Source organism: Flavobacterium acetivorans (assembly GCF_020911885.1).
Lineage (GTDB): Bacteria > Bacteroidota > Bacteroidia > Flavobacteriales > Flavobacteriaceae > Flavobacterium > Flavobacterium acetivorans.
This window is the reverse complement of record NZ_CP087132.1, coordinates 3,344,948-3,402,618: the sequence shown is the minus strand read 5'-3', so window position 1 is coordinate 3,402,618 and position 57,671 is coordinate 3,344,948. Positions and strand designations below refer to the sequence as shown.

General features: G+C 34.5%; 47 protein-coding genes and 1 pseudogene (2 of these 48 running past the window's edge). 23 read left to right on the top strand and 25 right to left on the bottom strand.

All coding sequences use genetic code 11. The features are described from left to right. Both LNP19_RS14735 and LNP19_RS14730 read right to left on the bottom strand, forming a co-directional pair. A protein-coding gene (locus LNP19_RS14735) for a GTP cyclohydrolase (protein WP_230062654.1) crosses the window boundary here: on the bottom strand, positions 1 to 1,008 show its 5' portion. Its footprint begins 111 nt before the window's first position; 1,008 of the gene's 1,119 nt are visible here — the first part of the coding sequence; it begins with the start codon at positions 1,006 to 1,008; the stop codon falls past the left edge of the window. Between the two features lie 25 nt (positions 1,009 to 1,033). Then, the gene (locus tag LNP19_RS14730) at positions 1,034 to 1,969 is read right to left on the bottom strand and encodes a transporter (protein ID WP_230062653.1); all 936 of its coding nucleotides are present in this window, start codon (positions 1,967 to 1,969) and stop codon (positions 1,034 to 1,036) included. 125 nt (positions 1,970 to 2,094) lie between these two features. Here LNP19_RS14730 and LNP19_RS14725 point away from each other — a divergent pair, with 125 nt between their 5' ends. The 5 genes from LNP19_RS14725 to LNP19_RS14705 all read left to right on the top strand — a co-directional run bounded on the left by LNP19_RS14725 (position 2,095) and on the right by LNP19_RS14705 (position 8,159). Continuing rightward, positions 2,095 to 2,376 carry a DUF4834 family protein gene (locus LNP19_RS14725; protein WP_230062652.1) on the top strand — a complete coding sequence of 94 codons (282 nt, stop codon included), beginning with the start codon at positions 2,095 to 2,097 and terminating at the stop codon, positions 2,374 to 2,376. A gap of 47 nt (positions 2,377 to 2,423) precedes the next feature. Continuing rightward, a complete protein-coding gene (locus LNP19_RS14720; RefSeq protein ID WP_230062651.1) occupies positions 2,424 to 4,856 on the top strand; it encodes a YfhO family protein in 2,433 nt (810 codons plus the stop codon). Between the two features lie 54 nt (positions 4,857 to 4,910). Further along, positions 4,911 to 6,203 carry a glycosyltransferase family 4 protein gene (locus tag LNP19_RS14715; protein WP_230062650.1) on the top strand — a complete coding sequence of 431 codons (1,293 nt, stop codon included), beginning with the start codon at positions 4,911 to 4,913 and terminating at the stop codon, positions 6,201 to 6,203. 20 nt (positions 6,204 to 6,223) lie between these two features. Then, entirely contained in the window at positions 6,224 to 7,693 is a 1,470-nt protein-coding gene (locus LNP19_RS14710; protein WP_230062649.1) for a lipopolysaccharide biosynthesis protein, read from the top strand. A 166-nt stretch (positions 7,694 to 7,859) separates the two neighbouring features. Further along, the gene (locus LNP19_RS14705) at positions 7,860 to 8,159 is read left to right on the top strand and encodes a hypothetical protein (protein WP_230062648.1); all 300 of its coding nucleotides are present in this window, start codon (positions 7,860 to 7,862) and stop codon (positions 8,157 to 8,159) included. Positions 8,160 to 8,166: 7 nt separating this feature from the next. Here LNP19_RS14705 and uvrA read toward each other — a convergent pair whose 3' ends face one another. After that, positions 8,167 to 10,953 (bottom strand): excinuclease ABC subunit UvrA, encoded by a 2,787-nt coding sequence (gene uvrA, locus LNP19_RS14700; protein WP_230062647.1) that lies wholly within the window; start codon positions 10,951 to 10,953, stop codon positions 8,167 to 8,169. 178 nt (positions 10,954 to 11,131) lie between these two features. Between uvrA and LNP19_RS14695 the strand changes: the two genes are divergently transcribed. From LNP19_RS14695 to LNP19_RS14655, 9 genes are all read left to right on the top strand, one after another. Next, positions 11,132 to 13,933 (top strand): triple tyrosine motif-containing protein, encoded by a 2,802-nt coding sequence (locus LNP19_RS14695; protein WP_230062646.1) that lies wholly within the window; start codon positions 11,132 to 11,134, stop codon positions 13,931 to 13,933. A 239-nt stretch (positions 13,934 to 14,172) separates the two neighbouring features. Next, entirely contained in the window at positions 14,173 to 17,220 is a 3,048-nt protein-coding gene (locus LNP19_RS14690) for a SusC/RagA family TonB-linked outer membrane protein (protein WP_230062645.1), read from the top strand. An 11-nt stretch (positions 17,221 to 17,231) separates the two neighbouring features. Next, positions 17,232 to 18,761, top strand: coding sequence for a RagB/SusD family nutrient uptake outer membrane protein (locus LNP19_RS14685; RefSeq protein WP_230062644.1), 1,530 nt, complete (start codon positions 17,232 to 17,234; stop codon positions 18,759 to 18,761). Between the two features lie 11 nt (positions 18,762 to 18,772). Further along, positions 18,773 to 20,398: a hypothetical protein gene (locus tag LNP19_RS14680; protein ID WP_230062643.1), complete on the top strand. Its 1,626-nt coding sequence runs from the start codon at positions 18,773 to 18,775 to the stop codon at positions 20,396 to 20,398. 11 nt (positions 20,399 to 20,409) lie between these two features. Then, positions 20,410 to 22,056 (top strand): family 16 glycosylhydrolase, encoded by a 1,647-nt coding sequence (locus LNP19_RS14675; RefSeq protein WP_230062642.1) that lies wholly within the window; start codon positions 20,410 to 20,412, stop codon positions 22,054 to 22,056. Positions 22,057 to 22,119: 63 nt separating this feature from the next. Next, positions 22,120 to 24,420 carry a beta-glucosidase BglX gene (bglX, locus tag LNP19_RS14670; RefSeq protein WP_230062641.1) on the top strand — a complete coding sequence of 767 codons (2,301 nt, stop codon included), beginning with the start codon at positions 22,120 to 22,122 and terminating at the stop codon, positions 24,418 to 24,420. A 2-nt stretch (positions 24,421 to 24,422) separates the two neighbouring features. After that, the gene (locus tag LNP19_RS14665; protein WP_230062640.1) at positions 24,423 to 25,178 is read left to right on the top strand and encodes a glycoside hydrolase family 16 protein; all 756 of its coding nucleotides are present in this window, start codon (positions 24,423 to 24,425) and stop codon (positions 25,176 to 25,178) included. 468 nt (positions 25,179 to 25,646) lie between these two features. Next, positions 25,647 to 26,234, top strand: a complete 588-nt coding sequence (locus LNP19_RS14660) for an RNA polymerase sigma factor (RefSeq protein ID WP_428979032.1) — start codon at positions 25,647 to 25,649, stop codon at positions 26,232 to 26,234. A gap of 51 nt (positions 26,235 to 26,285) precedes the next feature. After that, positions 26,286 to 26,429 (top strand): hypothetical protein, encoded by a 144-nt coding sequence (locus LNP19_RS14655; protein WP_230062639.1) that lies wholly within the window; start codon positions 26,286 to 26,288, stop codon positions 26,427 to 26,429. 72 nt (positions 26,430 to 26,501) lie between these two features. Here the strand turns inward: LNP19_RS14655 and LNP19_RS14650 are convergent, their stop codons facing one another. Continuing rightward, the gene (locus tag LNP19_RS14650) at positions 26,502 to 27,152 is read right to left on the bottom strand and encodes an endonuclease III domain-containing protein (RefSeq protein ID WP_230062638.1); all 651 of its coding nucleotides are present in this window, start codon (positions 27,150 to 27,152) and stop codon (positions 26,502 to 26,504) included. A gap of 112 nt (positions 27,153 to 27,264) precedes the next feature. On the opposite strand from LNP19_RS14650, the gene bcp reads away from it, so the two are divergent. Next, positions 27,265 to 27,717 (top strand): thioredoxin-dependent thiol peroxidase, encoded by a 453-nt coding sequence (gene bcp, locus LNP19_RS14645; RefSeq protein WP_230062637.1) that lies wholly within the window; start codon positions 27,265 to 27,267, stop codon positions 27,715 to 27,717. A 221-nt stretch (positions 27,718 to 27,938) separates the two neighbouring features. On the opposite strand, the gene LNP19_RS14640 is transcribed toward bcp, so the two are convergent. Beyond that, positions 27,939 to 29,399, bottom strand: a complete 1,461-nt coding sequence (locus LNP19_RS14640) for a TonB-dependent receptor (protein WP_230062636.1) — start codon at positions 29,397 to 29,399, stop codon at positions 27,939 to 27,941. Between the two features lie 94 nt (positions 29,400 to 29,493). On the opposite strand from LNP19_RS14640, the gene LNP19_RS14635 reads away from it, so the two are divergent. Together LNP19_RS14635 and LNP19_RS14630 are read left to right on the top strand one after the other, a co-directional pair. Beyond that, positions 29,494 to 30,258 (top strand): MBL fold metallo-hydrolase, encoded by a 765-nt coding sequence (locus tag LNP19_RS14635; RefSeq protein ID WP_230062635.1) that lies wholly within the window; start codon positions 29,494 to 29,496, stop codon positions 30,256 to 30,258. A gap of 11 nt (positions 30,259 to 30,269) precedes the next feature. After that, positions 30,270 to 30,770, top strand: coding sequence for a hypothetical protein (locus tag LNP19_RS14630; protein ID WP_230062634.1), 501 nt, complete (start codon positions 30,270 to 30,272; stop codon positions 30,768 to 30,770). Positions 30,771 to 30,802: 32 nt separating this feature from the next. Here LNP19_RS14630 and LNP19_RS14625 read toward each other — a convergent pair whose 3' ends face one another. The 5 genes from LNP19_RS14625 to LNP19_RS14605 all read right to left on the bottom strand — a co-directional run bounded on the left by LNP19_RS14625 (position 30,803) and on the right by LNP19_RS14605 (position 35,843). Then, positions 30,803 to 31,450: an alpha/beta hydrolase gene (locus LNP19_RS14625; protein ID WP_230062633.1), complete on the bottom strand. Its 648-nt coding sequence runs from the start codon at positions 31,448 to 31,450 to the stop codon at positions 30,803 to 30,805. Between the two features lie 45 nt (positions 31,451 to 31,495). Beyond that, complete coding sequence (locus LNP19_RS14620) at positions 31,496 to 31,822, bottom strand: hypothetical protein (protein ID WP_230062632.1); 327 nt, start codon at positions 31,820 to 31,822, stop codon at positions 31,496 to 31,498. A gap of 77 nt (positions 31,823 to 31,899) precedes the next feature. Next, positions 31,900 to 33,153 carry a dihydroorotase gene (locus LNP19_RS14615; protein ID WP_230062631.1) on the bottom strand — a complete coding sequence of 418 codons (1,254 nt, stop codon included), beginning with the start codon at positions 33,151 to 33,153 and terminating at the stop codon, positions 31,900 to 31,902. Positions 33,154 to 33,166: 13 nt separating this feature from the next. After that, entirely contained in the window at positions 33,167 to 35,095 is a 1,929-nt protein-coding gene (locus LNP19_RS14610) for a vWA domain-containing protein (RefSeq protein WP_230062630.1), read from the bottom strand. A 280-nt stretch (positions 35,096 to 35,375) separates the two neighbouring features. Further along, positions 35,376 to 35,843 (bottom strand): DUF4488 domain-containing protein, encoded by a 468-nt coding sequence (locus LNP19_RS14605; RefSeq protein ID WP_230062629.1) that lies wholly within the window; start codon positions 35,841 to 35,843, stop codon positions 35,376 to 35,378. A 139-nt stretch (positions 35,844 to 35,982) separates the two neighbouring features. On the opposite strand from LNP19_RS14605, the gene LNP19_RS14600 reads away from it, so the two are divergent. Next, positions 35,983 to 37,077, top strand: coding sequence for a lactonase family protein (locus LNP19_RS14600; RefSeq protein WP_230062628.1), 1,095 nt, complete (start codon positions 35,983 to 35,985; stop codon positions 37,075 to 37,077). Positions 37,078 to 37,148: 71 nt separating this feature from the next. On the opposite strand, the gene LNP19_RS14595 is transcribed toward LNP19_RS14600, so the two are convergent. From LNP19_RS14595 to LNP19_RS14560, 8 genes are all read right to left on the bottom strand, one after another. Further along, positions 37,149 to 38,501, bottom strand: coding sequence for a DEAD/DEAH box helicase (locus tag LNP19_RS14595; RefSeq protein WP_230062627.1), 1,353 nt, complete (start codon positions 38,499 to 38,501; stop codon positions 37,149 to 37,151). Between the two features lie 80 nt (positions 38,502 to 38,581). Then, on the bottom strand, positions 38,582 to 39,847 hold the full coding sequence (locus LNP19_RS14590) for a YaiO family outer membrane beta-barrel protein (RefSeq protein ID WP_230062626.1): 1,266 nt from the start codon (positions 39,845 to 39,847) through the stop codon (positions 38,582 to 38,584). Continuing rightward, positions 39,844 to 42,273 (bottom strand): sulfatase-like hydrolase/transferase, encoded by a 2,430-nt coding sequence (locus LNP19_RS14585; protein ID WP_230062625.1) that lies wholly within the window; start codon positions 42,271 to 42,273, stop codon positions 39,844 to 39,846. Before LNP19_RS14585 ends, LNP19_RS14590 begins: the two co-directional genes overlap by 4 nt. A gap of 10 nt (positions 42,274 to 42,283) precedes the next feature. Further along, positions 42,284 to 43,714, bottom strand: coding sequence for a glycosyltransferase family 2 protein (locus LNP19_RS14580; protein ID WP_230062624.1), 1,431 nt, complete (start codon positions 43,712 to 43,714; stop codon positions 42,284 to 42,286). 22 nt (positions 43,715 to 43,736) lie between these two features. Next, complete coding sequence (locus LNP19_RS14575; RefSeq protein ID WP_230062623.1) at positions 43,737 to 44,843, bottom strand: HEAT repeat domain-containing protein; 1,107 nt, start codon at positions 44,841 to 44,843, stop codon at positions 43,737 to 43,739. 20 nt (positions 44,844 to 44,863) lie between these two features. After that, positions 44,864 to 45,232 (bottom strand): response regulator transcription factor, encoded by a 369-nt coding sequence (locus tag LNP19_RS14570; RefSeq protein ID WP_230062622.1) that lies wholly within the window; start codon positions 45,230 to 45,232, stop codon positions 44,864 to 44,866. A 271-nt stretch (positions 45,233 to 45,503) separates the two neighbouring features. After that, on the bottom strand, positions 45,504 to 46,268 hold the full coding sequence (locus LNP19_RS14565) for a TIGR02757 family protein (RefSeq protein ID WP_230062621.1): 765 nt from the start codon (positions 46,266 to 46,268) through the stop codon (positions 45,504 to 45,506). 16 nt (positions 46,269 to 46,284) lie between these two features. Next, positions 46,285 to 46,950: an ABC transporter ATP-binding protein gene (locus LNP19_RS14560; RefSeq protein WP_230062620.1), complete on the bottom strand. Its 666-nt coding sequence runs from the start codon at positions 46,948 to 46,950 to the stop codon at positions 46,285 to 46,287. Between the two features lie 201 nt (positions 46,951 to 47,151). Between LNP19_RS14560 and msrA the strand changes: the two genes are divergently transcribed. Together msrA and LNP19_RS14550 are read left to right on the top strand one after the other, a co-directional pair. Then, positions 47,152 to 47,700, top strand: a complete 549-nt coding sequence (msrA, locus tag LNP19_RS14555) for a peptide-methionine (S)-S-oxide reductase MsrA (RefSeq protein WP_230062619.1) — start codon at positions 47,152 to 47,154, stop codon at positions 47,698 to 47,700. Between the two features lie 41 nt (positions 47,701 to 47,741). Next, entirely contained in the window at positions 47,742 to 48,053 is a 312-nt protein-coding gene (locus LNP19_RS14550; protein ID WP_230062618.1) for a hypothetical protein, read from the top strand. Between the two features lie 13 nt (positions 48,054 to 48,066). Here the strand turns inward: LNP19_RS14550 and LNP19_RS14545 are convergent, their stop codons facing one another. The 6 genes and pseudogenes from LNP19_RS14545 to LNP19_RS14520 form a co-directional block, all read right to left on the bottom strand. Then, positions 48,067 to 48,369, bottom strand: coding sequence for a DUF6787 family protein (locus LNP19_RS14545; RefSeq protein ID WP_230062617.1), 303 nt, complete (start codon positions 48,367 to 48,369; stop codon positions 48,067 to 48,069). 37 nt (positions 48,370 to 48,406) lie between these two features. Next, positions 48,407 to 48,841, bottom strand: a complete 435-nt coding sequence (locus tag LNP19_RS14540; protein ID WP_230062616.1) for a DUF6146 family protein — start codon at positions 48,839 to 48,841, stop codon at positions 48,407 to 48,409. Positions 48,842 to 48,968: 127 nt separating this feature from the next. Then, positions 48,969 to 49,532, bottom strand: a complete 564-nt coding sequence (locus LNP19_RS14535) for a hypothetical protein (protein ID WP_230062615.1) — start codon at positions 49,530 to 49,532, stop codon at positions 48,969 to 48,971. 95 nt (positions 49,533 to 49,627) lie between these two features. Next, positions 49,628 to 50,578: pseudogene (locus LNP19_RS14530) on the bottom strand (D-2-hydroxyacid dehydrogenase). A gap of 99 nt (positions 50,579 to 50,677) precedes the next feature. After that, positions 50,678 to 51,748 (bottom strand): 3-phosphoserine/phosphohydroxythreonine transaminase, encoded by a 1,071-nt coding sequence (gene serC / locus LNP19_RS14525; RefSeq protein ID WP_230062614.1) that lies wholly within the window; start codon positions 51,746 to 51,748, stop codon positions 50,678 to 50,680. A gap of 92 nt (positions 51,749 to 51,840) precedes the next feature. Further along, entirely contained in the window at positions 51,841 to 52,899 is a 1,059-nt protein-coding gene (locus tag LNP19_RS14520) for an acyl-CoA reductase (RefSeq protein WP_230062613.1), read from the bottom strand. A gap of 136 nt (positions 52,900 to 53,035) precedes the next feature. Between LNP19_RS14520 and LNP19_RS14515 the strand changes: the two genes are divergently transcribed. Further along, positions 53,036 to 53,386, top strand: coding sequence for a 4Fe-4S dicluster domain-containing protein (locus LNP19_RS14515; protein ID WP_072938200.1), 351 nt, complete (start codon positions 53,036 to 53,038; stop codon positions 53,384 to 53,386). Between the two features lie 81 nt (positions 53,387 to 53,467). Here LNP19_RS14515 and LNP19_RS14510 read toward each other — a convergent pair whose 3' ends face one another. After that, entirely contained in the window at positions 53,468 to 56,134 is a 2,667-nt protein-coding gene (locus tag LNP19_RS14510) for a TonB-dependent receptor (RefSeq protein ID WP_230062612.1), read from the bottom strand. Between the two features lie 307 nt (positions 56,135 to 56,441). On the opposite strand from LNP19_RS14510, the gene ychF reads away from it, so the two are divergent. Both ychF and LNP19_RS14500 read left to right on the top strand, forming a co-directional pair. After that, positions 56,442 to 57,536, top strand: a complete 1,095-nt coding sequence (ychF, locus tag LNP19_RS14505) for a redox-regulated ATPase YchF (RefSeq protein ID WP_072938190.1) — start codon at positions 56,442 to 56,444, stop codon at positions 57,534 to 57,536. Between the two features lie 112 nt (positions 57,537 to 57,648). Continuing rightward, positions 57,649 to 57,671, top strand: partial view of an NADPH-dependent FMN reductase gene (locus LNP19_RS14500; protein WP_230062611.1) — the start only. The gene runs 505 nt beyond the window's last position; 23 of the gene's 528 nt are visible here — the first part of the coding sequence; its start codon is at positions 57,649 to 57,651; its stop codon lies beyond the right edge, outside the window.

The window sequence follows — 57,671 nt, the reverse complement described above, 5'->3', positions numbered from 1 at the left end:
TTCAATGCCTTTTTCTTTAAAAGTATGGTAATATTCATTAAAAATGATTGCCGTAACGGCCTTATTTTGAAAATCAGGATGTACGCCTATCAAATAGAAAATCATATCCTTACTTTGTTTTTTAGCTTTCAATAAATGGATGAATCCAAAAGGGAAAAGCTTTCCTTTTGCTTTTTGTAATGCTTTTGAAAAAGAAGGCATTACAATGCTGAAAGCAACGATATTATGATCTTTGTCTTCTACGAATTTAATGTATTCCGGGTTGATTAGACTGATGTATTTTTTCTTGAAATATTCTTTTTGGATATCAGAAATGGCAACAAATGACGATAAACTTGCGTAAGATTTATTGAATAAATCAAACATCTTGTCCACGTGTGGCATTACTTCTTTGGTGGTTTTAAAATTAAGTGGACTTAACTGGTACCTTCTTTTTACCAATTCATTTGCTTTCTCAAAAAATTCTGGTTTTACATTTGAAAAAGGAAACTTACTTTCAATATATTCTTTTTCGGTCACATAGCCCAATTGTTCGAAATGAGTTGCGTAATAAGGGTGGTTGTACCAGGTAATCATGGTTCCTAACTGGTCAAAGCCTTCAGTAAGCACGCCCACTTTATCCAGATTAGAGAATCCCATTGGGCCTTCTACGTATTCCAAACCATTTTTTCGACCTAATTCGTATACTTTTTCAAGCAAAGCTTTGGTGACTTTGATGTCGTTGATGACGTCAAACCAACCAAAACGGACTTTCTTTTTTTGTTGGTCATTTACTTCACTCCAATTGATGATTGCCGTGATACGCCCCACAATTTGATCATTTTTATAGGCAAGAAAAAAATAGGCTTCGGCATTTTCAAATGCTGGATTTTTAGTTTTGTCAAAAGTTTCCAGTTCATCGGCAATAATTGGCGGAACCCAGAATTCATTGTCTTTGTATAAAGAAAAAGGAAATTTAATATAGTCAGTTAATTCGCTTTTAGTTTTGGCTTCTTTTATTGTAATCATTATGCTTTTTTAGATTGTATTTTTTTTATCCTTTTTTAGTTTTCTTGGCTCTTCTTTGGGCTTTTTTATCAGAATCGTTATTGTCTAAATTAACTCGGACTTCTTTGTAATTAGCGTCATAGCGCCAAGAAAGGCCTATTCCTCCGTAAAGTATCGAAGGAGTATTTTTTAGACTGCTGCTGATGGAAGCATCGATTTGCATGTCTTTATTCAGTAAATAGGCTGCGCCGCCTCTAACGATGGCATCGCTGTAAAAATCACTTTTGAAACCTTGGTTTTCTATAAAGCCAGACCATTTGTCGTTAAAACCTTTTGTCAGAGTTAGCACATATCCATAACTTGGATAATCAGTAGCGATATAATCTCCGATGATGTTCGTTACAAAAACCCATGTTCCGTCACCAAAATGATTTTGGGTAATTAGCATTAATTTTGGTGAAATTTCTCCTTTTGGAGAAAAATAATAAGGATTGTTGGACGAAGTAATATTTGCTCCTGCAAAAATAGAAACGGCTGGAATAAATTGATTCCAATTGAAGGCATGATTGGCTTTCCAGCTGTAGATATTAATTTTCTTCTCGTGGTCTTTAAAAGGATCGTAAATTAGGTACTTAGCGCCCAAAACGGTTTGTTTTAAGGCGGCCAGATTATATTCTTTAAAATTTTCAGTTTTTATTTGATTTTGGTACTGTAAATCCGCAATTAGTTCTAGCTTTTCCAAAAACAAACCCCATCTTAGCGTCATGTCTACCCCAAAACCGTTTGCATCATAATTCAGTAGATCGTGTTTTTCTGTAATTCCGTAAATTCCGGTTTCTACTTGAAATACCGATTTTCCAACTGAAAATGCCGACATGGTTTCTCCGGGTCTGTTGGAATTTATCTGATCGGTATGCTGTGCATAATGAAAACTAGGGATCAGTATCAGGGCACTGAAGATTAGTAGTTTAAGTTTTGACATATTATTTTTTTAAAATTAAAAGTAATAACGCTTTTCAAATGTACTATATTTTATTATTTATTTAAGAATGATAGTTTAATTTTGAACTTTTGATTTGCTAATTTTGCTAAAAAAATATTTTGATTATGCAAACCGCTTCTTTTGCGGGTTTTATAAAAACCCTATTTTATATTGTAGCTTTCTACTATATTTTTAAGTTTTTGGCAAAATTATTTTTGCCTTTATTGGTTAAAAAAGTGGTGGAGAAAGCCGGATCCAATTTTCAAGAGCAACAACAGCGTTCGCAGGATGCCTCATGGAGAAAATCCAATAGCAATGATGAAATAATTTATAACACTGCCCATTCTAAAAATCCGAGGGAGACTAAAAAAGTAGGAGATTATGTGGATTACGAAGAAATAGATTAAATTTGTCGTAATTAGTACCATTTTACTCTAATCCAAACCATTTTATCTTGAAAATAATAAATAAGTTCTATCCACACGCCTTAGCCATATTTGGTTTTGTTGTAGTTTCTCTCCTATATTTTTATCCTGTATTGCAAGGTAAACAAATCTTCCAATCTGATATTGTACAATACACCGGAATGGCCAAAGAGCAAAATGACTTTAGAGCCACTGATCATGTAGAACCTTATTGGACTAATTCGGCTTTTGGTGGAATGCCAACTTATCAATTGGGAGCTAAATATCCGCATGATTATATTGGAGCCATTGATGATGCTTTGCGCTTTTTGCCTCGTCCCGCTGATTATTTGTTTTTGTATTTCTTAGGGTTTTACGGCTTGTTATTGGTTCTTAGAATCGATCCATTGAAAGCTTTTTTTGGAGCTATTGCTTTTGGTTTTTCCACTTATTTAATTATTATTTTAGGTGTTGGTCATAATGCCAAAGCACATGCTATTGCTTATATGCCAATGGTTATTGCCGGATTTATTTTGGTTTTTCAAAGAAAATATGTTTTAGGAGGCTTGCTGACTCTTTTTGCCACGGCTTTAGAGATTAATGCGAACCACTTTCAGATGACATATTATCTGTTGATTTTCTTACTGATACTGTCGGGATATTTTATTTACTTGGATTTAAAAGCCAAAGAATATAATGCACTTTTTAAATCTTTTGGAATTTTGTCTGTTGCCGGTATTTTGGCTATTGGAGCTAACGCTACTAATTTGATGGCTACTGCAGAATATGCCGATTTTAGTACTCGAGGAAAAAGTGAATTGAGTTTTAATCCTGATGGATCAAAAAGTACTAGTTCTAGTGCGATGACTTACGATTATATCACGGAATACAGCTATGGTATCGCTGAGAGTTTTAATCTGATTGTCCCAAGGCTTTTTGGAGGTTCAAATCATGAGGCTTTAGGAACAGATAGTAGCATGTATGAATTTATGATTGGTCAGGGCGTGCCAGAAGGACAAGCAGCTGATTTTGTTACCGGAATGCCAACTTATTGGGGCGATCAGCCTATTGTTGCCGCTCCGGCTTACATTGGAATTGTTGTTTTTTTCTTAGGAATATTAGCTTTATTTATTGATGAACGAAAAATTAAATATGTTTTTCTTTCAGGTGCTATTGCTGCACTTATACTTTCATGGGGTAAGAATTTTCCAATTATAACGGACTTCTTTATTGACCATGTACCGATGTACAATAAATTTAGAGCCGTTTCTTCGATCCAAGTGATTCTAGAACTCTGTTTCCCTGTTCTAGCCATTATGGGGTTACAAACTTTTTTTAAGTTAGAAAAAGAGATACAATGGAAAGCACTTTGGCAATCAGCCGCGGTTGTTTTTGGACTTATTTTAGCTTTATTCTTCAGCAAAAGCATGTTCAGTTTTTCGGGAGCTAACGATGCTTATTATCTAGAAAGTTACGGTCCTGGATTCGTGGATGCTTTAAAAGCAGATCGAATGACTTTGTATAGTGCTGATTTATTGCGTTCCGGATTTTTTATAGTATTGGTGGCTGGAGTTTTATGGCTGTTTATAAAAAATAGGATAGCTCAGAATGCGGCTATTATTTTAGTAGGACTTTTTATGGTTTCGGATTTGTTTTTGGTGGATAAAAAATATGTTTCGGCTAAAGACTTTGTGAGCGGAAGAGATGTTGAAGCTCCTTTTCAGGAAACAGCTGTTGACGCAGAAATTCTAAAAGATACAGGACATTATCGTGTTTTTGAGGTTAATGGAAATTTATCCAGTGCGAGAGCTTCTTATTTTCATAAGTCCATTGGAGGATATCATGCCGCAAAACCAAGACGCGTACAGCAATTATTTGATTATCAGATTTCCAAAAATAATTTGGAAATGCTAAATATGTTGAACGTAAAATACGTAATCCAAACCGATAAGGAAGGAAAAGAATTTCCAACCATAAACCCGGATGCCAATGGAAACGCTTGGTTTGTAAGCGATGTCAAATTGGTCAATAAAGCCGACGATGAAATGCGAATGTTGGATAAGTTTGACAGTAAAAAAATAGCAATTTTTAACATTAATCGTTACCGTTCTAAATTTAAAAATGCGCAGCTGAAAAAGAATTTAGACACGACAGGAACCATTCAGTTGAATGTATATAAACCGAATTATTTAAAATATACTTCTGCTACTAAAAATGAAGCCTTAGCTGTTTTCTCCGAAATTTATTATGAAAATGGTTGGAATGCCTACATTGATGGAGAAAAAACAGATCATTTCCCAGTTGATTATGTATTGAGAGCTTTAATTGTCCCAGGCGGAGAGCATACTATTGAATTCAAATTTGAACCTGAAGTAATTAAGACAGGAAGTACGATAACATTTATAAGTTCAGTTGGAATGTTACTTTTATTAATTGGCGGAATTTATTACGAGAGAAAAAAAGGTTTAAAGTCTGAAGTTTAAAATTTTAAATGTCCTTTTTTTGGTTTTCAAAACCATAAACTATAAATCTTAAACTTGGAATCAAAGAAAATCCTTATCATAACCTATTATTGGCCGCCTGCGGGAGGTCCAGGCGTGCAACGTTGGTTAAAATTCGTAAAATATTTGCCAGATTTTGGGATTCAACCTGTCGTTTATATTCCAGAAAATCCAACCTATCCTATTGTTGATGAAAAGTTGGTAGAAGAAGTTTCAGAAAAAGCAATTATTCTGAAACAGAGAATTTTTGAACCTTATCAATTGGCGTCTTTTTTTTCTAAAAGTAAAACCAAAAAAATAAGTTCGGGAATTATGCCCAATAAGAAGAAACAATCCTTTTTGGACAAAGTGTTTCTTTGGATACGCGGGAATCTTTTTATTCCGGATGCCCGAGTTTTTTGGGTAACGCCTTCGGTTGCTTATTTAGAAAAATATATTATTGAAAATAAGATTGACACCATAGTTACTTCTGGACCTCCGCATAGCTTGCACCTTATCGGATTAGAGTTGAAACAAAGGTTAGATCTAAAATGGTTTGCTGATTTTAGAGATCCATGGACCACAATTGGCTATCATAAATCCTTGCGATTATCTAATTATGCTGCTAAAACCCATAAAACTTTAGAGCATCAGGTTTTGAATTCAGCCGATACTGTTATCGTTACCAGTAAGACCACAAAAACCGAATTTGAATCCATCACAACTAAACCTATTGCCGTTATTACGAATGGTTATGATGTGGAGAAGGTAGAAAAACAAACTTTGGACACTAAATTCAGTTTGGCGCATATTGGTTCCTTTCTTTCCGAAAGAAATCCACTGATTCTATGGGAAAGTTTGGTTGAATTAATTGCTGAAATTCCGGATTTTAAACTTCATTTTGAGCTTAAATTGATTGGCGCGATAAGTCAAGAAGTTTTAGACACAATCTCTAAGTTTGGTTTAAATCCCTATTTGAATAACTTAGGCTATGTTTCGCATGCAGAAGCTGTGGCGCACCAAAGAAAATCACAATTATTGTTGCTGATCGAAATTGATTCAGAAGATACCAAAAGTATTATTCCCGGGAAATTATTTGAATATATGGTTTCCAATAGGCCTATTATAGCCATTGGTCCTAAGAATTCTGATTTTGAAGAAATTATTAATAATACTAATACAGGAGTGTTCTTTGATTATTCGGAGAAGAATAAGCTGAAATCAATGATTTTAGACTATTACAATCAATTTTTGGAAGGAAAATTAGAGTCAAATGCTGTAGGTTTGCAAAAATATTCCAGAAAAAACTTAACGAAAGAATTGGCTCAATTGATTAATTCTAATTTTTAACCTCAAACTTCCAAGCTTTCATGGGAATAGTTTTAAATCAATCCTTAAAAAACACTATAATTACCTATATCGGATTTGGGATTGGAGCGGTAAACACGATTTATTTGTATCCTTTTTTTCTGGGAGCTACTTTCTATGGATTAACCAATTATATTACTTCTTGTGCTAACGTTATTATGCCATTGTTTGCTATAGGAATGCAAAATACTTTGGTGAAATTCTATTCGCAATATGAAACGGATAAAGAGCGCTCTCGTTTTTTATCTTTTACAGTTTTATTTCCTTTGCTATTAATAATTCCAATGTTATTAATTGCATTTTTCTTTCAGGATGAGATTTTGTTTTTTCTATCAAAAAAGAATGCGATAGTCAAAGATTACCTTTGGTTGATCCCATTTATTGGCTTGTGCATGGCTTATTTTGAAATATTTTATGCTTGGTTACGCGTGCATATGCATTCTGTTTTTGGGAATTTTATTAAAGAAGTGGGATTGCGATTGTTTTCGTTGTTTTTATTGATAGGCGTTTATTTTAATTGGCTGACGGTAGAAGGTTTTGTTTATGCAACAGCTGCGCTATATTTTTTGGCTTTTTTGATAACTATGTTGTATGCATTTAGTATCCAGAAACCGATATTTCAGTTTAAATTACCAGACAATACCAAGGGTATTTTGACTTATACTTTTTATATTATTTTGTCAGGAAGTGTGGCTAATTTACTTTTGGATGGAGATAAAATTATGCTTAATCAATATATGCTAATCGATAATATTGCCTATTATTCGATTGCAACTTTTATTGCTCTGGTTATATCGGTTCCTAGTAGAGCGATGCATCAAATTGTATATCCTATAACCGCAAAATTGATGCATGAAAACAAACACGACGAACTCAATAATTTGTACAAAAAAACATCGATTAATTTACAAGTTGTGGGTGGTTTTGTGATGCTAGGAATTTTTGTTAATATAAATATGTTATACGTTATAATTCCAAAAGAGTATAGCGGTGGAATTCTGGTTGTTTTTATGATTGGATTGTCTAAATATTTTGATTTGATATTAGGGAATAATAATGCTATTATTTTTAATACAAAATATTATAGAGCCGTATTGTTTTTAGGAGTTTTTTTAGTTGTAGTGGCCGTTGGACTGAATATGATTTTTATTCCAATGTATGGTATTATGGGATCTGCTTTTGCGACTTTATTATCAATAACTTTATACAGTTTGGCCAAGTTAATGTTTGTGGTTAAAAGATTGCATTTGTATCCTTTTACAAAGCAAACATTACATTCTATAGTCATCACGGCTGCGATATTTTTACTATTTTATTTTTGGGAATTTCCTTTTAATCCTATAATTGCCATTGGACTAAAATCAGTTTTGGTGACGGTTTTATACGTGTATATCAATTATAAATTTAGAATTTCTATGGAAATTAATCAAGTTATTGATAATGTACTTAAGAAGCTAAAGCTAATGAAATAAGTTTTTAGTGATTATTATTTTTTGATATAATAAATGTTAATCACTAAAAGTGGGTATTGTGTAGTGAATTCTGTTCTTTTATTTTTGCTAATGTTGATTTTGTAATTAATACTATTTACTTAGAAAGTGAATGTTTGAATAACAATACTAGTTAGCCCTGAAGATTATGAATAGCCCACAGATTTCAAAAGAAAAAAACCTAGAAAAATATTCGAATATTGTCGCTCATAAAGTCCATAATGGTTTTAAGATAGTAGAAACTAATGAGAGTTTGCCTTATTCTGTTTTGTTTAGAGAAGGCAAAGAGATGAATAATAATTTAAATTTCCTGCTGTTTTGCGCCACTTTCGGTTTGTGGACAGTGCCTTGGATTTATATCAGTCAGGTGGCTTCAAAGCCCAAAAAGATATTAGTAGGCATTGATGAGGATGGCGAACCTTTTGAAGAGAAATGTTATATGGAATAGATTTGAACTATAATTTTTCTTTTAAGTATTTTCCGGTTATCGACTTTTTGTTTTTTACCACCTCTTCTGGAGTACCTTCGGCTAATAGTTGACCTCCGTTTTCACCACCTTCAGGACCTAAATCAATAATCCAATCGGCACATTTTATAAGATCAAGATTGTGTTCGATTACGAGAATTGAATGGCCTTTATCAATTAAAGCATCAAAAGAAGCTAATAATTTCTTGATGTCATGAAAGTGCAATCCGGTTGTAGGTTCGTCAAAGACAAATAATGCTTTTTCTTTTGTAGCTCCTTTTACCAAGAAAGAAGCTAGTTTTATTCTTTGGGCTTCACCACCAGAGAGTGTAGACGATGATTGTCCTAATTGTACATAGCCTAATCCTACATCTTGCAGCGGTTTTAGTTTCTGAGTTATTTTATGTTGTTGGTTGGTTTCAAAAAAAGCAACAGCATCATCAATAGTCATTGTCAGTACATCATGGATGTTTTTATCGGCAAAGGCTACTTCGAGTACTTCTTTCTTAAAACGTTTTCCATTACAGGTTTCACAAGGCAACTGAACATCGGCCATGAAAACCATTTCAACATTTATAGAGCCTTCTCCTTTACAGGTTTCGCATCGGCCACCATCTACATTAAAAGAAAAATGTTTGGCCTGATAGCCTCTTATTTTGGATAACTTTTCCTTGGCATACAATTCTCTAATATCATCATAAGCCTTGATATAGGTTACTGGATTAGACCGCGAACTTCTTCCGATTGGGTTTTGGTCTACATATTCAATATGTTTTATTTGTGAAAAAGAACCGCTAATTTCAGTGAATTGTCCTGCTTTTTCACCTACATTTTCCAGCTTTTTTTGCATGGCTGGGAACAAAATTTTCTTGACAAGCGTACTCTTTCCACTTCCTGAAACACCTGTGATAACCGTTAGTACATCGAGCGGGAATGTCACGTCAATATTTTGCAGATTGTTCTCTCTTGCTCCTTTTATTTCGATACAATTCTTGAAAGGTCTACGTTTTTTTGGAACTGAAATCTCTAGATCTCCATTCAAATATTTTGCTGTCAGGGAAGTCGATTTCAATATCTCATCATAAGTTCCTTGAGCGACTAATTCTCCTCCAAAGGTTCCTGCTTCAGGACCTATGTCAATAATCATATCAGCAGCATTCATGATGTCCTCATCATGTTCGACCACAATAACGGTATTGCCTAAATCGCGTAACGATATTAGTACTTTTATAAGGCGTTCTGTATCTTTTGGGTGCAAACCAATACTGGGTTCATCAAGAATGTACATCGAACCCACCAAGCTACTGCCTAGTGATGTTGCTAAGTTGATGCGTTGGGATTCTCCTCCGGAAAGTGTCGATGAGTTTCTGTTTAAGGTTAGGTAATCCAAGCCTACTTCGGTCAAGAAGGACAATCTGTTGTTGATTTCGACTAATAATCTTTTGGCAATTTGTTTTTCGTAAAGATCTAATTCAATATTGGCAAAGAAAGTAACCAAATGCTTAATAGGCGAATCAACTAAGTCAGAGACCGTTTTCGAATTGATTTTAACATAAGATGCTTCAATTCGTAAACGTTTTCCTTTGCAGGAATAACATTTGGTTTTACCTCGGTAACGGGAAAGCATTACTCGATTTTGAATTTTATAATTTTTTTCTTCTAATTCTTTAAAAAAATCATTTAGCCCCTGAAAGTATTTATTTCCGGTCCATATCAATTCCTTTTGGTCATCTGTCAATTGATAGAACGGTTTGTGAATGGGGAAATCAAATTTGTAGGCATGATTTACCAGTTCGTCTCGAAACCAACTCATGCTTTCGCCACGCCAAGGGAAAATAGCGTTTTCGTATATCGACAAAGTCGTATTTGGAATCACTAATTCGGCATCGATTCCTATGATATTTCCGTATCCTTCGCACACAGGACAGGCTCCATAAGGGTTGTTGAAACTGAACAAATGAACGTTTGGCTCCATAAAAGTAATTCCATCCATCTCAAAATTATTGGAATAAGAAAATCTTTTCTCGGAATTTAGTTCTTGTAAGTAGCAGATGCCTTTTCCTTCATAAAAAGCAGTTTGCACCGCATCAGCGAGTCTGTTGTAAAATTCCTCCTCCTCTTTGACTACGATTCGGTCAATAATGAGCGTAATGTCTTTATTATCTAATGAATGTTGATCGATTTCGTCTAAACGAATCATTTGATTTTCAACTAAAATTCTGGAAAATCCCTGTTGTAATAATACTTTTAACTTGTCTTCTAATTTTCTTCCTTCTTCTAAGTGAATAGGAGCCAGTAGTAACCATTTGCTGTCCAGATCAAAATTTTTGACATCGGTCACCACATCGGTTACGGTGTTTTTTTTGACTTCTTGTCCAGAAACGGGAGAAAAAGTACGCCCAATTCGCGCAAACAGTAATTTCATATAGTCATAGATCTCAGTAGAAGTTCCTACTGTAGATCGAGCATTTGTGGTATTCACTTTTTGTTCAATGGCAATAGCAGGAGCTATACCTTTGATGTATTCTACTTTTGGTTTGTCCAATCTTCCAAGAAATTGTCTGGCATAAGATGATAGACTTTCTACATAACGACGCTGACCTTCGGCATACAAAGTATCAAAGGCCAAGCTCGATTTTCCGGAACCGGAAAGACCGGTAATTACAACGAGCTTGTTTCGGGGAATCACTACGTCCACATTTTTTAGATTGTGTACTTGAGCGCCTTTTATAATGATATTTTTCTTTGGATCTATTTTAGAAATGTCAACTTGCATAAAAAGAATGAATTTCTACAAAAGTAATCATTTTCTAGCTGAGAAAGAAGGTTGAACAAATCCTAAATTTTGAAAAAGACAGCAATTTCGCAAAATTTTACAGTATATTTATTTGGTAGAATTATGTTCTTTTTTGGCTATTAACTTTTATATTTACTACAACCAAAAACCAAAATAATTGAAAACTAAACTTACTTTTTTATTTTTAGGACTCTGTCTGTCAATTTTTGCACAAGAATTACCTCCAATAGTAAAATATACACCAAATCTCTATGGTGCAGGAAATCAAAACTGGATGATTTCTCAGGATAAAAATCATTATTTGTTCTTTGCTAACAATGAAGGACTCCTAGAGTATAATGGTTCTAACTGGGAATTGTACCTGTCACCAAATGAAACAATTATTCGTTCTGTAAAAGTAATTGATGGTAAAGTCTATACGGGGAGCTATATGGAATTTGGTTTTTGGACAAGAAAATCTAATGGAAAACTCAGTTACACTTCTTTGAGTCAAACGATTAAAAATAAACTTCTTGATGATGAGCAGTTTTGGAATATTTTAAATTTTGACCAATGGGTAATTTTCCAATCCTTAAATCGAATTTATATATATGATTCTAAAGGAGCTACTATCAAAATCATATCACCTGATAAAGGCATAAATAAATCTTTTAGAGCCAGTAATTCTATTTATTTTCAAACTGTAGATGGAGCACTTTTTGAAATTGAGAGTGGTAAGGGACGATTAATTTCTGACCATCCTGTTTTGCAGAAAAATAGGATAATCAATATTTCCGCAATTAATGTGGGACTTTTAATCCAAACACAATTAAATGGATTTTATAAACTGATAGGGAATGATTTATCTAAATTTTCGACAGAAGCAGATTCCCAACTCTTAGCAAGTAGTGTTTATAGTAGCCAGGTGCTTTCAGATGGTAATATTGCAATTGGGACGGTTTCTAATGGGATTTTTATTATAGATAATGTAGGTAAAATAAAATATCATATTTCTCAAAGTAAAGGATTGAGTAATAACACGGCTTTGTCTTTGTTTGAGGATGTCGATGGAAATCTTTGGGTTGGTCTGGATAACGGTATAAATTGTATAAATCTCCAATCAGCGATTCATGCTTTTGTTGACAATACAGGTATTCTGGGAACTGTTTATAGTTCTAAATTATTTAAAGGAAATTTATATATTGGAACTAATCAAGGATTGTTTTACAAAAAATATCGAAGTAGCGATACTTTTAAATTCATTTCGGGAACTAAAGGACAAGTCTGGTCTTTATTTGAATACGATGGAACTTTATTTTGCGGACATGATTCAGGAACATTTATTATAGAAGAAGGTAGCGCAAAAAATATATCTCCTTTTTCCGGAACATGGCAGTTTGAAACTGTTCCCTATAAAAAAGAGCTTTTACTTCAAGGGAATTATTATGGTATTTCTGTATTAGAGAAAGTAAATAAACAGTGGGTTTTTAGAAACAAAATTTCAGGTTTTGACTATTCGTCTAAGTGTTTTGAAATTGTAAGCACAAATGAAATTTATGTAAGTCATGAGTACAAAGGTATTTTTAGGCTGCAATTAGATAATAAATTAGAAAAAGTAAATTCTTTTAGCTCCTATAGAACTCCCAAAAAGGGAAAAAATGCAAGTTTGATCAAGTTTAATAATAGTATTTATTACGCCTACAAAGAAGGAGTTTTCAAGCTGAATAATAAAACGAAGCAATTTGAAAAAGATAAGTTATTAAGCGCTGTTTTTGAAAAAGACGAATATACATCTGGGAAATTGATTGTAGATAATTCTAATAAAATCTGGTTATTTTCTAAGAATTATATTCATTATTTTTCCTTGAGCAAAATAAATAACCAACTGAAGCAAAATGTAATCTCTATCCCCTCGTCGTTGACTAATTCTATGTTAGGGTATGAAAATATATCACAGCTGTCCAGTTCTGACTATCTTATAGGGACAACCGATGGCTATTATATTATGAATATTAATGATTTAAGTTTTAAAAACTACAATGTGTCTATCACTAATATTACTACAAATAAATTAAATAGCGCCTATAGTAGTCAATCTATTGGAGAAAAGGGAGATTTTAAATTTGATGATAATAACATTAGTTTCAGTTTTACTGTACCTGAATATAATAAATATATTAATGTTGAATATCAATATGTATTAGAAGGGGGACAGGAGGAATGGAGTGTATGGAGTACAAAATCAACAGTGAATTTTAAAAAATTATCACCTGGAGATTATACCTTCAAAGTCAGAGCTAAATTTTCAAATTCAACCTTGGATGATACTGCCACATATTCATTTACAATTCGCAAGCCTTGGTATGCAACTAACGTCGCTATTTTTATATATATCATTTTTATTTTTGTAATGGGGTATTATATTCATAGAGCCTATAAAAATTATTATCACAAACAGAAAGAAAAGTTGATCGAGGAGAATAATCTTTTATTAGAGATAAAAGAATTGGAAAATGAGCAACAAATGATGCGAATTAGAAACGAACAGCTTTCTCAAGATGTGGATTCTAAAAGTAGAGAGCTAGCGGTCTCGACAATGAGCTTAAATAGTAAGAATGAGTTGTTGACTTTTATTAAAGAAGACTTGAAAAAAACAAATAAAGACGGGAATAGAAGTATAAAATCAGTGATTTCTACAATAAATAAAAACATATCCAAAGATGATACTTGGAATGTTTTTCAGGAAGCTTTTGACAGAGCCGACAAAGATTTCTTGAAAAAAATTAAATTATTGCACCCTTCCTTAACGCCCAATGATCTTAAACTGTGTGCCTACCTTAGATTAAATCTGTCTTCTAAAGAAGTGGCTCCATTATTGAATATTTCTGTGCGTAGTGTCGAAATAAAAAGATACCGTTTGAGGAAAAAAATGGAATTATCTCATGAACAAGGTCTTGTAGAGTATATACTAAATGTATAGTTTTCCCCGTACACAAGAATAATACCTATACATTACCACAACATTTACGTTGTAGTTGTTATTTTTTCTGTAATTTTTCGAAATGGATCTTTCTTTTTTCCTTAGTAAAATCAAGTGTTTTTTTTGATATCATATAAAAAAAAACGATTTTTTTTACGATGTATATTTTATATAAAGGTATTTTTTAACAGATTCTTATGTTTTGCTTGTATTTTTATAATTCACATAAAACATAAATTATGAAGTCGAACTATCTATTAATTATTTTTCTATTTCTCTCCGCTTTTGGTTCCGCCCAAAGTTTTGATATTGGAGGAACTGTAAAAGAAAAAAACTCTGGTTTATCGATACCAGGAGTTAACATTCAAATTTTAAACAGTACTAAAAGTACCGCTACTGATTTTGATGGAAAATTTACTTTAAAAGGAATTCCGTCCGGTTCTGTTGTAGTTTTTACATTTATAGGATATAAAACATTTGAATATAAAGTAACAGCTACTGATACTAATTTGAATATTACTTTATCAGAAGATTCAAAAGCTTTAGATGAAGTTATAGTAATAGGGTACGGAAGTCAAAAAAAGAAAGAGGTTACCGGAGCAGTTTCTACTGTGGATAGTAAAACCTTAGAAATATTGAAACCTGTAAAAATAGAACAAGCCTTACAAGGAACAATATCAGGTGTAAATGTTACTTCACAATCAGGTTCTCCAGGAGCTGCTTTAGATATACGTATTAGAGGTATTGCTACTAATGGTGATGCAAAGCCACTAACTATCATAGATGGGTACATTGGAGAGTTGGGGCTATTGAATCCTAATGATGTTGAAACTATAACTGTTTTAAAGGATGCACAGGCTGCTATTTATGGTTCTGCCGCAGCAAATGGAGTAATCTTAGTAACCACTAAAACGGGTAAAAAGAATTCTGTAGGTAAAATAGCCTATAATACGTATACTGGTTTCCAAGAAACTTCGCGCACTTTACCAACATTAAATGCTACGGAATATGCTTTATTGCTTAATGAAAGTTATGCGAATAGCGGTAATACAATTCCATATGCGAACGTTAGCGGACTTGGTAAAGGAACAAAGTGGCAGGATAAAACGCTAAGTACAGGGGTGCCTATCATTAGTCATGATTTAACGTTTTCGGGAGGATCGGACAAGATTACGTATTCTGTTAGTGGTTCGCACTTAGATCAAGAAGGAATTGTAGGGAAGGCAAAATCTGGATTTTTAAGAAATACTGCAAGAGTTTCTTTAGGGGCAGATGTGACTGACAATCTAAAGTTAAAAACAAATGTGATTTATACTTATTTTGATAGAAAAACCTTGCCTGAAAATGGGAATGCTTCAGTACTATTAAATGCGGTAAACGCACCATCTAATCTTAGTCCTTATGATTCATCAGGTAATTTCACAGTGTTTCCCGGAGGTTCTTTAGGAAATGAAATGATCAACCCTTTAGCTCAAATTGCCAATACTTACAATGATTATAACTTTAAGCAAATAAACGGGAATTTTGGATTGGATTATAAGTTCACTCCGGCCTTTGTATTAAGTAGTACCATTGGATTTAAGACTGCAAATAGCGAATCAAAAAGCTTTTCTCCAATACTAGATTACGGTAGTGGTAAAGTGTTTAATACCACACGTAGTTCGGTTTCTCAAAATGCAGTTAACGACAACAGCTATTCTTTTGATTTATTTGCTACATATACTAAAACTATAGCTGAAAACCATAAACTAGTAGGTGTAGTGGGGAATACTATTTACAAAGAATATGGTAACGGTTTATTTGCTACTGGCTATGATGTACCTAATAATTCATGGGAGTATGCCGATATTCAGTTGGCTAACGGGGCTCCTGCACCGGGAACAGTACCTGTAGGGTCTTATATATATGACGAAAGAAGGTTGTCTTATTTTGGGAGATTACAATACGATTTTAAAGGCAAATACCTTTTATCAGGAATGATACGACGTGATGCTTCAACTAAATTCGGACCAGGTAATAAAGTAGGTTATTTTCCTTCGGTAACCGCTGGTTGGGTAATTTCTGATGAAGGATTTTTTGGGGAATCATCCATTGTGAATTTCTTGAAATTAAGAGGCAGTTATGGTATAGTAGGAAATGATGCTATTCCAAATAATGGCTACATTTCTCAGCTTACGGGCGAAGCTAGCTATGTTTTTGATGGTACTCTGGTAAATGGTCGCGCTAGTGGTCAAATTCCGAATCCGAATCTTAAATGGGAAGAGGCAAAGAAATTTGATGTAGGAGTAGATATGAATTTGTTTAATAACAAAATAAATATAGTAGCTGATTATTTTATTGATACTAGAACAGATTTGCTAATTCCAGGTATTCCAGTTTCAGGTATTTCAGGGGGACAAGCTCCTGGAGCTTCAAATCCTACGATAAATGCAGGAACAGTTAGAAACGAAGGAATTGAATTTGCTGTAAATTACAACAATAGTTTTTCAGACGATTTTAATATGAGTTTAGGATACAATGTGACTGTTCTTAGAAACAACGTAACCTACATGGGGACACCATTTATTGCAGGTGGATCATTTGGTATCGGTCAACAAGCACCTTCAAGAATGGAAGTAGGTCATTCCATAGGGTATTTTTATGGTTTGAAAACAAATGGTGTTTTTCAAAATCAACAAGAAGTTAATGATGCCCCTTCTCAAGTTGAGCTTGGAGTAGCAGCATCTCCTGGAGATATTAGATATGTTGATGTCAATGGTGATGGGAAAATTAATTTTGATGACAGAACAGATATAGGAGATCCAATCCCTACAGCAACAATGGGTTTCAATATGCAGTTTAATTACAAAGCACTTGATTTTTCTATGTACACCTTTGCTTCTGTAGGAAACAATATGGTTCGTAATTATGAAAGTATTGCACCAGATGCCAATCGTTTAAATTATGTTTTAGGCAGATGGACTGGGGAAGGAACTAGTAATAGCATTCCTAGAGTTACCACAGCAGCTACAACTAATAATTTGTTTTCTGATTATTTTGTAGAAGATGCGTCCTATGTAAGAATCCAAAATATCCAACTAGGGTACTCTTTGAATCCAAACTGGATAGAAAAAGTTGGCATGACTAAGTTACGCCTATATGCGGGAGTAAATAACCTTTACACTTTTACAAAATACAAAGGATTTGATCCTGGAGCTTCTAATGGTGCCCCTATTGGAGGCGGAATCGATTATGGTTTCTATCCTACTCCAAGAACGTATATGTTAGGTTTAAACATTAATTTTTAATTCATATTAAAATGAAAAAGTATCTATTTATTACCCTAATAACGATAACTGTTTTTGCTACAATGACTAGCTCTTGTAGTGATGATTTTGTTGATCGTCCTGTTGAATATTCGATTGATTCAGAGAATTATTTTAATTCTAAATCTGATTATGAAAATGCTGTAATTGCAGCCTATGATTTATTACAGTCTACTTTTATTAATGTTTTAATGGGCGAAATAGCCTCTGATAACACATTTGCCGGAGGAAACAGTCCAACTGATGTTATAGGCTACCAACAAATTGACCAAATGATTCACAGTCCTGTGAATGAAAATTTAAAACAACTTTGGGACTGGATGTTTGCAGGAGTTCAAAGAGCTAATTATATCCTTGAATTCAAAGATAAAACTGATTTCGAAGGGAAAAATAAAATTATAGCCGAAGCCCGTTTTCTAAGAGCTTACTATCAATTTGAGTTGGTAAAATGGTTTGGAGGTATCCCAATGAAAGGAGATGCAAGATTTTCTCCAGGAGACGAAACTTCAATACCACGCTCATCAGTTGTAGAGGTCTATGCTTCTATTCAGAATGACTTAATATATGCCGCTGAAAATTTGCCATCGATTCCTGCACAAAAAGGGAGAGCCACAAGCGGCGCAGCTCTAGCTTTACTGGGAAAAGCGTATTTATACGATAAAAAATATGATCTAGCAGCAGATACTTTTGGAAAATTAATTGGGACTAATAGTTATCATTTAATTCAAACTACAGATTTGACACCACAGCAAATAAGCGCAGGTTTGACCCCTTTTGGAAGTATTTTCGAAGAGGCTGGTGAAAACGGAGCTGAATCTGTTTTTGAAATTCAGTACACTGATGTTGAAGGAGCTAGTTATGGACAATTACAATATAGCGAAGGGAATGTTGCAGTAGGTTTTGCTGGTCCTTTTGGATATGTTGGCCCTGTATATGCTGATGGTAACAACTTTAATTTACCTACTCCAAAAATTGTTAATGCATTTGAAGCAGGTGATTCAAGAAAAGCGGTAACCATTTTAGATATGGTAGCCTGGATCGCACAAAATCCAGGTACAAGTTACACGAAACAAAATCAAGATACGGGTTATTTTAATAGAAAATACATTCCTAGAAAGAGAAGACCAGAAGCTGCTGGAGATGTTAAATTGACAAGTCCAAATAATTATAGAGCCATTCGCTATGCTGACGTTCTTTTGATGGCTGCCGAAGCTTATAACAAAAGTACCACAGCAAATGATGTCTTAGCTCGTAAGTATTTGAATGAAGTAAGAGCTAGAGCTTTTGGAGACAATGATCACAATATTACAGCCTCAGGAGCAGCCTTAGCTGATTTTATCCAAGCAGAGAGAAGAGTAGAATTGGCAGGTGAAGGGATCCGTTTCTTCGATTTAGTGAGAACTGGTAAAGCGGCCCAAGAAATCCCAGGATTTACAGCAGGAAAAAACGAACTTTTTCCAATACCAATAGAAGAAATTCAATTTGCTAACGGAAACTGGGATCAAAATCCTAATTACAATTAAAAAATAGAACAATGAAAAGTATAAAATATATAACAAGTCTTATTGTTGCAGCTATCTTTTTTAGTTGTTCAACAGAGAATGATCTGCCTGATTTAGATGCTCTTGGTGCTCCAACTGATGTTTCGGCATTAACTACTGTAACGCAGGATAATACCGGAAAAGTTACTTTTTTACCTCGAGGTGGAGGAGTGACGCAGTATGAAATTTATTTTGGAGACGGAACTACAGTACCGGCTTATGTAAATCCGGGAGGAACGGTAGATCATGTTTACAAGGAAGGGATTTATAACGCTAAAATTGTTGGAATAACTTTAAATGGAAAAAGAACTGAAGTAATTCAGGAAGTTGAAGTTTCTTTTAAAGCGCCTCAAAATTTAGTGGTTAGTATCGAAAATGATTTAGCGGTTTCTAAAAAAGTAAATGTGACCGCAACAGCTGATTATGCCTTGTTTTATGATGTCTATTTTGGAGAAGCAGGAAAACCAGATCCTATTTCTGCAAATAATGGTGAATCTGTTTCTTATACGTATCAAAATGCAGGAGTATATACCATTCGTGTGGTTTCTAAAAGCGCAGCTATCAAAACGACAGAATATAGTGAAGAGTTTACTGTAACTGTAGTAAACAAACCTTTTGCCTCGGCACCAACACCTCCTAATAGACAAGCTTCAGATGTTATCTCTATTTATGGATCGAAATATACAAATGTTGTAGGAACCAATTATTTTCCGGATTGGGGACAAGCAGGTCAGGGAAGCAGCTGGACAGAGTTTGACTTAAATGGTGACAAAATGCTCAATTATATTAAGTTAAGTTACCAAGGAATTGCATTGGCAGATGGAACAACAATAGATGTTTCCGGAATGGAATTCATTCACATGGACGTTTGGACTTCAGATTTACAAAAAATAGAAACTTCTTTAATCAGTAAAACCAATGGCGAAAAACCAGTGGTAAAGGATTTAGTTGCAAATGAGTGGACAAGTATTGATATTCCAATCTCAGCCTTTACAAGTCAGGGATTAACAGTTGCTGATATATTCCAATTAAAATTTGTAGGTACACCATGGGCTACAGGAAGTGTTTTTATTGATAATATTTATTTCTATAAAACACCTTCGGCATTAATAGAAATGCCAATAGATTTTGAATCCACAACACTTACGTATCCATGGGCTGGTTTTGGAGCTTCAGACTTTGGAGCGATTCCCGTTTCGGTAGTTACAAATCCTGATAAATCTGGAAGTAATGTTTCAAATAAAGTGGTTAAAATCGAAAAAACGGCTGGAGCCCAAGTTTGGGCTGGAGCTAGCTTAAATCTTGATTCTAAGGTTGATTTTACCAAAGGAACTAAAGTAAAAGTGGCTGTTTGGTCACCTAAAGTTGGAGCCACAATATTGTTTAAAATGGAAGTATCAACCTCTCCTAAAGATGGTAATGGTAATCCTACTGTAAATGTTGAGGTTCAGGGAACCACTACAGTCGCTAATGCTTGGGAAATTATAACATTCGACCTTACGACGGGATCTGGTTTTAATATTGCCAATGCTTATGATAGAGTAATCTTGTTTCCTGACTTTAATGTTGGAGGTACAGGAACAACCTATTATTTTGACGATATTAAACAATCCAATTAAAAACTAAAAAAATGAAAAAAATAATAGTAAAAATAGTATATGTTTTTGTCCTTCTATTGATGGTCAATTGTCAGGAGGATAATATAGCTTTTGGAGAATTAAACGCTCCAACTAATCTAAATGTTACAGTAGAAATAGTTGGAAAAACGACTGCACTACCTAATGGAGATGGTTCTGGGACTGTTAGGTTTACCACTACAGCAGATGATGCCATTTCCTATAAATATATCTATGGTGATGGCGTTACAGAGAATTCTCCAGGAGGTATTGTAGAACATGGTTTTACAACAGTTGGTGTAAACACTTATACTGTAACAGTAATTGCTTATGGCAAAGGAGGTGTAGCTACAAATGAAACAGTAGAGGTTACCGTTTTTAGTAACTTTAGCGACGAAAGATCTACACAGTTCCTTACTGGTGGTACAACCACAGGGAAAAAATGGTATTTAGCTGCATCTGAAAAAGGGCATCTTGGCGTTGGACAAAATGATGGTGATGCTACTAAAAATTATTTTGCTAATTATTACCAAGCAGAGCCATTTGAAAAATCAGCAACTTGTTTCTATGATGGAGATTATACTTTTGCTCTGGTAAACGGTAAAATTGAATACAAACAAGATAACAAAGGAAATACCTTTTTTCACAACTCTTATAAAAGTGTGGCAGGCGGAACAAATGGGGGTGACGATGCATGTTTACCGTATAGTACAGCAGGAACCAAAATTGTTGCTTTAAGCCCTTCCACTTCGGTTGTTTCTAAAAATCCAATAGAGACAAGAGTGACCACAGGAACAGTAATGAATTTTTCTGATGGAGGCTTTATGGGGTATTATGCGGGAGCGACACAATACGAAATTTTATCAATTACTGAAAATAGAATGGTAGTGCGCTTAGTCCAAGCAAATAATACAGCACTAGCTTGGTATTTAATATTTACTACTACTATGCCAACTTCAACTTCTGAGCCAGACTATACTGTTTTAAAATTCTCAGATGAATTTAACACTGATGGAGCACCTGATCCTACTAAGTGGTCTTATGATTTAGGTACGGGTAGTAATGGCTGGGGTAATAACGAAGCGCAAAGTTATACCAATGCTTCCGACAATGTCATTGTTGCTGGTGGGAATTTGAAAATTACCGCTAAAAAAGTAGGTTCATCATACACATCGGCAAGATTAAAAACAGAAAGTAAATTTGATTTTACTTATGGAAAAGTTGAGGTTAGGGCTAAATTACCGTCAGGTGGCGGAACTTGGCCGGCAATCTGGATGCTGGGTTCAGATTATGCAACTAATACATGGCCAGGTTGTGGAGAAATAGATATAATGGAACATAAAGGGAATGAACCAAATGTGATTCATGGTACTTTACATTATCCTGGTAACTCTGGTGGGAATGCAAACGGAAATACTAAAACGATTACTAATGCTTCGACAGAATTTCATGTTTATAAAACAATCTGGTCTCCGGCATCAGTGAAAATCTATGTAGATGATGTCTTATTTCATACGGTGGCAAATACAAGTTCTTTACCATTCAATAAGGACTTTTTCATGATTTTAAATGTGGCAATGGGAGGGACTTTTGGAGGAACGATTGACCCAGCATTTAGTCAATCTTCAATGGAAGTAGACTATGTGAGGGTATATCAATAATCAAATAAGAATTAGTTTAAAAGGTCGAAGTTAATTCGACCTTTTGATTAAAAAAAAATAAAAATGACAGTAATTAAAAAAGTATCATTTGTCTTAGCGACAATTGTAGTAATAGGCTGTGGCCAAAAAATAATCAAACCTAAAGCAGTGTTTTCTCAAAAAGATATTTTGGAAACCAGAGTAGATTCGATTTTAAAATTGATGACTTTGGAAGAGAAAATTGGCCAACTCAACCAATACAATGGTTTTTGGGAAATTACAGGACCAACTCCCAAAGAAGGGCAGGCAGCTAAGAAATATGCTGATTTAAAAAATGGTTTGGTAGGTTCGATGCTAAACGTAAAAGGAGTAAAAGACGTAAGAGCTTTGCAGAAAATTGCGGTTGAAGAAACCCGATTAGGGATTCCTTTAATTTTCGGGTTTGATGTGATTCATGGGTTCAAAACCATTAGTCCGATTCCGTTAGCAGAAGCGGCTAGTTGGGATTTAGCTGAAATAAAAAAATCAGCGGCTATTGCTGCTGAAGAAGCGGCTTCGGTAGGGCTCAATTGGACTTTTGCTCCTATGGTCGATATTTCTCGTGATGCCCGTTGGGGCAGAGTAATGGAAGGTGCTGGAGAGGATCCTTATTTAGGAAGCCAAATTGCAATCGCTCGAGTACAAGGATTTCAAGGGGATGATTTAACAGCAAGAAACACCATTTTGGCTTGTGCCAAACATTTTGCAGCTTATGGCTTTTCGGAGTCGGGAAGAGATTACAATACAGTTGATGTTGGGGAATCTACTTTGCAAAATGTTATTTTTCCTCCTTTTAAAGCGGCGGTGGATGCAGGTGTAAGAACGTTCATGAACTCATTTAATGAATTAAACGGAATTCCTGCTACAGGAAATAAGTATTTGCAAAGAGATATTTTAAAAGACGATTGGAAATTTGATGGTTTTGTCGTTTCAGACTGGGGTTCAATTAATGAAATGATTGCCCACGGTTATGCCAAGGACAGTAAGCAAGCTGCCGAAATTGCTATTAATGCAGGTTCGGATATGGATATGGAATCCAGTGCTTATGTGGAATATTTATCGGCTTTAGTAAAAGAGGGAAAAGTAAAAGAAAGCACAATTGATGATGCTGCCAGAAGAATTCTGAGAGTGAAGTTTGAATTGGGTTTATTTGATAATCCGTATTTGTATTGTGATGAAAACTACGAGAAAGAAACGGTTGGTAAGGCAGCTTTTCAGGAAGGAGTTCTGGAAATGGCCAAAAAATCAATTGTACTATTAAAAAATGAAAAGGAGCTTTTGCCACTTAAAAAATCAGGACAAAAAATAGTCGTTATTGGAGCATTGGCAAACGATAAAACCAGTCCGCTGGGAAGTTGGCGCATTGCTGCTGATGATAATTCGGCAGTTTCTTTGTTAGAAGGATTACAAAATTATAAAGGAAACCAACTCACTTACGTTAAAGGTGCAGACCTAACTGAAGGAAGAACCCAATTTATTTGGGAAACTAAAATTAATACTACAGATAAAAGTGGATTTGCTGAAGCTATGGCTGCTGCTAAAACCGCCGATGTAGTGATTATGTCTTTAGGCGAACATGGCTTGCAATCTGGGGAAGGAAGAAGCAGAACCGATATCGGGCTACCAGGAGTGCAGCAGGAATTATTGGAAGAAGTATATAAGGTGAACCCTAATATTGTTTTGGTGTTAAATAATGGCCGTCCACTAGCGATTCCATGGGCTGATGCTCATATTCCGGCTATTGTTGAAGCCTGGCAATTAGGAACACAAAGCGGTAATGCCATTGCTCAAGTTTTATACGGCGATTACAATCCGAGTGGAAAATTGCCGATGACCTTTCCTCGAAATGTGGGGCAAGTGCCTATTTATTACAATTATAAAAACACAGGTCGCCCTGTAATGAATGAACCTGAAAGCGTTTTCTGGTCGCATTATATTGATGAAAAAAATACGCCTTTGTATCCTTTTGGTTATGGGTTGAGTTACACTCAATTTGAATATTCTAATATGGAATTAAGTCAGAAATATTTCTCTGATGATGGCAGCATTGAAGTTTCAGTGAATGTCAAAAACACGGGGAAATACACTGGTAAAGAAGTTGTTCAGTTATATATACGTGATTTGTTTGCTTCGATAACACGTCCTGTATTAGAATTAAAAGGGTTTGAAATGATAGAATTACAGCCTAACCAAACTAAAAAAGTTAGCTTTATCATCAATAAAAAAACAATTGAATTCTTTACAGCTAATTCGAAATGGGAAGCTGAATCAGGTGATTTTAAAGTGTTCTTAGGTGGTAGTTCTGCAAAAACATTAGAAGCTGATTTTCAATATAAAAATAACTAAAAATGAATAATTTTTTAATCTTGCTAATGGTATGTTCGATTTCTTTGGCACAGCCAAAAGGAAAAAAATTAATATGGGAAGAAAACTTTAATGGGAAACAATTAAATGAAAGCAATTGGAATATTGAACAAGGAGATGGTTGCCCCAATTGTGGTTGGGGCAATAATGAGCGCCAATTGTATACCGATAAGAGTCATCAGCTGGTTAACGGAAAATTAGTAATTACCGCTAGAAAGGAAAGGAATAAATACTCGTCTACCCGAATCACGACAAAAGGGAAAAAAGAATTTCAATACGGTTACATTGAAGCCAAAGCTAAACTGCCTTTAGGTTATGGTGTTTGGCCGGCATTCTGGATGCTGGGAGCTAATATTGACAGCGTGGGCTGGCCTAAATGTGGCGAAATAGATATTCTGGAATATGTAGGTAAAGAACCTAAAATGGTGTTTAACTCTTTACATACACAAGACAGTCACGGTAATACAATTAATACAAAGAAGACCAGGATAGAAAATATTGAGGCGGGATATCATTTGTATGCCATAGATTGGACTAAAAATAAAATTGATTTTTTTGTGGATAACAATTTAGTCTATACTTTTAATCCAGTTGAAAAAACCGAAGCGACTTGGCCTTTTAATCAAGATTTCTATTTTGTAATTAATATGGCCATAGGGGGTAATTTTGGAGGTCCTGATGTCGATGACGCTATCTTTCCTCAAAAATTTATCTTAGATTTTATAAAAGTATACCAATAGATTTACTTTGGGAATTGTAGTTCTAAAAAGGATATGATTTTGATTATGCAAAATCGTATCCTTTTTTTCATATTTGAAATGAAATAGTTTATGAAACAAGTAATCAATTTTTAGAAAAGGATAAAGCTAGAAGAAATTACAGAATTGGATGTTTATGTATTTCGATTGGGAAAAGTATCTGCTTAGTTCGCTCTATAATCAAATACGTATCTTGATGGTGTAAGCAGTTTTCTTTAAGTGGGCTAATTTGTTAGTAATCATTTTTAAAATAGAATTTTAATTTTTAATCATTGATTTTTAACATGTTAGGTTGTTTTTTTAAATTTTTTATTGCTTTTATTTGTTGTTTGTTGCAAATATTTGTTAAATTTGATTAATATTTTAACATAAAAACAGCCAAAGCCTATAGTACAAAACTACTTTTTAGAAAAATTACCCCAATTTTAACCAACACTAAAAAGTATTACTATGATAGCTAATATTCAAATTTCGGATGCCTTATTGGTACAGAATTATGTAGCAGGAAATGAAGAAGCCTTGTCTACATTGATCAAGAGACACGAATCAAGAATTTACGGTTTTATATATTCCAAAATTTCAGATCGAGACATTTCAAACGATATTTTTCAAGACACTTTTATTAAAGTTATTAAAACTTTAAAGTCAAATTCCTATAATGAAGAAGGAAAATTTCTGCCTTGGGTCATGCGAATTTCCCATAATCTTATTATTGATCATTATAGAAGGACTAAAAAAATGCCATTGTTTAGAGAAACAGAGGATTTCTCTATTTTTTCAGTAATGACAGACGATTCAATTTCTATCGAAAGTAAGCTGATTTCCGATCAAATAGAATTAGACTTGAAAAAATTAATCGAAGAACTTCCTATCGATCAAAAAGAAGTTTTGGTAATGAGAATGTATCAAGACATGAGTTTTAAAGAAATTTCAGAAATTACCGGAGTCAGTATTAATACCTCATTAGGTAGAATGCGTTATGCTTTATTGAACTTAAGAAAAGTTATTGATAAGCATCAAATTGTTTTGACTAACTAATAATATATCCGCTAATATCACGTTATTCATAGAATAACAAACTGATATAGCATGGCAAAAAATTACTTTAAAAATTCCTTAGTCATTAAAGCAATGAAACCCAAAAAAGAAGTTGTTTCTTTTTTATTAAACTATTCAAAAGCCTTGAGTGTGGTAAAAGCAGATGATCGAAATTATGAAATCATATCGAATTAAAACCGCCTCAATTTTTAAACGCTAAAAAGGACAAATTTAAAATTCACCAGTTTATTTTTAAGCTGGTGAATTTTATTTTTTATAATAATCATCCAAAACTGATTTTCTTCCAATTGTTTTGGTAATAATGTCCTGATCTAAATTCCAGCCTCTAGCAGGAGAATATTCTCTACCGTACCAAATCATTTGCAGGTGCAAGTCATTCCATAGTTCCTCTGGGAATAAACGTTTGGCATCCTTTTCGGTTTGTATTACATTTTTTCCGTTGGTTAGATTCCATCGGTACATCAATCTGTGAATGTGAGTATCTACCGGGAAAGCAGGAACACCAAAAGCCTGCGACATCACCACGCTAGCTGTTTTATGGCCTACAGCTGGTAATTCTTCCAGATATTCAAAGCTTTGCGGTACTTTTCCATCATGCTTGTCAATCAAAATATGGGATAAGCCGTGAATTCCTTTAGATTTCATTGGCGACAAGCCACAAGGTTTTATGATTTCCTTAATTTCTTCAACAGACATTTTGATCATGTCATACGGATTGTCTGCTTTGGCAAAAAGCAAAGGGGTAATTTGGTTCACACGAACATCAGTGCATTGTGCCGAAAGCAAAACGGCAATCAGCAGCGTATAAGGATCCTTATGATCCAAGGGGATTGGAATCGAGGGATAGAGTTCTTTTAACGTATTTATAACAAATGTTACCCGTTCTTGTTTAGTCATTATTGTAAATTTATATCTTGTAAAAATAATATAAAAAATACCAATTAAGAAAAACAAGTCTTAGCGAACTTTGCGAAAAATTAGTAGACTTTGCATTTAAATAAAAATAATTATGACAACATTAAAAAAAGGAGATAAAGCACCTCAATTTTCGGGAGTGGATCAAGACGGAAAACAACATCAGTTAGCAGATTATAAAGGAAAAAAACTAGTAGTTTTCTTTTATCCAAAAGCCAGTACACCGGGATGTACAGCCGAAGCTTGCGATTTGAGAGATAATTTTGAGCGTTTTCAAGCGAATAATTATGAATTACTGGGTGTAAGTGCCGATTCGGCTAAAGCGCAGGCTAAATTCAAAGAGAAGTACGAATTTCCTTTCCCTTTATTAGCTGACGAAGATAAATCGGTTATAGAGGCTTTTGGGGTTTGGGGACCAAAGAAATTCATGGGACGCGAGTATGACGGAATTCATAGAACCACTTTTGTAATTGACGAGAACGGAATTATTGATGAAGTAATCGAAAAAGTGAAAACTAAGGAGCATGCCGCTCAAATATTGAAGTAAACTAGGAACGCCACAAAAAAAAATATCTTGTGGCGTTTTTGTTGTTGAAATTGTAAAAAGTAGAGTTTTATATTGCTCCGCAAAGTCTCCGACTTTGAGGTAGTGTTTTTCGATTTTCAATCGACATTTTTAAATGAATTATATCTGTCAGAGACAGATCAATACATCCTCAAAGTCGGAGACTTTGCGGAGCTGGTTATTTTGGCTTTTTTTTTTGTAAATTAATTGCTTTCTTTCAATGTTTTATTTGGATCATAGCCAAAAAGTCTGTGCTCTTTGATCATTTCGGCGATACCAAGCGGAAGCATCGGTTCCCATCCCAGCTTTCCTTCGTTGATCATTTTTAGGACTTCGCGAGAGAATACTTCTAAATTTCCGGGATCATAATCATCAATGTTGATTACTTTTCCGTTAGACTTGAAGAATTTGTAAAGTTCTTTCATTCGGGGATGCACTTTTAAATTCTCTGAAGTGATAATGTCTCCATTTTCGTCTAACATTGGATAAAGAAATACTTTCATATCGCGGAAGAATAATTTTCCGAAAGCCTCAAGAATTCCACCACTAAGATGGCGATAGTATTTCTCATCAAAAATATCAACTAAATTGTTGACTCCCATGGCCAGTCCCATTCTAGCTTTGGTATAATTTGAAAAATATTCAACTACTTTATAGTATTCTTGGAAATTAGAAATCATTACGGTTTGTCCAAGCGAACAAAGTAATTCCGCTCGATCCATGAAATCGCGTTCGTCAATTTCTCCATCAGAACGCAGGTTGGATAAGGTGATTTCAAATACCACCAGCGTATTCTCTTTTTCCACTTTGTTTTCTTCAAGAAACATTTTTAATGATTTCTCGTACATATCCATATTTACCTTGGTAACCGGACGAAAACTACCTCTTAAGGCAAGAATATTCTTTTTGTATAATATGGCAGCAGGAAGAATATTTTTTCCTTCAGGATCAAACATTACCGCATCAGTCATTCCATTTTTTACGAGTTGCAAACTCATTAAGCGATTGTCTACTTCAGCGAATCGAGGGCCAGAAAAATTAATAGTGTCAATTTCCAGTTGGTCTTTGTCTAAGTGATCGTATAAATAGCGCAACAAGCGTTTCGGATCGTTGTATTTATAGTATGCACCATAAATTAGGTTAACGCCTAGGATTCCAAGTGTTTCTTGTTGCAGTCTTGCATCTGTTTCTTTAAAACGGATGTGAAGTATGATTTCGTTATAGTCTTCATCAGGTTCAATTTGATAACGAATACCAACCCAGCCATGACCTTTAAATTGTTTGGCAAAATCAATCGTAGCCACGGTATTGGCGTAACTAAAAAACATTTTATTAGGATGTTTTTCTCTGCTCAAACGCTCTTCGATTAACTGATTTTCCATCGTTAGCATTTTTTTGAGTCGGCTTTCCGTTACATAACGACCGTCTTCCTCAATACCATAGATGGAATCACTGAAATCTTTATCATAAGCAGACATTGCTTTTGCAATAGTTCCAGAAGATCCTCCAGATCTGAAAAAATGCCTTACCGTTTCCTGGCCAGCGCCAATTTCAGCAAAAGTTCCGTAAATGTTCTCATTTAAATTGATACGAAGCGCTTTGTCTTTTATCGAAGGGATTTGTTCGATGACTCTGTCACCTTTTAGTTTTATTTGGGTGTCCATTTTATTTTAAATATGGCTAATATGTTACAAAGTTAGTTAAAATGGTTTCTAATGAAAGAGAATTAATCCTATTTTTGTAAAAAAATAGAATAGTGTGAAGGTATATTTTTTGGGTACAGGTACATCGCAAGGAATCCCAGTTATAGGGAGTCATCATCCCGTTTGTAAAAGCACTGATTCTAAGGATAAAAGACTAAGGGTTTCAGTATGGATTACTTGGGATAATCATTCCTATGTGATTGATTGTGGTCCGGATTTTAGGCAGCAAATGTTGGCTTCAAATTGTCATAAAGTGGATGGAATTCTTTTTACCCACGAACATGCAGATCATACCGCTGGATTGGATGATATTCGTCCGTTTAATTTCAAACAAGGGGAAATGCCTATTTATGCACATCAACGTGTTATAGAGAATTTGAAAAAGCGTTTCGATTATGTTTTTGAAACCGAGAACAGATATCCAGGTGCTCCTTCGGTAAAAACGCATGAAGTAGTCAATAACGAGGCTTTTGTCCTGGGTGATAAAATGGTAGTTCCTATAAATGTTATGCATGGTGATTTGCAGGTTTTTGGTTATCGAATGGATGATTTTGCTTATTTGACTGATGTGAAAACTATTGAAGAAAGTGAAGTTTTGAAGTTGAAAAACTTAAAAGTGTTAGTAATTAATGCTTTGCGTGAGGAAACTCATTTTACTCATTTCAATTTAGAGGAAGCCTTAGATTTTATAGCTTTGGTACAACCTGAAAAAGCCTATCTGACCCATATCAGTCATCTTTTTGGGTTTCATGAAGAAATACAAAAGAAACTACCTGAAAACGTTTACCTTGCTTTCGATAATTTAGAAATTACAATTTAATTAAATTTAAAATGAGAAAATCATTATTGCTTTATGCTTTTATTTTAATCGCACTTTTAAACATCTTTACGTATATGTTTTATAGTAAGGAAGTTGCTTTTGAAAAAGAAAGATATGAAAAAGTCACCAAAAAACTGAAAGACAGTCTGAATTCCGTTACTCTTAAATTGAAGGATGCCAATTATTTTTCTTTGGAAAACAACGAAAATGCCCAGAATTATTTTGATTCAGCAAGTTCAGATAAAATGATTCCCTATGAAAAGTTAATTCCTTATGTTACAGAGAAATTATTGGATTTAAATGCAAATGCGAAAGGCAATCCTTATGTAGGCCAAGATCAATTAGGAGCCAATAAATTCATCATCAATAAAGTAAAAATTTTGAACCACAGATGGATTATCGCTGATTATAGTGACGGTGAAATATGGGGCGAAGTCTTGCTGAAATACTTTGTCAATCCAGATGAAACTATTTCATTTGAAGTCAATCAATCGCTGTTGTATCAGAAATAAAATAAAAAAGGCTCCAAAATTGGAGCCTTTTTTTATTCTATTAACCATTTCTTAAAGTCATAAAACTGCTGAGGCGATATGCCATGACCGATAGGGTATTCTTTATAAATAGAATCAATTCCTAATTTGTCCAAAAACGGTTTTGTTTTTCGGGCCCAATCAACCGGTATTACTTGGTCCACAGTTCCATGAGAAGCAAATATTTTAAGTCTTGATAAATCGTTTTTTAGGTAATTTTCGTCAAATGCCGGCTCGCTGATATAACCGCTTAAAGCAATTACATTTTTGATTTTTTCGGGATAAGATAAGGCAACGGCATAACTCAAAATGGCACCCTGACTAAAACCAATTAAAGTAACATCGTTAGTGTCAATAGGGAGATTTGCAATTAGTTCTTCTAAAAATTGGGCGATTAAATCTCTGGAAGATTTGGCCTGTTCGTTATCTGAAAATTTATTTTGATTTGCATCAAAATTGATGGCGTACCAAGCATAACTACCATATTGTAAATCATAAGGCGCACGCGCAGATACGATATAATGATTCTCTGGAAGCTCAGTTGCAAACGAAAATAAATCCTGCTCGTTGCTGCCATATCCGTGCAATAAAAGGATCAACGGGTTTTTGTCTAATTTTATTTTGGGTTCTCTAATGAGATAGTCAAGAGATAAATTATTCATTTATTAGTTTTAAATTGGAGTTGTGTTCTAAATTTTGCAATTGATTTAAGAGATCGTTGCAAACCATTTTTGGTAAAGATTTCCTAATAGAGGAACAGGTTTTGTTTCGCCTTTTATCGCGCTAAAGATGCCATAAGTCCATAAAACGGAAATGCAAATCCACATGGGAGCTGAGATCATTAGGCTGTCAAAATTGCTAATAATCAATCCTAATGAAATGAAAGTCAATGTTAATCCAAGACCTTGACGTATGTGAAAAGAGGCAAAGCTATTTTTATCTTCAGAGTTCATAGACATGGCAATAAACACGCCTATACCTAAAATATAGCTTGTAATTGCTGCCGTTTTTCCCTGTTCAATATTGTTATTCATAGTAAGTTTTCTATTATTTTATGTTGGTAGTCATGCTTTTCATTAGATCAAAATGATAGTATGCTAATTACAATTTTTTAAGCTAAAATTAATTTTTCCTGATTTAAAATCCCGTAAACTTTACCTTTCATTTCCATTCCCAGAAAAGCGGAGTTTTTTGATTTAGAGATAATATTTTCTTTGGTGAAAGTACTTTGTCCTTCAGGATTAAATAGGCTAATGCTTGCTTTCGCACCTTCTTCAATGAGCTCGTTTTTGATTCCAAAAATTGTTTTTCCGGCGGTCAGTTTTTCGATCACTTTTTCTAACGGCAGAACGGTCATCAATGCTCCGTAAGCACTTTCGAGTCCAATTGTACCGTTTTTGGCTAGATCAAATTCCATCTTTTTATGTTCAATATCCATCGGATTGTGGTCAGATGTAATCATGTCGATGGTGTTGTCTACTATTCCTTCGAGTAAAGCTTGTCGGTCTTGCTCTGTTCGCAAAGGCGGTGAAACCTTGAAACGGGTATCAAAGCCTTCTAGTTTTTCATCTGTCATTACCAAATGATGTACCGCTACACTGCAACTAACTTGCAGTCCTTTTGCTTTGGCTTCTTTGATTAATTGTACTGATTTTGCAGTTGAAATAGTAGGGATATGTAATTTGCCTCCAGTATATTCGAGTAAGAATAAATTTCGGGCAATTTGTAATTCTTCGGCTAAATTTGGAATGCCTTTCAATCCCAATCTAGTTGAAACGATACCTTCATTAGCTACTCCATTTCCTTTTATCTTTTCATCTTGTGCAAATGCAATAACTAAACCATCAAAATCCTGCACATATTGCAAGGCAATTTTTAATAAATTAGCGTTGCTTTGACTTTTATTGTAATCTCCAAAAGCCACAGCTCCCACTTTTTTCATGTCATATAATTCAGCCATGTCATTTCCTTCACTGCCTTTTGTCAAAGCTCCTATTGGGAAAAGTTGGGTAGCGCTACCATTTGCTTTATTTTGTACAAAATTTATTTGCGATTGATTGTCAATGATGGGGAAGGAGTTGGGTTGTAAAGCAATAGCTGTAAAACCGCTTTTTGCTGCCACAGTCAAACCATTTTCAATGGTTTCTCTTTCTTCAAAACCTGGCTCGCCAAGAGAAACACTGCTGTCAAACCAGCCTTGAGAGACATGTAAATTATCGAGTTTTATCTCGTCTGCATTTTCTTGGTTCGGTAGAGAAGTACCAATTTTTTCAATAAAACCATCTACAATTAAAATATCTACTGTCTTGTCGTGAAAAGGACTTTTTGGATCGATAATTTTTGCTTCTCGGATGATTAATTTCATATATAAATATTTTTTATTTCAGGAATTTTAAAATTGCTATTTCGATTATCAGAAAGAGCAGTGCAAAGATAACAAACCATTTCCAAATTTGATTGTCTGTTCGCTCGGTTTGTAAAGTATCAAAGACGGTGGCTACAGAATCAATTATTTTATAATCAGAAAGTAGGTTTTCATTGGCAGTAGCCAAATCGCTTTCGGTTCTGCTATAATTAAAACTGATGTTTTCCACGGGCGTTTTTTGATTGTAAATCTCGAAATTTCCCGCTTGGACCGGATAATCATTAAATGTCAATTTTACTTTATTATTCAGGATTTGTTGGATAGGAATAAATTGTTCCGTTGAATTTTTAACAGACAAAATAGCGTCTTTTGACAGTAATACATCAACAAAATAAGGTTTTGAATCGCCTATTGTCAAGACCGTTACCGCATTTTTATGGTTGCTCATTGCCATTTTGTAAAAAGTAGGAACAATCAAAGGAGATTGTTGGAAATTTGAATTTGTGATGTTTATGGGCGCCGAAAAAACATATACAGCCGAAATTGGATTTGGCAAAGAAGTCAAAAACGGCGTTTGATCCTCATTGTATAAAGCGGCCGGATTTGAACCGCTGATTTTAAACGAAGCCTTTGTTTTTGGATATTGGAAATTGGTGATTTTGTTTTCAAAAACAGAAGCAAATAGCGGATGATTGAAATTGATTTTACTAATCAGTTTCTCTGTATTTTCTATGGAATTGAATTGAATGGCTCCAAAATTGGTCAAAAAGGAATTTAGGTTTGCGGCTGTATTTTTCGCCGATGGAATCAGAACGAGATTGCCTCCTTTTTCGACAAAAGATTTCAGTGTGATTTGTAAGGCTTGCGGAATTTCATCAAGCTCGTTCAAAATAATCACATCTTGTTTTTCTAAGCTGTTGTAATCTAATGTACCAATGGATGAATTGCTGAAATTAAACTCGTCAGGAGTATAAATTCGACTTAGGAAATTGCTTTTTTCGGCTTCTCCAATACTAATAACATTGATTTTTTTTGTTTTTGAAATGCTAAAATATAAGGTGTTGTCATATTCTAAACCATTGTCTGTTATGGAAATTGAGCCATGAAAGTCTTGTTTTGGAATCGTAAAAAGAACACTTTTTTTCTTAGTTTCAAAGTTTACCAATGTTTTTGCAATGAGCTTATTTTGGTTGTAAACCGCAATTGGAATAGGTTTAAAATCTTCGCCATAGTTGGACAATTCAACACTGATTTCATAAAAATTGTCCAATGTTTCATGAATAGAAACGCTATCAACGGCAACGTTATTTTTTTGTTCGGCTTTTGGAATTATAAAATAGGGAATGTCATTTTTATCAATGTTTTTGAGCTGTTTTTTGTCAAGACCTACAGCATCAGTAATAACTACAATGTCTTTTTTGAAAGCAGATTTATGCGACTTTACTTTTGCCATCAGCTGATCTAACTGGAACGGTAAAGCACTATATTTAAGGTTTTGTAGCGAATTCTGGATGGATTTTATATCGGTGTTCCAATAAGTTTCAGAATTGGTAATCAAAGAAAAATTGACATTTTCGGGCGTGTTTTCGAGTAATTCCTGAACGGAACGTCTAAGCAATTCTCCTTTTTTTCCTTTGGCTTGCATACTAAAGGAATTGTCCAGAATAATGTACATTTCATTGGTTGCATTGCTATTGTCTTTTGCTTCGAAAAAAGGCTGGGCAAAGGCTAAAATAAGGAATAGCATGAATAATAAGCGAGAAGCCAAAAGCAACCATTTTTTTATTTTAGAACTTTTTCTGGTTTGGACCGAAAGTGCCGAAAGGAATCGAACATTAGTGAAATATTCTTTTTTGAATCGGCGAAATTGAAATAAATGGACCAAAATTGGAACAATCAATAGGAAGAGAAAGTATAGAATTTCGGGATGTTTAAACTGCATTTTTTGGTTGGGTTTTCTTCACCGTATTATATTCTTGGAGAAGTTTATTGAATTCGATTATCCAAAAATACAAATTAGAAAACAGTTGTAAGTTACTATTGTTGATTTTTCTATAAATGGATAAATAAATATATTATATGTTATTTTACCTTAAAGTGATTTTTGAGTAACAGAGGATATTATTGGTATTTCAATTATACAAAGAGGAATAAAATACTTCCTCTTTGTAATTTAATAATGTCTGGATTGGGTTATGAATTCGGTGTTATATGAAATTAGATTAAATACTAGGCATTTCTGCTTTTTCCCATAATTCTTCGATCCAAATATTCATTTTTTGGTTTAATTGATTTTTTTCGAGAAACCACTTAATATAAAGTTTATTATTGCCTTCCATTCTGAAGAGAAGTCTATTTTCTTTTCCTATTAAAACTGAATTTAGTGAGCGTTTGATAGATTCCACGAAGATACTATCTGATTCTACTTTAAATAATCCATCAATAGTAATAACCGTTTTTGATTGCATGACTCTTATATTAGTGAATTTTCCATCTGCTGAGATAATTTTAAGTGTACCCGGCATTGCTGGGCGGAATCCCATTTCTAGCAAGTTAGAGGATCGCTCAGCTTTACACGTCCAAACACCTTCCAATGCTTTAGATTTTTCATTTATTTTTGACTGGGCGTTTGCAAGGAAAAAAGAAGAGATTGCGATAAGAGTTAATACATGAAGAGTCTTTTTTTTCATTTTAAAATTGATTTTTGGTTTATAATATTGGTTCATGGTTAATATGTACGAATATAGTTATTTATGTTAAAATGTAAGTTAAGTTTTAATATAAATGAAAATCATTCTGTATTTTAGCTTTTTTAATAAAAATTTTAACATGAAAAAAATCTTATCCGTTCTCCTTTTAATTTTAGTTTTTTCGAACGTACAAGCCCAAAAAGGCAAACAAAATTTGATTATTGGAACCTATACTAAAGGATGCGAAAGCAAAGGAATCTATGTCTATGATTTTGATGCTGAATCCGGAGATTTCCATTTTAAGAATAGCAGTGAGAATGTGGTGAATCCAAGTTATCTGACGGTTTCAAAGGACAATAAGTTTGTCTATGCTGTAAATGAAGACGGAAACGAAAGCGCGGTAAGTTCTTTTGGATTCAATCCGTCAAGCGGGCAATTGGATTTTATTAATAAGCAAAATTCAATAGGAGCTGATCCTTGCTATATCATTAATGATGATAAAAATGTCATTGTGGCCAATTATTCGGGTGGAAACATCAGCGTTTTTGGAAAAAATAATGACGGCAGTATTGCTCAAGCTAAGCAACTGGTACAGCAACATGCTCAAAACCAAGGGAAGTCACATACACATATGGTGTATTTTTCTCCAGATAAAAAGTATGTTTTGTCTAATAATTTAGGTAATGATAAAGTATATACATACAAATACAATCCAAATTCTGATAGCGAAGTTTTGAAAGTTTCTGACAGTATTTCGGTAAAATCTGGAAGTGGTCCAAGGCATCTTACTTTTAGCAAAGACGGTAAATATGTTTATTTGTTGCAAGAACTGGATGGTAGTTTAACTGTTTTTAGTTATGCCAAAGGGAAATTGACAAAAGTAGATGAAACGACCGTTATCGCTAAAGATTTCAAAGGCGTTATTGGTACAGCCGACATACACATTTCGCCTGACGGTAAATTTTTGTATGCAACTAATCGTGGAACGGCAAATGATATTTCTATTTTTAAAATTGCTAAAAACGGGAAATTGGAATTTAAAGGGCAAACCAGTACTTTAGGCAAAGGACCTCGTAATTTTGCGATTGATCCTAGCGGGAACTTCCTTTTGGTAGCCCATCAATATACAAACGATGTTATTATTTTTAAGCGTAATAAAACTACAGGAGCGATTACCGATACGGGTAAAAGAATTGCTTTGTGCGCACCGGTTTGTCTGGTTTTTGGAAAGTAGAAAAAGTGTTCAGTGTTCAGTTTTTCAGTATTCAGTTATTAACTGATCACTGAAAAACTAACCAATGCCAACTATTTGTTCTTGTCTTTCCTTTTCTTGTCTCTCGTCTTTAACATGTTACGATTGACTGATCCGTGTGTTTTTTTCTTGGTTACACCAGGTCCGCCCAAATTGACTTTTTTATTCTTCTTACTTTTCTCTTGAAAAGCTCCATCACCATCGAGTTTTTGTTTTTTCATTAAAAACTTAATGGGTTGACGGTCTTTTTCCGGCTCAATCAATTTCAATGAAATTTCAACTGTTTCGGGGAAAGGCTCGGCATTTAATTCCATATTCATCAATACCTCGACTTCGACTTTAAATTCTTCTTCGCGAGGCGCAATAAAACTGATAGCAGTACCCGTTGCATCTGCACGACCGGTTCTACCAATACGGTGCATATATAATTCAGGCATTTCGGGCATTTCAAAGTTAATTACGTGAGTAATATTTGAAATATCCAATCCTCTAGCCATAATATCAGTAGTAATCAGACCGCGAAGATTTCCTTCTTGAAATTCAGCCATCGTACTTAAACGGTAATTTTGCGATTTATTAGAGTGGATTACTCCAAATTGGCCTTCAAAATCCTCTTCGATTCGAACATGAAGCATATCTGAAATTTTCTTGTTATTTACAAAAACCAAAACACGACTCATGTCTTCGTTTGTTTCTAATAAGTGTTTTAACAGATTTACTTTGGTGTTGAAATTGGGAACATTATAGGTAATTTGTTTGATGTTTTCCAAAGGTGTGCCTGACGCAGAAAGCGTAACCTCTTCAGGATAATCAAAATAGTCATTCAAAATACCATCTACTTCATCAGTCATGGTTGCCGAAAATAAGATGTTCTGACGTTTTTTTGGCATCATAGCCAAAATAGCCGTCAACTGGGTACGGAAACCTAAATTCAACATTTCGTCAAATTCATCGATTACCAGTTTTTGCATTTCTTCAAAACGAATCACATTGTCTAAGGTCAAATCCATGATTCTTCCCGGTGTTCCTACCAGTATATCACAACCTTGATAAACGGTTGTTTTTTGGGTATTGATATTTACACCACCAAAAATTCCGATGGTTCTAACAGACATGTATTTAGTCAGTTTTTCTACTTCTTCTACCACTTGAACCACAAGTTCGCGAGTAGGGACTAGGATTACTATTTTTGGAGTATGTCCGGGAGTAAATTTATATAATTTTAATAAGGGTAATAAGTAGGCAAATGTTTTACCGGTTCCGGTTTGTGCAATTCCCATCATATCGCGACCAGACATTATTACAGAAAAAGTTTTTTCCTGAATAGGAGTTGGGGAAGTAAATCCTAAATCGTCAATTGCTTTTTGGACTGATTTTGGAAGATTTAATTGCTCGAAAGTGGTCATAAAACGTATATTTTTTGCAAAGATAGTCTTTTTGAAAGTAATGATTGATTTTCATTTTTAAAGGGTGCTTTTCATTGATGCTATTTGAATTTTAAATCCCAAGATAAACTCAGGGAATAAATCCAAAAATAGTTCCCAGGATCAAAGCTGATTTCCTGATGGGCAACATCAAATTGCGCACCCCAAGCATTTTTATTTTTAGCGGTGGTAAAATAATAGCCAATATTAAAACGCTGTGTTTTTAGGTTTATGATTTCGGCATCTGCGGTGTCAAATTTAAATTGATTTATTTCCGGAGAAACTCCCATGCTATAGCCAAAACTTATATAATTTTCAGCATTAGAGCGGTATTTTCGGTAATTTAAGGCCGCTGATGTGCTTGTTCCTCCATCGCCGGGAGTAAAGTAAGGGCGAATGGACCAGTAACTATTTCCGGTGTACCAACCCAATGCTCCAGTATAGATATTGGTGGTACTGCTGTATTTTAAAGTTCGGAAACCAAGGGAAACCTCTAAGCTGTGCGGTAAAGATTTGTATAGCTCAGCGCCGTATCTAATATCGGGGAAAAGAAAAGTATTTGCTAAACCTAAATTTAGGTAAGCATATAAACCTTTGGTAATTTTAGGATATAAATCGACTTCAAACTGAGCTCCATTTTCATTAAATCGTCTGCTTAAATTCACTTTCCCAATAATACTTCCATATTTTGTGAGTCGGCTTAGTTTAAGCGTATGGTATTGCATAGGATCAAAAACTTTTGAATAGACATCCACACTCGATTTTATGCCGAAGGAGTTGTTTCTTAGCCCTTGATCCAAGCTGATTTTATAGTCTTGGGCTTTTTGATCTTCTGGGTTTTTGTCTAAGACGGCTTGAATTGTACTTAAAGCATCCAAAGGATTGTTTGTGTTTTCTTGGGCAGTTGCTTTAACGTATAATAGTTCCGGATCTTCCGGGAAAATTTTCAATGCCTGAGAGGTCATTTCGATTGCAATATAAGGTTTGTCAGCCCATATTTCATTTTTAATGGCAGCTATCCAAGTGCTTTTTCTTTGGGAATCTTTGTCTAAAATTGATTTGAATTCTTTTTGGGCTTTTTTATAATCCGCATCCCAAGAATAGGTTGTGGCCAAAAATTCTCGAATATCATGATAATCGGGATATTTGGTTAAAATATGGGATAAGGTATCTTGTGCCTGCTTGCGTTGTTGATTGAAAGCCAGTTTGCGAGCGGTTTCAAATGAAGCGTCTGGATCGCCATTGTATTTGTTTTCTTGGCCATAGATTTGGAAAACCATTGCGAAGCAAAGCAAAAATGGTAGTTGAACTATTTTTTTGAATATCATTTTACAAAGGTTTTTTTAATATTAACAAATTGTTTTTCTGTAGGATGGTTTTTTATGAGACTGTCAATTACTTTATTGGCCAATGTAAGCTTATTGGTTCGGTTGTATGCTTGCGCCAGTTTAACTCCTAATTCGGGTGTATCGACTTTATTTTTCAGTCCTTTTTTGGCTATCAAAATTCCTTTTGTATCTTGATCTGTCCACCAATATAAATCCATTAAAGCAAGGTAGCTATCGTTGTAATAAGGCGTTCTTTTGACTACTTCGAGTAATTCAGTTTCTGCTTTGGAGTAGTTTTTATCCCAAGCTAAGGTTCGTCCTTTTAAAGTTCTTACATCGGCATAATTAGGAAATTCATTCAAAATATAGTTACATAGTAATCTGGCTTTGTCTCGTTCTTTGTTGAAAGCAAAGTCACGAGCAAGAAAAAATATCTCATCATAGTTTAAGCCTTTGGTTAATTTTTTGATTGTTGCAAGATCTTCTTTAGAGAATTCAAAAGCGGGTTTAGTGTAAATATTAATAGCATTCGGGATGATTTTGTTTTTTTGTGTCAGATAGGCATTTAGTCTTTTAGCCTCATTTAGCGTATCAGCCATGGCTTTCAATAGTACTTTGTCATTGACTTTTGCCAGGTCAAAATTTTCGTTTATTTTGAATAAATCGCCATTAGAATACAAATAGTCTTTGTAAATCAGTTCATCAATACTTCCTTTATTTTGCATAATAGGGATTTTGTGAATGTTCCTGAATTTCTGAACAGTGTCTAAACCGGAACTCATCCAAGTCGTTTTTTCCATTTTGTTCATCGTGTAATTATTCATTAAAAATGAAAGCAAACTTGGGGTTATATCCCAATGGGAAGAAACGGATTTGAAAGATTGCGGTTTTTTCAACAAAGGGCTGTAAATATACAACGGAACGTGAAAGCGGCATAATTTATCTTTTTGGGCAATAGGTATTAGCCTGTGATCGCCGGTAATTACAAAAATAGTATTTTGGAATTCAGGCCTTTTCGAATAGGACTCAATGAAATTTTTGATAGAATTATCAGTGTATAACAGGCAAGCAAATATGTCCTTATAAGTATTGACCTCTGATTTTGACATCTCAAGTGTTCTATTCGAATTAATAATCTTGTCCACTTTTTTAAGATACTCCTTTTTTGAAGGAAAATCAAAAGGTTCGTGGTTAGTCAGTGTCATGATAACATCGAGGCGAGGAAGTTTTTTTGAATCTAATTCGCTAAGTGTTTTTTTGAAGATTTCATCATCTGGATAGCCCCAAGAAAAACCACCCGAGTTTTCTTTGGTTTTAACATAACCAGGACCAAATTTATTTACGTCTATCACATTCTCGATACCGTTGTATTCAAGGAAATTTATTTTTCGGTCAAAACTGGATTCGTCTCCGCAATAAAAAGAGGTAGTATAGTCATTGGCTTTTAAAATACTGACAAGAGAAATATGTGAAGGAAGCGGATTCATTTCCAGAAAACCTTTCTCACCATAAGGCAATGACCCCAATATAGAAGGCAATGCGCCAAAAGTTCGACCCGCATTACTGACAAAGTTTTCCCAATACAATGATTTTGGAATTAAAGAATCCAGATAAGGTGTAAAACCCCGATATTCATTTTTTCCAATGAACTCAGCGCCTAATCCTTCTACGATAATCATCACTATATTTGGTTTCTCTTCTTTAATTTCAAAAAATGGAGCTAATACATCAGGCGAAGCATTAAAGGATTGAACCAAAGGATATTCTTTTTTATAGAACAAATCGGCCGCAGTAAATGCATTTTTATCCGATTGAAATCGGATGATATCTGTAGTAAAAAAAGACAGTTTGTTTTGATAACTGGAATCGGAAACTTCGGGTGTCCAATATTTGAAACCGCCAAAGAGTAGCATAAAAACAGTTGAAAATGCATAGATCGTATTTGGATTAGCATATTTAACCAAAAGATTATTAATACCTAGAAATAGAAGAGGAAAAACAACAAATGGAAAGAAATAAAGGTAGGAGAGCGATTCAGATGCTGTCACGGTAGTGTACATATCATCGACAGAATAGCCCAGAATATCTGCGCCCAGATTTACCAGAGTGGTAAGGTTGTATTTGACCAAGGCAAATTGCCCTATAACTAATATAGAAAACAGGATTTTAATTGCAGTTACACTCCATGGTTTTCTTAGGAAATAAAAGCCAATGTATATCGGATAAAACAGCAGTCCAATGAACAATGCTGTTCCAAAATCATTAAGTAATTTATAGGACAGGCTTGTGATTAAATCTGGAAAGTGTATTCCGCTGCTTGCTTTGCTGTATATTTCAAAAATACTCAGAGACCAAAATGTCAATAGTAAGGAAAGGGTTAAGTAAAGATGAGGGAAAGAGTTTTTTAATAGAAGTTTAATCTTCATATTTTGACTGTTATATTTTTATTTTGGAAATTGAATCATTTGACATCCCTTTTCGAGTCATTTCTCCCCATTTTATTTTCTTGTTAAAATAGTAATCGAAGTTACCTTTAAGAGCTGCATATACAATAAATGGATGATTCGTAAAAGGCTCTAGGAAGGCTGTCATAATTAATCGAATGCCAATCCCTTTTTTCTTGTATTGATGATACGTGAGCTCTTCAGTAATAATAGTGATAATGGAGAACATTACTGTAAATAAGTAACACAAAAGAATGAATGCAATGGCATAATCCCATTTGATGTTGTTATTAATCAAAAGAAATAAGAAATAGAATATTCCCAGAACTTCGATTATGGGAGCGAGTCTTTCGTATATTAACCAGTAAGGGTAACTAATCATTCCCAAAGTATTGTATTTCCTATTGAACCCTATTTTTCGATGCTTTTTTAAGGTCTCAATCGTTCCTCTGGTCCATCGGTTTCTTTGCGAAATGAATATTTTATAACTGTCCGGAGCTTCTGTCCAGCAAAGCGGATCCGGTATATAAGCCACTTTGTATTTTATTTTTTGCTCTTCCATATGTCTTCTCATTCTTACGATGATTTCCATATCTTCCCCAACGGTTTTGGTATCATAACCGCCAACTTCAATCGCTATTTTTTTATCGAATAAACCAAAGGCACCCGAAATAACCAATAAACCATTAAGTTTACTCCAAGCCATTCTTCCTAGCAGAAAAGCTCTTAGGTATTCTAAAATTTGTCCTCTTACAATTAAGTTTCTCGGCAGATTAATATCCAGTAATTTTCCGTCTTTGATGACGCAGGAATTAGCAATACGAATAACACCACCAGCGGCAATTACTTTAGAATCGGTGCTTTCCAAAAATGGTTTAACCATCTTTTGCAATGCATCCTCCAGTAATAAACAATCGACGTCAATACAAGCAACATACTTATTTGGACTGATGTTTAGTCCCATGTTTAAAGCGTCTGCTTTTCCACCATTCTCTTTGTCTACCACAACTAATTTTTCAAAAGCAGGATTGGTTGATTTAAAAACGCCTGCTCTCAGTGGTTTTGTTGGAATTTGGTCGTTAATAAGATATTCAACCCTAACCAGATCATAAGCTTTTATGAGTTTTTCAAGGCTGTCATCTTTACTTCCGTCGTTTACTATGATTACATCGTAGTTGACATAATGATTGGACAATAAGGAACGCACATTTTCAACAATATTTAAGGTTTCATTATAGGCCGGGGCAATAATTGAAACAGAGGGAGAAATAGACGATGACAGTATTTCTTTGTAATTTACAAAGCTGTTTTTCTTCATATAATCTACTGTTTCAAATGCAGAGATTATTGCTAATATGATATAGGATACTATTGCCGTAAATGAAAATCCAAAAAATAAGTATTGAATTAGATCTGTTATCATTTGAATTGCGTTATAGTTGTAGTTAGCTGGCTTTGATTAAGTCAGTGTTTTCAGTAGCTTCTTTTTCGGATGCGATTATTTTGAAAGGATTTGGCTTTTTGATTTCAATTGCTTTCACGATTTTTATTGCTGAGACTCTGATGTCAAAATTTACATGATTCATAAAGGGTATAAAGAATTCTTCATCATTGGCTTCATGCATGTTTTCCATCATTTTAAAAAAAGCAATTTGTTCGTCAAGGCTCAGTTGATCAAAATTATTCTTCAAAACAGGAACCGCTTCAATAACGCCCATATGGGACAAGACGTCAATGGCTTCAATTCTCATTTCTTTATCAGGATGATTTAGAAGGCTTATAATGGCATCTTTGGCTTCAAATTGATTGTATATTTTTGCCAGTTTCAAAGCAAAAATGGCAACGGAATCATTTGAGGAATTTAACCAGTTTGTTATATCCGGAATCTCTTGGTCATCAAATTTTTGAAGAATTTCTAACAATTGAATTTGATCCCATTCAGACAAAGGAGTGGTTAAAACATTTAAAAAATCAAGACCTTCAAAATGGAATAATTTGACTAAATACATTTGTATTTCCTTTCGAACTTCTCTTTTAGGATGATTTATCAGCTGAATAATCTGGTCATGGACTTCTTTAATCTCAAATTGTGTCAGCTCATTTATCGCCCTTGCTACCACATTCCATTTTTTATGTTTCAACTTGGAAGAAGCTGAGTTCATAATTTCGGTTTGATAATAAAGTCTTTGAATAGCATCTGCCGTTTCACCCGAAATTTCATTTCGTAACTTCAATAAAGTCGTAATGATAAGTTTCCTTTTCAACCTATTTGTAGCACATTTTTTGAAATAGGTAACAATTTGTTGTTGTTCAACACTGATTTCGTTGTCTTCATTGCCAGAATACAAATACTCTATCAAATCTGATTCATATTTTTTTTGGTAGACTTTCTGGATTCTTTCTTTGGTTCTTAGTCTTGATCTTGAGTGTTTTAAATAAAGGATCAAGCTACTTATTATAAGGGTCAAAGTAGTAATCAAAGCCCATAGCAATTGAATAACTTCGGGTGCGTTTTTAAGATAGTCAACAATATTTTGATATAGGTTTACCATAATTTGCTAAACTTAGTTTTCTATTGTAATAATCTTTTAATTCGGATAATTAATTCGTTTGGACTAAATGGTTTGGCCATGAAATCAGTGGCACCAAGATTAAAAGCATTGAGAACCATTTCCTCCTGACCTGCAGATGAGAAAACAATAACAGGGGTTATAAGGTCCAGTTTGTTTCTTACATGACTGATTATTTCCAAACCGCTGACAAAAGGCATCATGACATCAGTGAGAATAATTTCGGGTTTTTGTTGCTCAATTATTTCTATGGCTTCTTTACCGTTTTCTGCAATAAAAAGGTTGTATCCGGCCTTTTCTAATTTGAATTTTAGCAATAATGAGAGTATTGAATTGTCTTCTGCTAAAAGTATTTTTTTAGATTCACTCATTTTTGTACTTTTTAAATTGTGGTATTAATTTTAAATAGTTGGGATATTGTTATTTAATATTTTAATTCAAATAATTAGACAATCAAATTTAGTCAAATTTTTATTATAAAGCCGATAAAAGGCAAAAAACATCGATAAAAAGCATTTATTGTTTGATTTGTAATACAATATTTACGCTAAATCCTTAGTTCTGATGTTGTGAGACTTCTTTTGTATTAATGATACAAAATCTGGTGGATCTAAAGTTTAGAAGGTTGCTTTTTTGATAGAATTAAAAACCTTCAAAAACACCTAATCCAAATAAAGCAAAATCATATTTGGCCGGATCTTTTGGGTCTAATTTTCGAAGTTGTGCATCCAGTTCGGCAAGTGCTTTTGCATCATTTTGTTTTCGGGATAACAAGCCCAGTTTTCGGGCTACATTTCCTGAATGTACATCAAGCGGACAGGATAAGGCAGCAGGAGAAATCGTTTTCCATATCCCTAAGTCAACGCCTTTGTTGTCTTGGCGCACCATCCATCTTAAAAACATATTGATTCTTTTTGCAGCCGAATTGTTCATGGGATCCGAAACGTGCTTTTGCGTGCGGTAGTGATGCGGAATTTCAAAGAAAACTTTTTTGAATTCCGAAATGCTTTTTTGTAATGATTCCGGTTCTTGGTTTTTTGAATAGACGCTTTCTAAACCATTGTGGTTTTGGTAAATATTCTTTAAACTTTGAATAAAAAAGCTGAGGTCTTGTGCGTTAAAAGTGCGATGAACAAAGCTATCCAATCGCTCTAAATCAGATGGAGTATGCGACATCACAAAATCATAAGGCGTGTTACCCATCAAATCCATCATCCGATGCGAATTTTTTATAATCATTTTACGATTGCCCCAAGCAATAGTGGCACTCAAAAATCCAGCAATTTCTATGTCTTCTTTTTGAGAAAAGAGATGGGGAATTTGCACAGGATCACTATCAATGAAATCCAGCGTATTGTATTGAATGAATTTTTCGTCAAGAAAGTCTTTGAGTTCTAACTTTGTCATTGTATTTGAAAACGGATTATTGGCTACTAATTTGTCCGTCAACCATAACTAATTTACGATCAGCCATATTGGCCAATTCATCATTATGAGTAACAATTACAAAGGTTTGACCTAATTCGTCTCTTAGTTTGAAGAATAATTGATGTAAGTTTTCGGCTGAGGTAGTATCCAGGTTTCCAGATGGTTCGTCAGCAAAAATGATTGCAGGTTTGTTGATTAAGGCTCTTGCAACCGCTACGCGTTGTTGTTCTCCTCCCGAAAGGGCATGAGGTTTATGGTCCATTCGATGGGAAAGCCCCAGATAAGTCAATAATTTTTTGGCTTCTGTTTCGGTTTCTTTTTTAGATTTATTGGCGATGAAAGCGGGAATACAAACATTCTCTAGCGCTGTAAATTCAGGTAATAATTGATGAAACTGGAAGATAAAACCTAAATTCAAATTTCTGAATTTGGATAAAGTTTTGTCGTTCATGTTCAAAATGTCTTCGTCATTGATACGCAATTCGATTCCATTTTCGACAGTGGGTTTGTCCAAAGTTCCTAAAATTTGTAAAAGAGTGGTTTTTCCTGCTCCCGAAGCTCCTACAATTGAGACAATTTCTCCTTTTTTAATATGCAAATCCACGCCTTTCAATACATGAAGTTGATCGTAGAATTTATGTAAATTTTTGGCTTCTATCATTTTGAAATTGTTTGCACAAAGAAACAAAGATTTTGATGATTATTGGAATAATTTTCAAAAGCCAAATTATAAATTTTAGTTAACAAAAAAGGCTCGGGTTTATTTAATAGACTAAATTTGATAGATTGTTTGTAAAGAGATTTAGAATTGCATTGGAAAAACTTTTCTTTTGATACCGATTAAAAATTAAAAACCAATAAAATGAATAAACAGGGAGAAATGGAAATATCCACATTTGCCGGAGGCTGTTTTTGGTGTACCGAAGCCGTTTTTTTAGAACTAAAAGGAGTAGAAAGTGTGGTTTCGGGCTATACAGGCGGAAAAACGGCAAATCCTACTTACAAGGAAATATGCAATGGAGATACGGGGCATGCAGAGGCGATTCAGATTAGTTTTAATCCAAATGAAATTTCTTTTGGGGAATTGCTTGAAATATTTTTTGCAACCCACGATCCTACAACCTTAAATAGACAAGGGAACGATGTGGGTATGCAATATCGAAGTGAAATTTTTTACCACAATGAGGATCAAAAAGAAATTTCCGAGAGTTATATTGAACTATTGACTCAAGAAAATACATTTGGCAAGCCTATTGTAACTAGAATTTCGCCGGCAACGTTATTTTATCCAGCCGAAGATTACCATCAAAATTATTACAATCAGCATCAAGAACAGGGTTATTGTAGTTATATCATTACACCAAAAATTGAAAAATTAAAAAAAGTGTACAAGGATAAGCTTAAGAAATAAAAGATCATTAGGATTTGTTAAATCAGTATAGAGTAAAACAAATGAAAGAAGAACTGGAAATTGAAACTGTTTCGGAACTAAAAAAGGATAAAACCAAAAAGCTACTTTTTGGACTGCTTTTTGACGCAATCGGGATGCTGTCTTTTACGATTCCTTTTGTTGGTGAATTTTCGGATGTCGTTTGGGCTCCCATTGCGGGATTTTTGATGACCAGAATGTATCGGGGTAGCGTAGGTAAAATAGCTGGAGTTTTAACTTTTGTTGAAGAAATAATTCCATTTACGGACGTGATTCCTTCTTTTACCTTGACTTGGATGTACACCTATTGGATCAAAAACAAAAACGCCCAATAATCGAGGCGTTTTTTTATTCTTTGAAGAGAAATCCCAGTCCCATTCGTTTCAACATCTTTTTTTCGAATGCCCAAAAGAAGGTAAATTGCCCAAAAAGAAAACCAAATAGAACTAAAAGCACTTGGTATATTGGGAAAATTAGAAGTAATCTGACTGGAGTAAACCAAAAATTCAAGTCTTCGCTGGTGATTCCTAACCAAAGACAGAAAGGTTTAGATAACCAGGCTGAAGTAGAGCCAGTAATGGCAAAAACGATAAATATGATTGTAAGCTGAAAGTTGGATTCAATTCCCCAACGTTTTTTTAATTTCTCCATCTTTATTTGCAATGCAATGACCGCAAAGATAGTAAGATTATCTTAGGGGAACATGACCAAATAATTTTTGTCGGTAGGTATTTTGGAAATAAACCAAGTAATTGTAAATTAAATAATTTACCTCATAACCATAATTGATAGTAGGGTCATAATTAATGGTCATTTCATAGAGGTTGGGATTGTATCTGAAAGGTTGGGCAACACGGCTGTTCCATTCACTAATCCACAATTGGTTTTTGTTTTCTAAATAGGATTGGGAATAATAGTTTCTAGGCATTGCTGTAGAAGCAAGCCAAGAGCTGAATCCTGGATCAATGATAATAACTTCATATTCGAGTTCCTCATTGGCAATCCTAACGGTATCATTTTTAGTGCCTGTTGGTTTTTGTTTCTTCACCATAGTCGATTTGGAACTGGTGCAACCAATGAGTACACAAAAAATAATTGCTATAATGTAAAGGCTATTTTTCATGATATTTGAAAATAATGTGGAGTATAAATTTACGAAAATAAATAGTCTGTTGTTAGGGGTTTATATAAAAAAGGTCATTTCCTCTAATAGTGAAATGACCTTTTTTTATATAAATGTTTTAGTGTTGTTATTTTCCGAAAAGTTTTGAAAACAGGCCTCCTAAACCTCCGCTGTTTTTTGTTACGGCACTCATTGCATCGCTGAGGTCTACTTTTCCGTCTGCATTTTGATCTAGACCCAATTGTCCTCCATATTTTGAAATAGCGTCCATGATGGATGAATTTTGGGCACCTTCTCCAGAAATAGCATTTATCAAATCTGAAATCTGAAAACTAGAGTCATTAGTGTCTTTGGCTTTGCCAACCAAGGAACCTAAAATTTGAGGAATCATACCACCCGCTACGCCTGAAGCGGTATCGTTACTCAAGTTGAATTTATCGCTCAAAGTTCCTGTTAGTTGTTCCGAGAGTTTTTGAACAACAGGATTTGAGCTGTCTAGATTCGTATTGCCTTGAAATAATCCGGCAAGTTGATCGATGCCTCCATCTGAAGCAATTTGTTGTAAACCAGAAATAATCGAACTACTTGCTTCGTTTATTACTGCTTCATTCTGATCATTTGGAATCGCATCGTTTTTTACAACGGCTTCATTTCCAAATTGCTGTGCTAACTGAGTCAATTGTTCAAACATTTGATTTTTATTTAGATTAGAAATCAAATTTAATTAAAAAAAGCTTGCTAAGTTGGAATTAATTAGTTTTTAGCAATCATTTAATGTTTTGATAATTAAGGTAGTAAATTGATAATTTGTTGGGCTAGCTCAATGCCAATCCTGTCTTGCGATTCAAGGGTTGCAGCCCCAATATGCGGCGTTAATGAAATTTTCGGGTTCATCAAAATGGTTATTTCTGGTGTGGGTTCATTTTCATAAACGTCTAATCCTGCAAATAATACTTTTCCGCTGTCTAAGGCTGCTACCAATGCTACCTCGTCAAGCGCACTACCGCGAGCACAGTTTACAATTCCTACACCTTCTTTCATTATTGCAAATTCTTTTTCACCTATGATGTAGTTTTTTTGAGTAGGAACATGCAAGCTGATAAAATCAGCTTCTTGTAATAAAGATTCCAAAGATTGTGTTACAATTGTAAATGATACAGTTTGACCGTCAAAAAACGAAAGGCTGATTGTAGCGTTTTCGACTGAGATATCGGTTGCAATAACTTTCATTCCTAAGCCCAAAGCCATTTTTGCAGTAGCTTGACCATTACGGCCTAAGCCAATAATACCAAGTGTTTTTCCTCTCAATTCAATTCCGTTGGAGTATGCTTTTTTCAAACCATTAAAATTGGTATCTCCTTCTAAAGGCATGTTTCTGTTTGAATCATGCAAGAAGCGAATACCTGAAAACAGATGAGCAAATACTAATTCAGCCACAGATTCTGATGAAGCCGCAGGGGTATTAATTACTTGAATTCCTTTGCTTTTAGCATAGTCTACATCAATATTGTCCATACCGGCACCACCACGACCAATTATTTTTAAACTTGGACAGGCATCAATAATATCTTTACGGACTTTGGTAGCACTTCGTACCAAAAGTACGCTGATATCATTTTGATTCACAAAATTAGCCACTTGTTCCTAGGCTACTTTTGTGGTGATAACTTCAAATCCTTCTTTTTCTAAAGCAAGAATTCCGCTTTTAGAAATACCGTCATTAGCTAATACTTTCATTTGTTTTTGGCTTAAAAAGACCGCTAGTCCCCAATGGAGACTAGTAGCTTTGTATTTTGATTTTAGTACTATTTTAGGGCTGTTTCTTTTGTGAAACTTTTAAACTTTTGATTCCAATGCCTTCATTACATCAACTAGTACCTGAACGCTTTCCAGAGGAAGGGCGTTGTACATCGAAGCTCTATAGCCACCTACTGAGCGGTGTCCTGATAAGCCCGAAATGCCAGCTTCGGACCACATAGCATCAAAAATAGGGGTATGCGCTTCATTATGCAATAAAAAAGTCACATTCATAGTAGAGCGGTCTTCGGCTACGGCTGACCCTTTGAATAATGGATTTCGGTCAATTTCAGCATAAAGCAAGGCGGCCTTGGCATTGTTTAACTTTTCAATTGCTGCAATTCCTCCCAATTTTTTTAACCATTGTAAGGTCAATAGTGAGCCATAAATAGGGAAAACCGGAGGGGTATTGTACATACTCTCGGCTTTAATATGTTTTTCATAATCCAGCATACTTGGAATTGTTCTGCCTGTTTTTCCCAGAACTTCTTCTTTGATAACAACTAGAGTGGTACCAGCGGGACCCATGTTTTTTTGAGCACCGGCATAAATAATGTCAAATTTAGAAAAATCTAAAGTTCTTGAGAAAATATCAGAACTCATATCGCAAACCAATGGAATGTCCACTGAAGGAAATTCCTTCATTTGGGTACCAAAGATCGTATTGTTAGAAGTACAATGGAAATAATCGGCATCTGCAGGTATGCTGTATCCTTTTGGTATATAATTGTAATTTTTGTCTTTTGAAGAAGCGACAACCACTGTTTCTCCAAAGATTTTAGCTTCTTTGATAGCGCCACTCGCCCAGGTTCCTGTGTCAAGATAAGCGGCTTTTCCGTTTTCTTTCATTAAATTGTAAGGAATCATCAAGAATTCTAAACTGGCTCCTCCTGAAAGAAATAGGGCTTTGTATCCTTTGCCTTCCAACCCCAATAATTCGATTACCAATGCTCTTGCTTCTTCTATAACGGCAACAAAATCATCGCTTCGGTGTGAAATCTCCAAAAGAGATAAACCAGAATTATTAAAATTTAAAATGGCTTGAGCTGATTTTTCAAAAACTTCTTGTGGTAAAATGCAAGGTCCTGCGCTGTAGTTGTGTTTTTTCATGGTGTAGTTAAGGTCCAAAAGTTAAAATGCAAATTTCGGGAATTACGACTTTAAAAGGGGAAATAAAAAGAAAATAATTAAAGCTCTTTTGTTTATATTGTTAACAAAAACGATATCGTATCGATGTTATCTGCATAATCCCATAATTTAGGATTTTGGGTTTGTCCAAAATCAACACTATTGTCTATTAAACCAGCACTTACGATACATTGAATCTGTTCTTTTTCCGTTTGTAATCGGTTTTGTATGTCTTCTATGTTTTCATAAAACTCATAAAAAACACTCGAAATAGGAGAGGCGTGACTTTTATCTTCTTTAATGGTCAAAAAACCATTGTCCAATAGTTTGAAATTGCTCATTAAGAAAACGGCTTTATTGTAGTCGTAATTATTGGCATATTTTTCATAATGAATGACGTCTTGGTATTCAAAAATCGCTTCAAAAAAGGCGTCAAAAGAATATCCTTTTGGTACAAACAATTTAGATACATTGCGACATCCCAAACCAAAATACCTAAAAATGTCTTCGCCCAAAGCTACAAGCTGCTCCTTGGTTTCTTTTCCGTTTAAAACAGCGACAGAGTTTCTACTCTTTCTAATTATCGAAGGTTTCTCTTTGAAATAATATTCAAAATAACGGGCCGTATTATTGCTTCCCGTTGCGATTACGGCGTCAAAATTTTCTAATTTTCCTTCAACAAAAGTTATTTTGCCAGCCAATTCGGGTGTTATGGCGATGATGTATTTGGCTAAAAAAGGCAGTAAATGTTGGTCGTTTGACGATGTTTTTACCATTACGTTATGCCCTGTAATCAAGACAGAGAGGAAATCATGAAAACCTACCAAAGGAATATTTCCTGCTAGTATCAGAGCGATGTTTTTTGGTTGTATTTTTTCTAAATCGTAAGCGGCAAGCCATTGATTCAGATTTTCTTCTGTTAAGGCCGTAGCCCAAGATTGAATCGAGAAATAAACTTGTTCTGGCGTGTACCAACCGTTATGGGACTGGGATAAATTTATTAATTGGATAAAATCTTCAAAAAATAAATCGTTTTGTAAAACATCGGGTCTTTTTATGCTATTATTTTCAGAAAATTGACTTAAAAATTTTCCTAATTCAACAAAAACACTTTTTTTTGTTTCTAATGTCATAATGTTTGCTTATAAAAAGTTTTGATTGTAATTTTGCACAAAAATAAGCTATATTAAGTTATAAGTCAAAGGAGAAAAGATTGTTAGACGGTTTTTATTCTTCGCCCATAATTTTAACCCCTAATTAATAGAAAGAATGGCAATCATAATAACAGACGAATGTATCAATTGTGGCGCTTGTGAGCCAGAGTGCCCAAATACTGCAATATATGAAGGTGCAGACGACTGGAGATATAAAGACGGTACAAAACTAAGCGGAAAAGTAATTTTACCTGATGGTAGCGAAGTGGATGCTGAAGCGGCTCAAACTCCTATCTCAGATGATATTTATTATATTGTTCCTGGAAAATGTACAGAGTGTAAAGGTTTTCATGATGAGCCACAATGTGCGGCAGTTTGTCCTGTTGACTGTTGTATCCCAGATGATAATCACGTAGAAAGCGAAGAAACCTTGTTGAACAGGCAATCGTTTTTACATAACGAATAAATATATTTTTTCATTATATAATTAAAAAAGGCTGTCAAGAAATTAATTTTCTTGACAGCCTTTTTTAATTGGTTTAAGCGCTTAGAAATTAAATCCAAGTCTTGCATAATAGTAAGCTCCACTGAATCCCATTTGAACGGCATCCCAGTAACCACCAGCCTCGGTGTTGCCTTGCTCGTCTTGTTTGTCAGGATAAATGTTAAAAAGGTTATTGCTACCAACGCTCAGCTTTAAGTTTTTGGATAATTTATAACCTAAGGTTAAATCGGTAACAGTTTTTGCGTTGTAAACATCATCTTCATCAGCATAATCTACTAAGACAACTTTGCTGAAATGCGTAAAAGCTAAACCTGCATCAAATTTATTTTTAGAATAATTAAGATTCAAACCAAATTTGCTTTTAGGGGCTGAAGCCAATAAAAAGGCTTTTTCGCGTTTTCCAAAGAAAGTGCCTTCGTCCAGATTTTTGTTTTTTACATTGTCAATTTTCATGTCATTGATATTTCCAACTAGTGTAGCTCCGAATTTTGAATCACCAAATGATTTTTTCCAGGCAAAAACCATGTCTAAACCTGCGGTTCTGGTATCTACACCATTGGTAAAAAATTGTGCTTCCGAAACTCCAATATTTAATGTACTGGCATCAAAATATCCGGTCAGTACAATTCTGTCTTTAACTTTGATGTAATAACCGTCAACCGTAGCGGTGAAATCGCCAAAAGAAGAAGTAAATCCTAAAGAAGCATTAACTGCTTTTTCTTCGTTTAGTTTTTGAATGCCAAAGGCTTTTGTTACCGGGCTGTTATTTGGAGAAAGAATAACTTCTACAGCTCCGCCAGCATTGAAGTTAGTAAAACGTAAATTATAGTAAATTTGTGCCAAGGAAGGAGCTCTAAATCCCGTACTTATGGAACCTCTGAAATTGATGTTTTTGGTAGCTTTCAATCGGGCAGCTAGTTTTCCGTTAAGGGTACTTCCAAAATCGCTGTAATTCTCAAATCGTACGGCTGTACTTACAAGAAAGCTGTCGGTTACGTCAAATTCGGCATCAGTATAAAGGGATAAGTTAGTACGACTTTTGTCTACTTCATTAGCTGGACTGTAACCAGGGAAACCTTGAGAGCCTCCGGGTCTTGATAGAACTGCTGGAGAATCCGGATCGCTAGGATCATAATCAGGATTAGGAATGGTAGGAGCAGATTGATTTGCTGGATCTGTAATAGGGCGTCCGTTAGTGTCATAAGTAGTATAAGAACCTTCTTCACCAGCAAAAATCTCAAATTTTTCCGTACGGAATTCAGCTCCAAAAGCAAGATTCATTCCGTTTAACACCGAGCTATAATTTTTTGAAAAATCAAAATTCATCGTATTTTGACTTAAGCTGTGTCCTCCGGCATCAAATTCTAAAGGAGAAGCTGCTTCTAATGAGGCGTTGATGGTTCCTTTAATAAAATAATGGAAAAGGTTTTTTCCATAAGTATTGCTAATGTCAATTTTCCAGCCACTTGCTGTTTCAGTTCTGAAACCTGCAGCAAGAGAATTGTCAAGAATATTTGAAGTAATTCTAGGTGTATATCCACCTGGGTAAATAGATTCAACTACTCTTTCTCCGCCATTTCTGGTAAAAGCATAGGCATCAGTGTCTCTGTAATTTCTTCCTCCAAAGGCGTAGAACTGGGTTTTGTCAGAAACAGGAATCGCCATGTTTCCAAAAAAGTTGAAACCTTGTATTTCGGCCTCTCCAAATCCTTTTCTAAAGTCATATCCGGGACGCAAGGTTTTGTTTTTGTTTAAATATTCTGCGGTGAAATTAGCAAAACCTCCTTTTTCTCCAAGGGCGACACCATAATTTGCAGCTATTTTTAGAGATCCACCATCAAAATTTTGATTTTTCCCAAATGAATTTCCATTGCCGTTTTTGTCTAAACGATATCCGTCTGTGTTTGCGGTACCAGAAAGAAAATCTCCTTTTGCATTGGTGTTGAATGCTCCATAAGTTATAGAACCAGTTAGTTCGTCTACATTGTCGTTAAGGACAATATTAATTACCCCCGCAATGGCATCAGAGCCATATTGAGCAGCGGCACCATCTCTCAGGATTTCTATTCTTTTAATTGAAGAGGCCGGAATGGCATTTAAATCCGTTCCTGTGTTTCCACGACCACGAGTTCCAAATATGTTGATGAGTGAGGATTGATGTCTTCTTTTTCCGTTAATCAAGACAAGTGTTTGGTCAGGACCTAAACCTCTTAATGAGGCTGGATCTACGTGGTCAGCACCATCCGATCCGGATTGCTTATTGGCATTAAAAGAGGGGGCAACATATTGTAATAATTCATTGATTTCTAATTTTCCGCTTTGTGTAGTAACATCTCTAACGTTGATTACATCTATAGGAACTGCTGAGTTTACAACGGTTCTTTTGGTATTCCTAGAGCCTACAACTTGAATTTCTTTCAGTTCTTGGCCTCCTTCAGGGGATAATACTATGTCTGTTTTGGAATTTAAGGCTAGTTTTTCTACAGTTGTAAAGCCTACGTAGCTAAAAACCAATGTTGCACCTTCTTTGACATTTATTCTATAGGTTCCATTTGAATCCGAGGAAACACCATTTGAAGTTCCTTTTTCTACAATATTAACTCCTGGTAATATTGTGCCAGTGTTGTCTTTTACTAGTCCGGAGATTTCTTTTTGGGCGAAAAGAAAACTTGCATTAAGGAATAGGAACAATAAAGCAATTTTTTTCATAATTAATGGAATTTTGAGTTTGGTTTTTTGGATAGCTAATCAGTTGCAATATATAATTTTTTTTAACAAAATATTAAGATAACTATGTTTTTTTAACATAAATAATTAAAGAAATATTAATATAAAGATTTCTGAAATCTAGGATGTATTAAATGTTATATTTGCAAAAAAAATATACAGATCTATTTTATAGAATAGCGGTAAATGCTATTTGTGAAGATATATTTTAAAATTGTCATGCTTCTATCGTAAAAACAAGGAAGAATGGCTAGAATCTATTCCATTAAAAAATAAATAGTAACTACATATGAAAGCAGGAATTGTAGGATTGCCAAATGTTGGAAAATCAACATTATTTAATTGTTTATCAAATGCAAAAGCACAAAGTGCTAATTTCCCTTTTTGTACAATTGAGCCAAATATAGGTGTTGTAAACGTTCCGGATCCAAGAATTGAAAAATTAGAAGAATTGGTTAAGCCAGAGCGTGTTCAAATGGCAACTGTTGATATAGTTGATATTGCCGGCTTAGTAAAAGGAGCCAGTAAGGGAGAAGGTCTTGGAAATCAGTTTTTAGGAAACATTAGAGAGTGTAATGCTATTATTCATGTATTGCGTTGTTTTGATAACGATAATATTGTCCATGTTGATGGAAATGTAAATCCTATTCGTGACAAAGAAACGATTGATATTGAGTTGCAATTGAAAGATTTAGATACAGTTGAAAAACGTTTAGAAAAAGTAAACCGCGCCGCTAAAACCGGAAATAAAGAAGCACAAACTGAAAAGGCACTTTTGGATCGAATCAGAGAGTCGCTTTTACAAGCAAAATCAGCCAGAACGATTGTTCCTCAATCTAATGAAGAGGAAGTATTGATGGAAAGTTTTCAGTTAATTACCGCTAAACCGGTGTTGTATGTTTGTAATGTGGATGAAAATTCAGCGGTAAACGGAAACAAATATGTGGATCAGGTTCGTGAATTAGTAAAAGACGAAGATGCCGAAGTAATTATTCTTTCAGTAGGTGCTGAGGCTGATATTACCGAATTAGAAAGTTATGAAGAGCGTCAAGTTTTCTTAGAAGACATGGGATTGAAAGAACCAGGGGCTTCTGTCTTGATTCGTGCTGCTTACAAATTGTTGAAACAACAAACGTATTTTACAGCAGGTGTCAAAGAAGTTCGTGCTTGGACTATTAATATTGGAGCAACTGCGCCACAGGCTGCAGGAGTAATTCATACTGATTTTGAAAAAGGATTTATTCGTGCTGAGGTTATTTCGTATGAAGATTTCGTTCATTACGGATCGGAAGCTAAATGTAAAGAAGCCGGAAAATTTAAAGTTGAAGGAAAAGAATATATTGTAAAAGATGGTGATGTGATGCATTTCCGTTTTAATGTGTAATTTTTAGAGAATAGAATAAAGGACAAAGAGAATAGATGAAACCGCAAAAGCAATTTTGCGGTTTTTTTTTGGTCACGTTTTTTTTGTTACTTTTAGAAAAAAAACAAGAACAATGAAAATCATCGCCTTTGGAGC

Coding starts and splice junctions, on each gene's coding strand:
- LNP19_RS14730 (WP_230062653.1), bottom strand. CDS start 1,969: ATGTCAAAACTTAAACTACTAATCTTCAGTGCCCTGATACTGATCCCT.
- LNP19_RS14725 (WP_230062652.1), top strand. CDS start 2,095: ATGCAAACCGCTTCTTTTGCGGGTTTTATAAAAACCCTATTTTATATT.
- LNP19_RS14710 (WP_230062649.1), top strand. CDS start 6,224: ATGGGAATAGTTTTAAATCAATCCTTAAAAAACACTATAATTACCTAT.
- LNP19_RS14705 (WP_230062648.1), top strand. CDS start 7,860: ATGAATAGCCCACAGATTTCAAAAGAAAAAAACCTAGAAAAATATTCG.
- uvrA (WP_230062647.1), bottom strand. CDS start 10,953: ATGCAAGTTGACATTTCTAAAATAGATCCAAAGAAAAATATCATTATA.
- LNP19_RS14690 (WP_230062645.1), top strand. CDS start 14,173: ATGAAGTCGAACTATCTATTAATTATTTTTCTATTTCTCTCCGCTTTT.
- LNP19_RS14685 (WP_230062644.1), top strand. CDS start 17,232: ATGAAAAAGTATCTATTTATTACCCTAATAACGATAACTGTTTTTGCT.
- LNP19_RS14680 (WP_230062643.1), top strand. CDS start 18,773: ATGAAAAGTATAAAATATATAACAAGTCTTATTGTTGCAGCTATCTTT.
- LNP19_RS14675 (WP_230062642.1), top strand. CDS start 20,410: ATGAAAAAAATAATAGTAAAAATAGTATATGTTTTTGTCCTTCTATTG.
- bglX (WP_230062641.1), top strand. CDS start 22,120: ATGACAGTAATTAAAAAAGTATCATTTGTCTTAGCGACAATTGTAGTA.
- LNP19_RS14665 (WP_230062640.1), top strand. CDS start 24,423: ATGAATAATTTTTTAATCTTGCTAATGGTATGTTCGATTTCTTTGGCA.
- LNP19_RS14660 (WP_428979032.1), top strand. CDS start 25,647: ATGATAGCTAATATTCAAATTTCGGATGCCTTATTGGTACAGAATTAT.
- LNP19_RS14655 (WP_230062639.1), top strand. CDS start 26,286: ATGGCAAAAAATTACTTTAAAAATTCCTTAGTCATTAAAGCAATGAAA.
- LNP19_RS14650 (WP_230062638.1), bottom strand. CDS start 27,152: ATGACTAAACAAGAACGGGTAACATTTGTTATAAATACGTTAAAAGAA.
- bcp (WP_230062637.1), top strand. CDS start 27,265: ATGACAACATTAAAAAAAGGAGATAAAGCACCTCAATTTTCGGGAGTG.
- LNP19_RS14640 (WP_230062636.1), bottom strand. CDS start 29,399: ATGGACACCCAAATAAAACTAAAAGGTGACAGAGTCATCGAACAAATC.
- LNP19_RS14630 (WP_230062634.1), top strand. CDS start 30,270: ATGAGAAAATCATTATTGCTTTATGCTTTTATTTTAATCGCACTTTTA.
- LNP19_RS14625 (WP_230062633.1), bottom strand. CDS start 31,450: ATGAATAATTTATCTCTTGACTATCTCATTAGAGAACCCAAAATAAAA.
- LNP19_RS14620 (WP_230062632.1), bottom strand. CDS start 31,822: ATGAATAACAATATTGAACAGGGAAAAACGGCAGCAATTACAAGCTAT.
- LNP19_RS14615 (WP_230062631.1), bottom strand. CDS start 33,153: ATGAAATTAATCATCCGAGAAGCAAAAATTATCGATCCAAAAAGTCCT.
- LNP19_RS14610 (WP_230062630.1), bottom strand. CDS start 35,095: ATGCAGTTTAAACATCCCGAAATTCTATACTTTCTCTTCCTATTGATT.
- LNP19_RS14605 (WP_230062629.1), bottom strand. CDS start 35,843: ATGAAAAAAAAGACTCTTCATGTATTAACTCTTATCGCAATCTCTTCT.
- LNP19_RS14600 (WP_230062628.1), top strand. CDS start 35,983: ATGAAAAAAATCTTATCCGTTCTCCTTTTAATTTTAGTTTTTTCGAAC.
- LNP19_RS14595 (WP_230062627.1), bottom strand. CDS start 38,501: ATGACCACTTTCGAGCAATTAAATCTTCCAAAATCAGTCCAAAAAGCA.
- LNP19_RS14590 (WP_230062626.1), bottom strand. CDS start 39,847: ATGATATTCAAAAAAATAGTTCAACTACCATTTTTGCTTTGCTTCGCA.
- LNP19_RS14585 (WP_230062625.1), bottom strand. CDS start 42,273: ATGAAGATTAAACTTCTATTAAAAAACTCTTTCCCTCATCTTTACTTA.
- LNP19_RS14580 (WP_230062624.1), bottom strand. CDS start 43,714: ATGATAACAGATCTAATTCAATACTTATTTTTTGGATTTTCATTTACG.
- LNP19_RS14575 (WP_230062623.1), bottom strand. CDS start 44,843: ATGGTAAACCTATATCAAAATATTGTTGACTATCTTAAAAACGCACCC.
- LNP19_RS14570 (WP_230062622.1), bottom strand. CDS start 45,232: ATGAGTGAATCTAAAAAAATACTTTTAGCAGAAGACAATTCAATACTC.
- LNP19_RS14565 (WP_230062621.1), bottom strand. CDS start 46,268: ATGACAAAGTTAGAACTCAAAGACTTTCTTGACGAAAAATTCATTCAA.
- LNP19_RS14560 (WP_230062620.1), bottom strand. CDS start 46,950: ATGATAGAAGCCAAAAATTTACATAAATTCTACGATCAACTTCATGTA.
- msrA (WP_230062619.1), top strand. CDS start 47,152: ATGAATAAACAGGGAGAAATGGAAATATCCACATTTGCCGGAGGCTGT.
- LNP19_RS14550 (WP_230062618.1), top strand. CDS start 47,742: ATGAAAGAAGAACTGGAAATTGAAACTGTTTCGGAACTAAAAAAGGAT.
- LNP19_RS14545 (WP_230062617.1), bottom strand. CDS start 48,369: ATGGAGAAATTAAAAAAACGTTGGGGAATTGAATCCAACTTTCAGCTT.
- LNP19_RS14540 (WP_230062616.1), bottom strand. CDS start 48,841: ATGAAAAATAGCCTTTACATTATAGCAATTATTTTTTGTGTACTCATT.
- LNP19_RS14535 (WP_230062615.1), bottom strand. CDS start 49,532: ATGTTTGAACAATTGACTCAGTTAGCACAGCAATTTGGAAATGAAGCC.
- serC (WP_230062614.1), bottom strand. CDS start 51,748: ATGAAAAAACACAACTACAGCGCAGGACCTTGCATTTTACCACAAGAA.
- LNP19_RS14520 (WP_230062613.1), bottom strand. CDS start 52,899: ATGACATTAGAAACAAAAAAAAGTGTTTTTGTTGAATTAGGAAAATTT.
- LNP19_RS14515 (WP_072938200.1), top strand. CDS start 53,036: ATGGCAATCATAATAACAGACGAATGTATCAATTGTGGCGCTTGTGAG.
- LNP19_RS14510 (WP_230062612.1), bottom strand. CDS start 56,134: ATGAAAAAAATTGCTTTATTGTTCCTATTCCTTAATGCAAGTTTTCTT.
- ychF (WP_072938190.1), top strand. CDS start 56,442: ATGAAAGCAGGAATTGTAGGATTGCCAAATGTTGGAAAATCAACATTA.